Origin of the sequence: Halomonas chromatireducens, from assembly GCF_001545155.1 — a bacterium.
Lineage (GTDB): Bacteria > Pseudomonadota > Gammaproteobacteria > Pseudomonadales > Halomonadaceae > Halomonas > Halomonas chromatireducens.
The window spans coordinates 1,367,415-1,424,623 of the sequence record NZ_CP014226.1 but is presented as its reverse complement, the minus strand read 5'-3'; the positions used below and the strand labels follow the sequence as shown (position 1 = coordinate 1,424,623).

General features: G+C 59.2%; 55 protein-coding genes and 2 pseudogenes (2 of these 57 cut by a window edge). 18 read left to right on the top strand and 39 right to left on the bottom strand.

Annotated features, from left to right (window positions below; genetic code table 11):
• The 4 genes from LOKO_RS06690 to LOKO_RS06675 all read left to right on the top strand — a co-directional run.
• Positions 1-309 carry the end of a ketopantoate reductase family protein gene (locus tag LOKO_RS06690; protein WP_066446690.1) on the top strand. It extends 594 nt beyond the left edge of the window, so the window shows 309 of its 903 coding nt (coding positions 595-903); its start codon lies beyond the left edge, outside the window; its stop codon occupies positions 307-309.
• A gap of 224 nt (positions 310-533) precedes the next feature.
• Positions 534-995: a hypothetical protein gene (locus tag LOKO_RS06685; RefSeq protein ID WP_235588958.1), complete on the top strand. Its 462-nt coding sequence runs from the start codon at positions 534-536 to the stop codon at positions 993-995.
• 70 nt (positions 996-1,065) lie between these two features.
• Complete coding sequence (locus tag LOKO_RS20390; protein WP_256379996.1) at positions 1,066-1,194, top strand: hypothetical protein; 129 nt, start codon at positions 1,066-1,068, stop codon at positions 1,192-1,194.
• A 359-nt stretch (positions 1,195-1,553) separates the two neighbouring features.
• On the top strand, positions 1,554-2,087 hold the full coding sequence (locus LOKO_RS06675) for a carboxypeptidase-like regulatory domain-containing protein (protein ID WP_066446683.1): 534 nt from the start codon (positions 1,554-1,556) through the stop codon (positions 2,085-2,087).
• Between the two features lie 12 nt (positions 2,088-2,099).
• On the opposite strand, the gene hda is transcribed toward LOKO_RS06675, so the two are convergent.
• Both hda and LOKO_RS06665 read right to left on the bottom strand, forming a co-directional pair.
• Positions 2,100-2,801, bottom strand: coding sequence for a DnaA regulatory inactivator Hda (gene hda, locus LOKO_RS06670; RefSeq protein WP_066446680.1), 702 nt, complete (start codon positions 2,799-2,801; stop codon positions 2,100-2,102).
• Positions 2,798-3,874 (bottom strand): AI-2E family transporter, encoded by a 1,077-nt coding sequence (locus LOKO_RS06665; protein ID WP_066446669.1) that lies wholly within the window; start codon positions 3,872-3,874, stop codon positions 2,798-2,800. The genes hda and LOKO_RS06665 overlap by 4 nt, the downstream gene beginning before the upstream one ends.
• 176 nt (positions 3,875-4,050) lie before the next feature.
• On the opposite strand from LOKO_RS06665, the gene purM reads away from it, so the two are divergent.
• Together purM and purN are read left to right on the top strand one after the other, a co-directional pair.
• Positions 4,051-5,127, top strand: a complete 1,077-nt coding sequence (gene purM, locus LOKO_RS06660; protein ID WP_066446661.1) for a phosphoribosylformylglycinamidine cyclo-ligase — start codon at positions 4,051-4,053, stop codon at positions 5,125-5,127.
• Positions 5,124-5,882 (top strand): phosphoribosylglycinamide formyltransferase, encoded by a 759-nt coding sequence (gene purN, locus LOKO_RS06655; protein WP_066446657.1) that lies wholly within the window; start codon positions 5,124-5,126, stop codon positions 5,880-5,882. The genes purM and purN overlap by 4 nt, the downstream gene beginning before the upstream one ends.
• Positions 5,883-6,246: 364 nt before the next feature.
• Here the strand turns inward: purN and dcd are convergent, their stop codons facing one another.
• From dcd to LOKO_RS06620, 7 genes and pseudogenes are all read right to left on the bottom strand, one after another.
• Positions 6,247-6,813, bottom strand: coding sequence for a dCTP deaminase (gene dcd / locus LOKO_RS06650; RefSeq protein ID WP_043510379.1), 567 nt, complete (start codon positions 6,811-6,813; stop codon positions 6,247-6,249).
• A gap of 97 nt (positions 6,814-6,910) precedes the next feature.
• Positions 6,911-7,723, bottom strand: a pseudogene (apbC, locus tag LOKO_RS06645) (iron-sulfur cluster carrier protein ApbC); the annotation flags it as partial.
• Between the two features lie 134 nt (positions 7,724-7,857).
• Positions 7,858-8,946 carry a coiled-coil domain-containing protein gene (locus LOKO_RS19275; protein WP_066446653.1) on the bottom strand — a complete coding sequence of 363 codons (1,089 nt, stop codon included), beginning with the start codon at positions 8,944-8,946 and terminating at the stop codon, positions 7,858-7,860.
• Positions 8,947-9,059: 113 nt separating this feature from the next.
• Positions 9,060-9,812, bottom strand: coding sequence for an RNA pseudouridine synthase (locus tag LOKO_RS06635; protein WP_066446645.1), 753 nt, complete (start codon positions 9,810-9,812; stop codon positions 9,060-9,062).
• A gap of 52 nt (positions 9,813-9,864) precedes the next feature.
• Positions 9,865-10,278: an alternative ribosome rescue aminoacyl-tRNA hydrolase ArfB gene (gene arfB / locus LOKO_RS06630; protein ID WP_066446644.1), complete on the bottom strand. Its 414-nt coding sequence runs from the start codon at positions 10,276-10,278 to the stop codon at positions 9,865-9,867.
• Between the two features lie 75 nt (positions 10,279-10,353).
• Complete coding sequence (locus tag LOKO_RS06625) at positions 10,354-10,974, bottom strand: hypothetical protein (RefSeq protein ID WP_144439629.1); 621 nt, start codon at positions 10,972-10,974, stop codon at positions 10,354-10,356.
• Positions 10,964-11,638: a spermine/spermidine synthase domain-containing protein gene (locus LOKO_RS06620; RefSeq protein ID WP_066446639.1), complete on the bottom strand. Its 675-nt coding sequence runs from the start codon at positions 11,636-11,638 to the stop codon at positions 10,964-10,966. Before LOKO_RS06620 ends, LOKO_RS06625 begins: the two co-directional genes overlap by 11 nt.
• 157 nt (positions 11,639-11,795) lie before the next feature.
• Here LOKO_RS06620 and LOKO_RS06615 point away from each other — a divergent pair, with 157 nt between their 5' ends.
• Positions 11,796-12,839: a serine hydrolase domain-containing protein gene (locus LOKO_RS06615; protein WP_083517465.1), complete on the top strand. Its 1,044-nt coding sequence runs from the start codon at positions 11,796-11,798 to the stop codon at positions 12,837-12,839.
• A 10-nt stretch (positions 12,840-12,849) separates the two neighbouring features.
• Here LOKO_RS06615 and LOKO_RS06610 read toward each other — a convergent pair whose 3' ends face one another.
• From LOKO_RS06610 to LOKO_RS06590, 5 genes are read right to left on the bottom strand one after another with little or no spacing between them, the layout of a single operon-like run.
• On the bottom strand, positions 12,850-14,250 hold the full coding sequence (locus tag LOKO_RS06610) for a glycosyltransferase family 2 protein (RefSeq protein WP_066452258.1): 1,401 nt from the start codon (positions 14,248-14,250) through the stop codon (positions 12,850-12,852).
• 14 nt (positions 14,251-14,264) lie between these two features.
• On the bottom strand, positions 14,265-15,344 hold the full coding sequence (locus tag LOKO_RS06605) for a HEAT repeat domain-containing protein (RefSeq protein ID WP_201025364.1): 1,080 nt from the start codon (positions 15,342-15,344) through the stop codon (positions 14,265-14,267).
• A 52-nt stretch (positions 15,345-15,396) separates the two neighbouring features.
• Positions 15,397-16,179, bottom strand: a complete 783-nt coding sequence (locus LOKO_RS06600; RefSeq protein WP_066446635.1) for a YaiO family outer membrane beta-barrel protein — start codon at positions 16,177-16,179, stop codon at positions 15,397-15,399.
• On the bottom strand, positions 16,179-16,568 hold the full coding sequence (locus LOKO_RS06595; protein ID WP_066446626.1) for a response regulator transcription factor: 390 nt from the start codon (positions 16,566-16,568) through the stop codon (positions 16,179-16,181). The genes LOKO_RS06600 and LOKO_RS06595 overlap by 1 nt, the downstream gene beginning before the upstream one ends.
• On the bottom strand, positions 16,565-18,103 hold the full coding sequence (locus tag LOKO_RS06590; RefSeq protein ID WP_158509930.1) for a GAF domain-containing sensor histidine kinase: 1,539 nt from the start codon (positions 18,101-18,103) through the stop codon (positions 16,565-16,567). Before LOKO_RS06590 ends, LOKO_RS06595 begins: the two co-directional genes overlap by 4 nt.
• Before the next feature lie 731 nt (positions 18,104-18,834).
• On the opposite strand from LOKO_RS06590, the gene LOKO_RS06585 reads away from it, so the two are divergent.
• The 4 genes from LOKO_RS06585 (at position 18,835) to LOKO_RS06575 (ending at position 22,787) form a co-directional block, all read left to right on the top strand.
• On the top strand, positions 18,835-19,758 hold the full coding sequence (locus LOKO_RS06585; RefSeq protein WP_066446622.1) for a YihY/virulence factor BrkB family protein: 924 nt from the start codon (positions 18,835-18,837) through the stop codon (positions 19,756-19,758).
• 41 nt (positions 19,759-19,799) lie between these two features.
• Positions 19,800-20,204 (top strand): hypothetical protein, encoded by a 405-nt coding sequence (locus LOKO_RS20115; RefSeq protein ID WP_235588957.1) that lies wholly within the window; start codon positions 19,800-19,802, stop codon positions 20,202-20,204.
• A gap of 256 nt (positions 20,205-20,460) precedes the next feature.
• Positions 20,461-21,348: a LysR family transcriptional regulator gene (locus LOKO_RS06580; protein WP_066446620.1), complete on the top strand. Its 888-nt coding sequence runs from the start codon at positions 20,461-20,463 to the stop codon at positions 21,346-21,348.
• A gap of 62 nt (positions 21,349-21,410) precedes the next feature.
• The gene (locus LOKO_RS06575) at positions 21,411-22,787 is read left to right on the top strand and encodes a hypothetical protein (protein WP_417935382.1); all 1,377 of its coding nucleotides are present in this window, start codon (positions 21,411-21,413) and stop codon (positions 22,785-22,787) included.
• Here LOKO_RS06575 and LOKO_RS06570 read toward each other — a convergent pair.
• The 4 genes from LOKO_RS06570 to LOKO_RS06555 are packed head-to-tail and all read right to left on the bottom strand — an operon-like array spanning position 22,769 to position 27,711.
• Positions 22,769-23,284 carry a zinc ribbon-containing protein gene (locus LOKO_RS06570; RefSeq protein ID WP_066446618.1) on the bottom strand — a complete coding sequence of 172 codons (516 nt, stop codon included), beginning with the start codon at positions 23,282-23,284 and terminating at the stop codon, positions 22,769-22,771. The two genes, LOKO_RS06575 and LOKO_RS06570, sit on opposite strands and share 19 nt — an antisense overlap.
• Positions 23,281-24,603, bottom strand: a complete 1,323-nt coding sequence (locus LOKO_RS06565; protein ID WP_158509929.1) for an O-antigen ligase family protein — start codon at positions 24,601-24,603, stop codon at positions 23,281-23,283. Before LOKO_RS06565 ends, LOKO_RS06570 begins: the two co-directional genes overlap by 4 nt.
• Before the next feature lie 56 nt (positions 24,604-24,659).
• Positions 24,660-26,489 (bottom strand): ABC transporter ATP-binding protein, encoded by a 1,830-nt coding sequence (locus LOKO_RS06560; RefSeq protein ID WP_144439628.1) that lies wholly within the window; start codon positions 26,487-26,489, stop codon positions 24,660-24,662.
• Between the two features lie 22 nt (positions 26,490-26,511).
• Positions 26,512-27,711, bottom strand: coding sequence for a nucleotidyltransferase domain-containing protein (locus LOKO_RS06555; protein ID WP_083517464.1), 1,200 nt, complete (start codon positions 27,709-27,711; stop codon positions 26,512-26,514).
• A gap of 522 nt (positions 27,712-28,233) precedes the next feature.
• Here LOKO_RS06555 and LOKO_RS06550 point away from each other — a divergent pair.
• From LOKO_RS06550 to LOKO_RS06545, 3 genes are all read left to right on the top strand, one after another.
• A complete protein-coding gene (locus tag LOKO_RS06550) occupies positions 28,234-29,199 on the top strand; it encodes an AAA family ATPase (protein ID WP_066446609.1) in 966 nt (321 codons plus the stop codon).
• 453 nt (positions 29,200-29,652) lie between these two features.
• Positions 29,653-30,099, top strand: coding sequence for a gamma-glutamylcyclotransferase family protein (locus tag LOKO_RS18680; protein ID WP_083517463.1), 447 nt, complete (start codon positions 29,653-29,655; stop codon positions 30,097-30,099).
• Complete coding sequence (locus LOKO_RS06545) at positions 30,086-30,640, top strand: alpha/beta hydrolase (RefSeq protein WP_066446605.1); 555 nt, start codon at positions 30,086-30,088, stop codon at positions 30,638-30,640. The genes LOKO_RS18680 and LOKO_RS06545 overlap by 14 nt, the downstream gene beginning before the upstream one ends.
• A gap of 538 nt (positions 30,641-31,178) precedes the next feature.
• On the opposite strand, the gene LOKO_RS18675 is transcribed toward LOKO_RS06545, so the two are convergent.
• From LOKO_RS18675 to LOKO_RS19250, 8 genes are all read right to left on the bottom strand, one after another.
• Positions 31,179-32,216, bottom strand: coding sequence for a patatin-like phospholipase family protein (locus tag LOKO_RS18675; protein ID WP_083517462.1), 1,038 nt, complete (start codon positions 32,214-32,216; stop codon positions 31,179-31,181).
• Positions 32,200-33,129, bottom strand: coding sequence for a hypothetical protein (locus LOKO_RS06540; protein ID WP_066446602.1), 930 nt, complete (start codon positions 33,127-33,129; stop codon positions 32,200-32,202). The genes LOKO_RS18675 and LOKO_RS06540 overlap by 17 nt, the downstream gene beginning before the upstream one ends.
• Before the next feature lie 11 nt (positions 33,130-33,140).
• On the bottom strand, positions 33,141-35,633 hold the full coding sequence (locus LOKO_RS06535) for a dynamin family protein (RefSeq protein ID WP_066446599.1): 2,493 nt from the start codon (positions 35,631-35,633) through the stop codon (positions 33,141-33,143).
• Between the two features lie 448 nt (positions 35,634-36,081).
• Entirely contained in the window at positions 36,082-36,543 is a 462-nt protein-coding gene (locus LOKO_RS19260) for a hypothetical protein (protein WP_144439627.1), read from the bottom strand.
• Position 36,544: 1 nt separating this feature from the next.
• Positions 36,545-36,781, bottom strand: coding sequence for a hypothetical protein (locus tag LOKO_RS19255; protein ID WP_144439626.1), 237 nt, complete (start codon positions 36,779-36,781; stop codon positions 36,545-36,547).
• Between the two features lie 202 nt (positions 36,782-36,983).
• Complete coding sequence (locus LOKO_RS06530; protein ID WP_083517461.1) at positions 36,984-38,306, bottom strand: vWA domain-containing protein; 1,323 nt, start codon at positions 38,304-38,306, stop codon at positions 36,984-36,986.
• The gene (locus tag LOKO_RS06525) at positions 38,303-39,493 is read right to left on the bottom strand and encodes an ATP-binding protein (protein ID WP_235588956.1); all 1,191 of its coding nucleotides are present in this window, start codon (positions 39,491-39,493) and stop codon (positions 38,303-38,305) included. The genes LOKO_RS06530 and LOKO_RS06525 overlap by 4 nt, the downstream gene beginning before the upstream one ends.
• 14 nt (positions 39,494-39,507) lie before the next feature.
• Positions 39,508-40,674: a hypothetical protein gene (locus tag LOKO_RS19250; protein ID WP_144439625.1), complete on the bottom strand. Its 1,167-nt coding sequence runs from the start codon at positions 40,672-40,674 to the stop codon at positions 39,508-39,510.
• Between the two features lie 363 nt (positions 40,675-41,037).
• On the opposite strand from LOKO_RS19250, the gene LOKO_RS20600 reads away from it, so the two are divergent.
• The 3 genes from LOKO_RS20600 to LOKO_RS06510 are packed head-to-tail and all read left to right on the top strand — an operon-like array spanning position 41,038 to position 43,036.
• A complete protein-coding gene (locus LOKO_RS20600; protein WP_417935381.1) occupies positions 41,038-41,547 on the top strand; it encodes a crossover junction endodeoxyribonuclease RuvC in 510 nt (169 codons plus the stop codon).
• 22 nt (positions 41,548-41,569) lie between these two features.
• Positions 41,570-41,848, top strand: a complete 279-nt coding sequence (locus LOKO_RS06515; RefSeq protein ID WP_066452255.1) for a 4a-hydroxytetrahydrobiopterin dehydratase — start codon at positions 41,570-41,572, stop codon at positions 41,846-41,848.
• Positions 41,849-43,036: an amino acid aminotransferase gene (locus LOKO_RS06510; protein WP_066446581.1), complete on the top strand. Its 1,188-nt coding sequence runs from the start codon at positions 41,849-41,851 to the stop codon at positions 43,034-43,036.
• A 110-nt stretch (positions 43,037-43,146) separates the two neighbouring features.
• Here LOKO_RS06510 and LOKO_RS06505 read toward each other — a convergent pair whose 3' ends face one another.
• The gene (locus LOKO_RS06505; protein ID WP_066452254.1) at positions 43,147-43,893 is read right to left on the bottom strand and encodes a Crp/Fnr family transcriptional regulator; all 747 of its coding nucleotides are present in this window, start codon (positions 43,891-43,893) and stop codon (positions 43,147-43,149) included.
• Positions 43,894-44,213: 320 nt separating this feature from the next.
• On the opposite strand from LOKO_RS06505, the gene LOKO_RS06500 reads away from it, so the two are divergent.
• Entirely contained in the window at positions 44,214-45,734 is a 1,521-nt protein-coding gene (locus LOKO_RS06500; protein WP_066446578.1) for a uracil permease, read from the top strand.
• A gap of 325 nt (positions 45,735-46,059) precedes the next feature.
• On the opposite strand, the gene LOKO_RS18665 is transcribed toward LOKO_RS06500, so the two are convergent.
• From LOKO_RS18665 to trpB, 12 genes and pseudogenes are all read right to left on the bottom strand, one after another.
• The gene (locus LOKO_RS18665) at positions 46,060-46,527 is read right to left on the bottom strand and encodes a Spy/CpxP family protein refolding chaperone (RefSeq protein WP_083517459.1); all 468 of its coding nucleotides are present in this window, start codon (positions 46,525-46,527) and stop codon (positions 46,060-46,062) included.
• Positions 46,528-46,602: 75 nt separating this feature from the next.
• The gene (locus LOKO_RS06490; RefSeq protein ID WP_083517458.1) at positions 46,603-48,021 is read right to left on the bottom strand and encodes an MATE family efflux transporter; all 1,419 of its coding nucleotides are present in this window, start codon (positions 48,019-48,021) and stop codon (positions 46,603-46,605) included.
• Between the two features lie 142 nt (positions 48,022-48,163).
• Positions 48,164-48,760 carry a YceI family protein gene (locus tag LOKO_RS06485; RefSeq protein WP_066446576.1) on the bottom strand — a complete coding sequence of 199 codons (597 nt, stop codon included), beginning with the start codon at positions 48,758-48,760 and terminating at the stop codon, positions 48,164-48,166.
• Positions 48,761-48,802: 42 nt separating this feature from the next.
• On the bottom strand, positions 48,803-49,357 hold the full coding sequence (locus tag LOKO_RS06480) for a cytochrome b (protein ID WP_066446574.1): 555 nt from the start codon (positions 49,355-49,357) through the stop codon (positions 48,803-48,805).
• Between the two features lie 187 nt (positions 49,358-49,544).
• Positions 49,545-50,741, bottom strand: a complete 1,197-nt coding sequence (locus LOKO_RS06475; RefSeq protein ID WP_066446568.1) for an O-succinylhomoserine sulfhydrylase — start codon at positions 50,739-50,741, stop codon at positions 49,545-49,547.
• A gap of 72 nt (positions 50,742-50,813) precedes the next feature.
• Complete coding sequence (locus LOKO_RS06470) at positions 50,814-52,256, bottom strand: amidophosphoribosyltransferase (protein ID WP_066446565.1); 1,443 nt, start codon at positions 52,254-52,256, stop codon at positions 50,814-50,816.
• A 160-nt stretch (positions 52,257-52,416) separates the two neighbouring features.
• Complete coding sequence (locus LOKO_RS06465) at positions 52,417-52,989, bottom strand: CvpA family protein (RefSeq protein WP_066446561.1); 573 nt, start codon at positions 52,987-52,989, stop codon at positions 52,417-52,419.
• A 16-nt stretch (positions 52,990-53,005) separates the two neighbouring features.
• On the bottom strand, positions 53,006-53,698 hold the full coding sequence (locus LOKO_RS06460) for an SPOR domain-containing protein (RefSeq protein ID WP_066446559.1): 693 nt from the start codon (positions 53,696-53,698) through the stop codon (positions 53,006-53,008).
• Between the two features lie 29 nt (positions 53,699-53,727).
• Entirely contained in the window at positions 53,728-54,942 is a 1,215-nt protein-coding gene (folC, locus tag LOKO_RS06455) for a bifunctional tetrahydrofolate synthase/dihydrofolate synthase (protein ID WP_235589006.1), read from the bottom strand.
• 73 nt (positions 54,943-55,015) lie between these two features.
• Entirely contained in the window at positions 55,016-56,047 is a 1,032-nt protein-coding gene (accD, locus tag LOKO_RS06450; protein ID WP_066446553.1) for an acetyl-CoA carboxylase, carboxyltransferase subunit beta, read from the bottom strand.
• A 72-nt stretch (positions 56,048-56,119) separates the two neighbouring features.
• A pseudogene (trpA, locus tag LOKO_RS06445) lies at positions 56,120-57,117 on the bottom strand (tryptophan synthase subunit alpha).
• A gap of 9 nt (positions 57,118-57,126) precedes the next feature.
• Positions 57,127-57,209: the 3' portion of a tryptophan synthase subunit beta gene (gene trpB / locus LOKO_RS06435; protein WP_144439624.1), read on the bottom strand. It continues 1,132 nt past the right edge of the window; the window shows 83 of its 1,215 coding nt (coding positions 1,133-1,215); the start codon falls outside the window, past its right edge — the gene reads right to left on this strand; it ends in the stop codon at positions 57,127-57,129.

Genomic DNA, 57,209 nt, shown 5'->3' with positions numbered 1-57,209 from the left:
CGTAACGGCCAACTGCGGGACCGCCCATTTCGGTCGATGGTGAATCAGGTGATCGAAGAGGTCGCCGCCATCATGGCAGCCGAGGAGATCCCGGCCCCGGAGGCGGGTTGGAATGAGCTGGTCTGGCAGGTGGTGGCGGGCACCGCCAATAACCGCGCTTCCATGCTGCAGGACGTCCTCGCCGCGCGCCCCACAGAACGAGAGGCCATTCTCGGGCCGCTACTGGCTGCGGCCAACCGCCACGATATAGCGGCGCCCTGCCTCATAGCGCTCGAAGCCGCTCTAGCCAGCCCTGATAGCCATCGTTGATCGCCTGCGTGGCACAACGAAGCAGGGCCTGCTAGCCTGTAGGGGCTAACACTATTTGAGCAGGGTCCTAGCAAAGCAAGAGTAGAGGCCGCCTGCCAAGGCCAGGGATCATGAAATCGGGTTTAACACTAGCTGTCGCGCTGTTAGCCAAACTGCTTTTCCTTGCGTCACCGCTCGTGGCGGCTGACGGAGCGCCTTCCTATGCCGGTAAATCCAGCGAGCTCATGTATCTCGACAATGGAGTGGTACTGGAAGGGCAGGGCCTGGAAACGCCGGATGGCTACACCTCCGGTTTCCGCCTTACCGCCGGTTTCTCACCGCTGAACATGCCGCGTCTCGACCTGGGTGCCGAATTCAGCTACCGCGAGAGCGATGAAGTACCGACACACCTCGGCGATCAGCCAATGATCCTCAATACAACCAGCTTGGGGGGCAGTCTGGTGGCCGGCGTTCGCCTCGGGCAGTTGGGGCTGTATGCCAAGTCCGGCTTCACCGAATGGGAGGGTGACCCGGTAACGCACAGCGACGACACGCTGTTCGCCACCGCCGGCACCGCTCGAGTCCAGGGCTTTGGTGCCCGCCTGCAGCACAACCGCCTCATCAGCCGCCTGGAATTCGAGGAGTTCGATGCCCCCAGCATGGCCCATATGAATCTGATCACGGCCTCGATCCACTATCCCTTCTAGCATTTCCGTTTAGCTTTATCCTGACGCTTTTCCTTCTACCTTGCCCCTTTGGCTTTCCCTGATGGCGGGCATGTCGGTATGCACGACAACAACCAACCTTTCAACCTCCGCCGAGGCGCCTATCGGCGCCAGTCGCGATGCGGAGCGGCGCTCCGACAGCGGCTTCATCCTGCCATGGCAGGCGATTGCCACCCTGTAGACATTATGGATTGACCTGCCCCGCCGCAACGTCGTGGGTTACGTTGAGGTAGGGACCAGAACACAGAGCCACTATTGAGGGAGGCAGGTCATGAATCAGTCTAACGCAACTCAGCAATCCGTTGTTAAGGGGGCTGTGGCACAACGCCTCAGCGCTGCCAGCAACGTCCATGCTGCTTATATTGGTCTGGACGTGCATAAAGCCACCATTGCGGTCTCCATTGNTCACGACAAGGCCCGCCGATCGATGATCGGCGGGCCTTTTCTATGATGGGCCTATGATGGGAATACGAGACTGTCGCCGGATCGGTGACATCGTTTATTCTCGTATAGCACGGGCGAATCACAAGGAAACAACACATGAAAGCGTGGATTCCAGTAGCTCTGCTCGGCCTCATCCTTGCTGGCTGCCAAATGATGGAACCCGGGCCACCGCCCGAGCGCATCGAGGTCATCGACATCGGCGACGAGCACCCGCCGGAAACCGAACCGGCTGCCCCGGACAGGGTCGTCCGCCAGGTCGCCTTTCCCGAGCGGGAGTACGCCGGCCTTGAACGATCGGGCTCTGCCGCAATCAGTGGGCGCCTGGCGTTGAACGGCATGCCTGGTACGGGTGAAACCGTAGCCGTGGCACCGGTTACCACCTATTCTGCCGAGGCCGCCGAACACGCGCTGGCAGGCCGCGCGGTAGAGCCAGCCGATCCCCGCGCACAGGCCTTCACCCATACGACCCGCACCGACGGCAACGGGCAGTTCAGCCTGCAGGGGCTGCCTGCCGGTGAGTTCTATGTGATGGGAAGCGTAGTGAATCCCGCCAACGGCCAGCGGCAGGCCATCATTCGGCAGGTATCGCTGCGCAATGGCCAGAGCATGGAGGTCAACCTGAGTCGCTAGCTCGCCCCAGGCCTACCAGCCCAGCGCCTGCTTGACGAACGGTATGGTCAGCTTGCGCTGGGCGGTGAGAGAGGCCTGGTCGAGTACCGCCAGCGCTTCGCAAAGTTCACCCAAGCCACGCGGTCCGCGGTGCAGGATATAGCGGGCGACTTCGTCTGGCAGCTGCATGCCGCGAACCCGGGCACGCAGCTGCAATGCCTGCAAGCGCTCGGTATCGTCGAGGCCCTGTAGGTGGAAAGTAACGCCCCATGTCAGGCGTGACGCCAGGTCCGGAAGCTTCACAGGCAGCTGCCGCGGCGACACCGCCGAGGCCATGAGCAGGTGCTTGCCGGCATCGCGTAGACGATTGAAGGCATGGAAGAGCCCCTCCTCCCAGCGCTTCCGACCCACGACCGCATCCAGGTCGTCGATCGCTATCAGGTCGAGTCGCTCGACCTCCTCCAGCATCAGCGGCGGAAAGTGCCCCAGCTCCTCCAGTGGCAGATAGAGCGCACGCAGGTCCCGGCTTGATGCCGCATGGCAGGCCGCCTGCAGAAGATGGGTACGACCGGTACCCTTCGCTCCCCATAGATAGACGAAGGGCTCACCGTTCTCGTCAAGCTGATGTGTCAGTGTCTCCAGCAGGGTGGCGTTGGCGCCCGGCAGAAAGCTGTCGAAGGTGGCATCGTCACGCAGACTCACTCCCAGCGGCAGCTGCGCCGGTGCTCGGCTCATGGAGAATCCTCGTCGTGTCTTTTGCGTAGGCCGGCATCGTACAAGCTGCTGCGCTTGTAGCGATCCTTCAATTCACGCAAGAGTACCATGATCACCGCCGCTGCCGGCAGCGCCAGCAGAACGCCGGTAAAACCGAATAGCGTTCCCCCTGCCAGCACGGCAAAGATCACGGCCACCGGGTGAAGGCCGATCTTGTCACCCAGCAGCTTGGGTTGCAGCACGGTGCTTTCGATGACCTGTCCGAGCGAAAACACGCCCACGACCCCAACCAGCGCCAGCCAGCTACCGAACTGAAAGAAGGCCACGATCAGCGCCACGCTGATGCCGACAATGAAACCCAGGAACGGCACGATACTGGCCAGCCCCGCCACCATGCCGATCAAGAGACCGAAACGCACCCCCATCAAGGTCAGCCCGATGGAGTAAATGGCCCCGAGGGTCAGCATGACCAGCAGCTGGCCACGCAGGAAGGCCGACAGTACATCGTCACAGCGGGAAACCAAACGCACCGCCTCCGGCTCCCATTGACGTGGTACCAGGTTGCGCAGATTCGCGAGCAACCGCCCCCAGTCCAGCAGCAGGTAGAAGGTCACCACGGGAATCAGAGCCACATAGGTCACCCAGGTGACGAAGGCCATGCCCGATCGTCCGATCTGACCCAGGAACTGGGCAAGATAACCGCCGGCGTCCTGCCAGTGCTCGGCGAGGGTCTCCTGTACGTTTGCGAGATCCGACGCCACGTCGAGCCCCGTCCAGCCCCGGATCTGCGGCGCCAATACCGTTTCCACCCAGTCGAAGATGCCGGGCACCAGCTGGCCGAACTGTCTTATCTGCTGAACCGCCAGCGGAATCAGAACCAGCAGCGCCAGGCCCAAGATCAGCGACAGCAACAGGAAGACGACACAGACCGCCAGCGTGCGGGACAACCCAAAGCGCTGCAGCCGCGTGGCAAGCGGGTCGGCCAGGTACGCCAGGATCATGCCGGCGATGAACGGCATCAGCATCGCTTCCAACTGAAACAGCAGCCACAACATCGCGACTGCAGCTATCAGAACCCACCACTCTCTGCGCATCCCACACTCCCTGCGTTGGACGACCACGACAATGCGGGCCGTGCGCCGTGATGCTACAATTCCCGCCCGATCTTGCCCACTGCTCGTCGATTCGCTTCGGGCAATCGACGCGCCATGCCGATATTTGAGCGGCAGCGCTACACTAACCGCATCCGCGACTTTATACAGGACAGGCCATGACCGACTCCACTTCCGCCCAGCCGTCCAAGGCACCGCTCAGCTACAAGGATGCCGGTGTCGACATCGACGCCGGAAACGCCCTGGTCGATCGTATCAAGGGCGTTGCCAAACGCACCACGCGCCCGGAGGTAATGGGCGGGCTAGGCGGGTTCGGCGCCCTATGCGAACTGCCGGCAGGTTACCGCGAGCCGGTGCTGGTGTCCGGCACCGATGGTGTCGGCACCAAGCTGCGTCTCGCCATGGACCTTGGCAAGCATGACACCATTGGCATCGACCTCGTCGCCATGTGCGTCAACGACCTGGTGGTCGCCGGTGCCGAACCGCTGTTCTTCCTCGACTACTATGCCACGGGCAAGCTGGATGTGGACATCGCAGCGGACGTGGTCACCGGTATCGGCGAGGGCTGCGAGCGCTCGGGATGCGCGCTGGTGGGCGGCGAAACCGCCGAGATGCCCGGCATGTACGAAGGCAGCGATTACGACCTGGCCGGTTTCTGTGTCGGCGTGGTCGAGAAGTCCGAGATCCTGGATGGCAGCAAGGTGGCCGAGGGCGACGTGCTGCTTGGCATCGCTTCCTCGGGCCCCCACTCCAACGGCTATTCGCTGATCCGCAAGATTCTCGAGGTGAGCGGCGCTTCCCTCGATATCGCCGTGGATGGCCGGTCCCTGGGCGATGCCCTGCTCGCCCCCACCCGCATCTACGTCAAGCCGCTGCTGTCACTGATCAAGGAGAGTGGCGTGGCGGTCCATGCCCTGTCCCACATCACCGGCGGCGGCCTGCTGGAGAATATCCCGCGGGTGTTGCCCGACACCCTCGGCGCCCGTATCGACGTCGCCAGTTGGACGCGCCCCAAGGTATTTGACTGGCTGCAGGAGCAAGGCAACGTCGATGAGCACGAGATGCACCGGGTGCTGAACTGCGGTATCGGCATGGTGGTCGTGGTTCCCGCCGACCAGGCCGACAAGGCACGTGCTCACCTTCAGGCCCAGGGCGAGACGGTCTATCGCATCGGCGAAATCACGATACGCCCAGAGGACGAGGAAGCCGTGAGGCTGGAGAACCTCAAGGCATGAGCGATCCCGACTTCACCCACGACGCACCCCAGAGCGACACCCTGAACGACTTCACCCCCGAGCCCAGCGAGGTTCGGCGGGTAGTGGTACTGATCTCGGGCAGTGGCAGCAACCTGCAGGCGCTGATCGATGCCCAGAGTCATGATGAACTCGGCGGCGAGATCGTGGCAGTCGTTTCCAATGTGGCGGATGCCCATGGCCTGGTGAGGGCGCGGGATGCCGGCATCGATGCGGTGGCCCTGCCACACCGGGAGTACGACAGCCGCGAGGCCTACGACGGCGCCCTGATCAAGGTCATCGATCGCCATCAGCCCGACCTGATCGTACTGGCCGGCTTCATGCGCATCCTGACCCCGCGCTTCGTGCAGCGCTACCTCGGGCGGATGCTCAATATCCACCCTTCGCTGCTGCCCGCATACCAGGGGCTGAATACCCATGCCAAGGCGCTCGCCGACGGTATCGCCGAGCACGGCTGCAGCGTGCACTTCGTCACCGAGGAACTCGACAGCGGGCCGGTGGTGATCCAGGCTGTCGTGGACATCGTCGATGGGGAAACCGAGGCCAGCCTCCAGCAGAAGGTGCATAGCCGGGAGCACCTGATCTACCCCATCGCCGTGAAGTGGTTCCTGGAAGGCCGCCTGCAACTGGAGGGCGAAGGCGCAACCCTGGACGGCACCCGGCTGCCGCCCCAGGGGCTACGTCTCTCCCATGCCGATGCGGCGGAAGAGCTCGACGAGGAACTGGACGAAGAATAGACACCCAGGAGCCTGGCGGAGGCCGCCGCGCTGGCGCTGATCGTTGGCGTCGGCAACACCGCCGGGAGGCCTGCGGCCTCCAGTCGTGATCTGAAGATACTCCAACAACGACGTGGCACCGTCGGTGGAAAAGGCAGCTGTTGGAGCGCTCGGTTCGGCGCTCCGACTCCGCATCGCGACTGGCGCCGCCAGGCGCCTTGGCGGTGAACGCCAGCATCTGCAACACCGCCGGGAGTCCTGCGGCCTCCAGTCGTGAGCTGAAGCTACTCCAACAGCGACGTGGCAACGTTGGTGGAAAAAGCAGCTGTTGGAGCGCTCGGTTCGGCGCCCCGAGTTTCCATCGCGACTGGCGCCGCCAGGCGCCTCAGGTGCGCGGCAACGTCACTCCCCTCTGCCCCATATATTTGCCGCCCCGGTCCTTGTAGGACGTCTCGCAGATCTCGTCCGACTCCAGGAACAGCATCTGGGCCACTCCTTCGTTGGCGTAGATCTTGGCCGGCAGATTGGTGGTGTTGGAAAACTCCAGGGTCACGTGCCCTTCCCACTCCGGCTCCAGCGGCGTCACGTTGACGATGATGCCACAGCGGGCATAGGTGGACTTGCCCAGACAGATGGTCAGCACACTTCGCGGGATGCGGAAGTATTCGACGGTGCGAGCCAGGGCAAAGGAGTTGGGCGGAATGACGCAGACATCTCCCTTGATGTCGACGAAGCTTTTCTCATCGAATGCCTTGGGATCGACGATCGCCGAGTGGATATTGGTGAATACCTTGAACTCGTCGGCACAGCGCACATCGTAGCCGTAGCTGGACGTACCGTAGGAGATCACCCGCTGGTCGTTGACGTAGCGAACCTGATCGGCCTCGAATGGCTCGATCATGCCATCCCGCTCGGCCATGCGGCGGATCCAACTGTCGGCTTTGATGCTCATTGGGTCGTCCTGATGATGTCAAATCACGAATCGGGGCCGCCATGATAGCGGCCCCTGCGTCAGGCGTCACGGGTGCGTGCCACGCCCAGTCACTGAATCAGTCGCTGAACGAGATGCTTGGCCCTTCATCGGCCTGCAGCCCTTCGACCTGCTCGGCGATCTGGCGAGCCATGGCACGGAAGGTGGCAGTCACATCGCCGTCCGGGTCAGCTACCACCGTCGGGCGCCCACCGTCGACCTGCTCCCGAATCGACAGGGCCAGCGGCAGGCGGCCCAACAGACGGGTCTCGTATTCCGCCGAGATACGCTCACCGCCTCCTTCGCCGAAGATCGGCTCGGCATGGCCGCACTGGGTGCAGACATGCAGGCTCATGTTCTCGACGACACCCAGCACCGGCACGTTGACCTTGCGGAACATTTCGATGCCCTTGCGGGCGTCGAGCAGAGCGATGTCCTGTGGCGTGGTCACAATCACGGCACCGTCGACGGGCACTTTCTGTGCCAGGGTCAGCTGGATGTCACCGGTCCCCGGCGGCATATCGATGAAGAGTACATCAAGATTGTCCCACGCCGTCTGGGTCAGTAACTGCTGGAAGGCACCGGACACCATGGGGCCACGCCATACCATGGGCTCGCGGGTATCCACCATGAAGGCCATGGACATGGCCTGAAGACCGTAAGCTTCCAGCGGTCGCATGCGATTCTCACTGGCCTGCTGCGGTCGAGCGCCCTCAGCCACGCCGAGCATCTGAGCCTGGCTCGGCCCGTAGATATCGGCGTCAAGGATACCGGTACGATACCCCTCGGCGGCCATAGCGAGTGCCAGGTTGACGGCAACGGTGGATTTGCCCACCCCGCCCTTGCCGGATGCCACGGCGACGATATGCTTGACCCCTTCGATCACGACTCGCTCCTTGTGCTGATGGGTGTCTCTCCGCTCGAACTGAGCAAATACTGTTCAGTATAACGCGCAGGAAGCCTGCCAAACGACAAGCGGCGAGCCTGGCTCGCCGCTTTTCCGCTTCCTGGTGGCTAGCGCCAGATTCAAGACTGCTCGGCTTCCTCTTCCTCGGCTTCGTCCTGCTCCTCGTCCTCGTCCTGCTCCTGCTCAGGCTCCTGCTGCTGGGCTCGCTCCTGATCGGACGTACGGAGCTGGAGGTCCTCCAATTCAATACGCCATTCAGAGAGCTGTGCTTCCAGTCGCTGCAGCTGTTGCTGGCGACGCTCGATCTGATCATCGAGCTGGGCCAGGGCACCGCGCCCATCCTCGATCTCCTCCATCAGAGCCTCACGCTCGGCACGCGCCTCTTCAACCTCGGACAGGGTTTCCTCGCGCAGCTCCCTTGCCTCGCCGATTTCGCGTTCCACCTCGTCACGCCAGGCCTCCAGGGCTTCGACGTCGTTCTCCAGGGCGTCGATGGCGGATTCTCGCTCAGCGATCTCGGCGCCCAGCGTATCCAGTTGCTCGTCTGCCGCAGCGATATCCTCTTCGATTACTGCCAGCTCATTATCGGCCAGATCGCGGGCGACCTCGGCCTCCTGGCGCTCATCGACGGCAATCTGGCGCAGCTCTTCGGCTTCCTGGCGAGCCGCCTCGGCCTCCTGGCGTGCTTCTTCGGCTTCCTGACGAGCGGCTTCGGCATCACTGCGAGCCTGTTCCACCGCCTCATACTCGCCACGCACTTCGACCAGCGCCTCTTGTGCCTCGGCCTGCTCAGCCTGGTTGGCTTCGATATCGGCTTCAAGAGCGGCACGCTCCTCCTGAAGCTCACCCAGTTGCCCCTCGACCTCAGCCACTTCGGCCTCAAGGCGCGCAGTTTCGTCGCGGGCGGCTTCCTGCTCCTCGGCCAATGCCGCCTCGGCAGCCTGCTGCTCCTCATTGAGCTCCGCCAGGCGGGCCTCCAAGGCCTCGATGTCCTCACCTGCATCATCACGCGCCTGAAGCTGAGTAGCCAATTGCTGATGATCGTCCTGTAGCGCGGCCAGCTGTTCCTCTAGGGCTTGGCCGCGGTCGCGATGATTACCGGCGCTGTTGTGGGCAAAGATCGCCCAGATCACCGCAAGCAGCGCCACGGCCACCAGGGCCTTGACTCGGTTGTCCTTGTAAAGTGGGCTCTGGGTATTTTCCGACATTGGCAAGACCCTCTCTCTGGTAAAAGATGCCTGGCATCGAGCGATGACAGACGCGTACCGTCATGAATCAGCATACATATGCATCAACCATGGTGAAAGGGAACCAGAAAAGCTCAGAAGCGCTCTCCAAGCTTCAGGTACCGCCACTGGCCCGGCGGCACGCGCCCCAGCGACACCCCGCCGATACGCAGCCGCTTGAGGCTCAGCACCGTCAGCCCGACGCTCGAGCACATCGCTTCAATCTGCCCTGGCACCATCCCCTTCACAGCAAAGCGTAGATGGGTTTCGCTCTGCCGGCTGACTTTGCAGGGTGCAAACTTCCGGCCTGGCTCACTGTTGCCACCGCGTAGCGCTTCCAACTGCTCGTCGCTGAAGGTGCCATCGACCTCGACAACCACCTCTTGCTCAAGTCGCGCCGTATCCTCATCTAGCCGCCTCACCACACGCCTGTCCTGGGTAACGACCAGCAAACCCGAGCTCCCTTTCTCCAGCGGCAGCATCGGCTGCAGCCCACGGAAATGCGCCTTCAGCGGGCTCAGCCCGGCAGGGTCGTCAAGCCAGTGCGTTCCCGGCGCGATACTATCCCGCATCCACTCTCGCTCCTCGCCAGCAGCGAGGCCGGGAGGCGCGTTCAGCAGCAGTGTGACGGGCGGAATTTCATTTGCCCTGGCGCCGGGACGTAGCTCGACACGCTCCTCGCCCACCTTGAACTGCGGCTCCTCCACGATGTCGCCATCGACCATAACCCAGCCCCCGGCAATGTAGAGCTCGGCCTCGCGGCGTGAACAGGGCAACTGTCGCGCCAGCCGCTTGGAGAGCCGTTCAGTGGTGGATGGCGTGGGTGCAGCGTTATCAACAGCAGTCATGGGATGTCTCGAATGGTGTGAGGGTAAGGCAACAGCGCCGCCTGACGAATGATCAGGTTTCCACCTTGCCGCGCATGGCCTTGTGCTTGCCGCGCTTCTTCTTGCTGTCCAGTCGGCGCTGCTTGGCCCCCTTGCTCGGACGGGTCGCGACCCGCTTCTTGGGTGCGTACATCACGCTCTTGATCAGGGCCTTGAGTCGACCGAGCGCTTCGGTACGGTTCCGCTCCTGGGTACGGTGCGACTGGGCCTTGATGATCACCACCCCGTCACGAGTGATGCGCTGGTCGTTGAGTGCCAGCAGCTTCTCCTTGAAACCTTCGGGAAGACTGGACGCGCGAATGTCGAAACGCAGGTGAATCGCCGTCGACACCTTATTGACGTTCTGGCCGCCCGCGCCCTGGGCACGTACCGCCTGCATGTCGATTTCGTGGTCGGCAAGCATGACCTGACGAGAAAGTTCCAGCATATTGTCTGCCTTATGCCGCGTCACGCCGAAGCGCGGGGCAACGTGAATTTTGACCGGACGAATGTGCAGCGGCGATCAGCGGGCGTCCTGCGGCGATTCGATCTGCCAGCGGGAGTACCAGGGAATGCCCTGGATATCGATTTCCAGCTGGCGAAGCCATCCCGCCACCACCAGGTTCGACTGGTGGGCGGCCCAGTAGGCTCGCGGGTGCGGCACGAAATGAAGGCCGAACTCTTCACTGTATACCGGCTCGGCCTCACCTTCGAAATGCGCATCGAGTCGGCGCTGCAGCGCCCTGACCCGGGCCGCCTCTGCCTGGAGCGGATAGGTCCGGACCAGGCCTTCCGGCGCCAGCCTCGAAAAGTCGCCGGGCCCCGTCACGTCCTCGTGAACGCCACGTCCCAGTGCACTGGCGGTCGGCACCAGCATTGCCGCGGCGCCTGCCAGGAAGTGGCGGCGTCCTTCCACATACCACCGCCATTCCCCGTAACTGTAACGAACCATGCCGCCCTCCTCCCGCGGCAGGACCAGGCTGGCATGACGACCGTGATCGATCAGGTAGACATCCAGCGGCTGAGCGAGCTCCGCCGGGGCAGGTGGCATGACGCGGCCGGTACAGCCGGAAAGCAGCAGGACAATCAGCAGAAGGCATATCCAGCGCAGTGTGACCACGAACGAGTTCATATCAACAAGCAAGCCATATCCTGTGTTTGGCCCCTTTGCCCGGCCGATGGGCACGTACCGTGACCTCTTCCACCAGGAGTCCGACCCGGCGCAGGCGCTCGGTGAATGCGGGGTCCTGCCCCGCTGACCAGATCGCCAGCACGCCCTCCGGACGCAGCGCCTCCTGGGCGGCGGCGAGTCCTTGAGGTGAGTATAGCCAGTCATTTTCCTTGCGCGTCAGCCCCTCGGGACCATTGTCGACGTCGATCATGATGGCGTCGAAGCCGCCAGGCTCCCGACGCAGCAGCTCGCCGACATCGCCCAGGCTGACGACGGTACGAGGGTCGTTCAACGGATAGCCAGCAGCGGCACCCAGCGGCCCCCGGTTCCAGTCCACGACGCCGGGCACGAGCTCGGCGACGACGACCTCGGCACTCTCGGGCAATGAACGCAGCGCGGCCGCCAGCGTAAAGCCCATGCCAAGGCCACCAATCAACACCCGGATACCGGCACGATTGGCAATACGCTCGCAGGCAAGCTCGGCCAAGGCATCCTCGGAGCCGTGCAGACGGGTATTCATCAGTTCCCCGGGACTGCCGGCGATACGAATGGAGAACTCGTCATTGCGCTGCAGCAGGCGCAGCTCACTGCCCTTCCCAGGAATACTGGCAGTACCGATCACTTCGAATTTAGCCATGGTGCCTCATTGGCGAGAGGGAACGCGTAAATGCCCGCAGCCATGCCAGGGCCCCTGCTGCTGTTCAGCACCCGGCAGGGGAACCAATCATCCCGTCCCGGCTCGAAACTCGGACCGCAAGTGCATCGACACCTGGACGGATAGCGAGGAGGGAACCATGACAGCGGCGACACTGCGAAGGCGGCTACCCAGACGGTATCCGATACTTCTCACTATTATGCTGGCCTTGGCGGCGACTTGCCATTCACTTGCCAGCGAAGCCGGCTCCCAGCGGCTGAGCGAGAGTGCTCTCCAGCGCCTGAAATCCGAAGCCGGCGACATCTCACGCCTGCACACTCTCGTTGTCGCCGAGAACGGAGAGATCGTGCTCGAACGTACCTATGCCGGCCCCGGGAGCGATCAGCCGGCCAATATCAAGTCTCTCTCCAAGACCGTGCTCGCCGCTCTGGTAGGCGCCGCCATCGAGCAAGGCGTGATCGAGGGCGTCGACCAGCCCGTCGTGGACCTGCTCGGCCCCCTGGTGCCCAATGACATCGATCCCCGGGTGGGAGATATCACCGTCGGTCATCTGCTCTCGCTGCAGGCCGGGCTCGAGCGCACCTCCGGCGCCAACTATGGCGCCTGGGTAGCAAGCGACAACTGGGTCGCGAATGCCCTCAGGCGTCCTTTCGTCGACCACCCAGGCGGACGGATGCTCTACTCTACCGGCTCGAGCCACTTGCTCTCTGCCGCATTAACCCAAGCCAGTGGCGACAGCACTCTTTCCCTGGCCAGGCAACTTCTCGGCGACCCGCTGAACATCGCCATTCCCGCCTGGCTCCGCGATCCACAAGGCATTTTTTTCGGTGGCAATGACATGCAGCTGTCACCTCTGGCGCTGATACAGGTTGGCGAGCTCTACCGGCTAGATGGCGTGATCGATGGCACCCGTGTATTGCCTGAAGGCTGGGTGGAAGCTTCGTGGACGCCCCGAGGCACCTCGGCCTGGACCAGCGACGGCTATGGATACGGCTGGTTCGTCACCCGCCTGGGCGGCGAACAGGCCTACTATGGCCGTGGCTACGGTGGCCAGGCACTCTATGTGATTCCCGAACGAGCACTGACCGTAGCCATCACCTCTGACCCGATGCCACCGTCACCCGGCGGGCAATTCCAGCAACGGCTGCACGCCCTGGTTGAGACTCTGCTGGCACCCGAGTGAGACAGCTGGTTCATTGCCCCCACTGGCCGCTACGCCTCATCACCCCCCACTGGTGCTTGCGTCGCGTAAACCATTGCCAGAGCCCGCGACAGCGCCAAAGAGTATTGAGCTGGCGATAGCCGAAGTTCTCCAGTATCGCCACCAGAAACAACTGCAGCATGTCTCGGCGCCGGGAATATACACGAAACGACAGGGTCTCGAGCAACAAACCATTGACCGACAGCAGTATGCCCATACCAATAGCCACCAGGAGGAATACCGTGAGCGCCACCGGCGAGATGACCCCGAAGGAAAATCCGCCAATCATAAATGCATAGCCGGCCAATTCGATCAGTGGCCCCAGCCATTCGAATAGTGCCATGAAGGGCCAGGCGAGGTGCCCCGGGGCTCCACCTCGTGGGCTTGTCGCTAGCCTCACATGGCGACCCAGGCTCTCAGCCAGGCCACGCTGCCAGCGGCTGCGTTGGCGGCCCAGGGTACCGAGATCCTCTGGTGCCTCAGTCCAGCAAATCGGATCGGGCAGGTAGCTGATGCGATAGGAAATGCGCCGCTGGCGGTGATGGCGATGCAGGCGTACTACCAGCTCCATGTCCTCCCCCACCGTCGAAGTCGAATAGCCACCCACCGCCATCACCCGCTCACGATCGAACAGCCCGAAGGCTCCCGAGATGATCAGCACCGCATTCATCGGCGACCAGCCCAAGCGCCCGAACAGGAAGGCACGCAGATATTCGACGATCTGGAAACGCGCCAGCAGGCTGGTGGGGATCCCCGCCTCGAGCAGGAAGCCGCCGCGCACCGTGGAACCATTGGCAATCCTCACCGTGCCCCCGGCGGCTACGGTCCGTTCATCTTCAAGGAATGGCTGGACGACCCGCAGCAGGCTGTCGCGCTGAAGGATTGAGTCGGCGTCTACGGCACAGAACAGGCCATGCCGCGAGGCGTTGATACCGGCGTTGAGCGCATCCGCCTTGCCACCATTCTCCTTGTCCAGCACCTTGAGGTTGGCGTAACGCCGCGACCGATAGATCCCCCGCACTTCCTGATGGGGCACCGCACGGCGCAACGGCTCGGGATGAGGCTCCATCTCGAAGGCCTCAAGCATCACAGCCAGGGTGTCATCCTTTGAACCATCATTGATTACCACCACCTCGAACTCGGGATACTGCAACTGCAGCAGCGACAGCACCGAGGTGCGAATGGTCTCCGCCTCATTGTAGGCCGGCACCAGTACCGAGACTGCGGGTTCAACCCCCAGGTACGGAGCCTCTTCGCCGAGTTCGGCACGCTGGCGCATGTAACGCCGCAGGCTGACCATAGACAGCAGGTTAAGCGACAGATAGCCCCCATTTAGCAACAGGAAGTAGCCGATGAAACCTACTTGCCCCCACCACAGCCAATTGATGCTCATGCCACCACCCGACATCAGCGCACCCCCTCGGCCATGGCCCGACGCAGTGCGTCGCGCCCGTAGCGATCCTCGAGACGCTCCAACAGCTCAGTGAGTCGCTCGGGCTCTATTCCAGGCAATTCCACCAGACAGTCCGCCGCGGCCTGGCGTACCCACCAGCTGCTATCGGCGAGCCGGGCTTCCAGCAGAGTGATGTCCTCGGTGCCGGCCTGCCGACGAAGCGCCTGTACCGCTGCCAGGCGCACCTCAGGCGAGGGACTGTCCAACTGCGAGGCGAGCAGCATCCGGTCACGCGGGTCGCGTAGCTCACCCAGGCAACGCAGCGCTGCACAGCGAGTGGTGTCGATCGCCTCGCGGTCCTCCTCTACGCTGCTCCAGGTCAAGCAACGCCTCGCCCAAGGCGCCGCTCGCGAAGGGGGAGCCCAGTCGATCAGTGCTACCATCCGGAGCGACCAGTTCGACGCGCTTTCGAGCTCTGCCAGCAGCGGCGTGCCGACGGCGTCGCGACCGGCCTGCTGGCAGAGTGCACGAAGCCGCGGCATAGCCCAGTCGCGACGCTCGCCAACCAGCGGTATCAAACGCTGCATGGCACGCGTCGGGTCCATGGCCACCAGCGCCTGGGCTGCGGCCATACCCACTACCGGGTTGCGCACCTCTAGCAGCGGCGAAACCGCCGACCAGTGGCGCACGTCAGCCAGGTAACGCAGACAGCTCAACGCCACAAGCTGGCGGTGAACGGCCCGAGTCCTGAGCATGGCAAGCACCCAGTCGGTCATGCCCAGGGCATCGAACATGGTATTGAGACGCTCACGGGCCGAACCACGTAGCTGTCGCTGCACGCGGCTCCACAGCAGCAGGAACCAAAGCTGTTCTTGCTTGCTGCGTGGCGTCCCGCTCACCGCCACCGAACCCGGCTCACTGAGACTCCACATCGCCAGTTGCGGCCGCCATATATTCACGAAGGCCCTTCGACGACGCGCGCGGCGGCCCGCCAGCTCAGACAGCACCAGCACCTGGACCATCACCAGCAGGGTCAAGGCAACCAGAGCCAGCGCGCTGTATATCGCAAGCCGCAGCATCGGATCATCGGGCATGAGCGACATCCAAGCCAGGGTATCGACAGCCTGACGCCACATCGCGGCCGGCTCAAAAGGCATGGCGAAGGCCCAGTTGCATGCCATAGCGATCATGAATATCGCCCTGACTCAAGGCCCCAAGCTCCCAGTTAATCGCCCACTCCGGGTGAAACCAGTGGCGGCCACGCACAGCAAAGGCGGCAACGGAGGAGACGGTCACCTCGCCGTCACGAACGACCTCCTCTTCACGACCCAGACCAGCGCGCAGACCCACCACGCTGCGTTCGCCATAGTAATGGTCCAGCGCCACGGCATGGCCTACCGGCGTACCCGCCCCCTGCACATCGCTGACGTTGAGGGTATAGGCCATTCGCCACGCGCCCCAGTACCGCTCGATACCCAGCGCCAGGCGGTCGACCCGCGAGTCGACGTACTCGGTATGTCGCAGGCTTGTACTGCCGACGAAACCCGCCGTCAAACGACGCTGCAAACGCAGATCGGCGTACCAGTCGGGAAGAAAGTCGGGGCTGAAAGCGCTGCCCACTTCGGGCTGCAGCACCCAATCATCACCGAGGGGAACGGCTGCCCCGAGCTCGACACCCTGGTCCCATAGCGCATAGCGGCGCTCGCGCAGCGCCGCTCCATACCAGGTAATGGCCCCCGGCTGCCCTGTCTGCCAATCCAGCCGCTGGGCCTGCCAGTCGGCAAACCCGCTGTCGACCCATTCATAACGCTGGGAGATTTCGACTTCGGTCCGTCGCTCCTCTGCAAAAGCCGGCGCAGCGGAGAGGCTGGCAGCAAGCCAGCTGCCGACAAGCCAGCCGCAACCCTGGCAGAAACAACGACGACGCATCAACGCCTCCTCATGAAGCGGCGCATCCGCGCCAGCAACTCGTCGGGTTGGAAGGGTTTGGTCACGAAGTCGTCGGCGCCCAATTCGAGGGCGCGCACGATGTCCGCTTCACGGGCCTTGGCGGTAAGCATCAGCACAGGAACATCCTGCCAGGCCGGCAAACCACGCAAACGCTCGAGCACCTCGAGGCCATCATGGTAGGGCAGCATGATATCGAGCAACACCAGCCCCACCGGCGGCGATGAGGCGAGGGCCTCCAATGCCTGACGACCGTCAGCTGCGTGGGAGACCTGATAACCGTTACGTTCGAGCAAAAAGCGGATCAGAAAGGCGATGTCCTCTTCGTCTTCGATCATCAAGATACGGGGAGCAGAATCGGACGCACTCATATCGCCTCCTGGTCGACGTCATCATATATTGGCGCGAGGCATGGCAGGCGCACCCGAAAACAGGTTCCTTCACCCGGCACCGAGGTGAAGTCGATATCCCCACCCATCGCATGAACCAGGCTGCGAGTGATGGCAAGCCCGAGCCCACTACCACCAACACGTCGCCGATCGGAGCCATCGGCCTGGGCAAATCGCTCGAAGACCCGCGGCTGGAAGGCCAGTGGGATCCCCTCACCTCGGTCGCTGACTGTGATTTCAAGCCAGTCCTTCCCGCCACGCCGCAGGTGCATCAGTGACACCGATACTGTGTCACCGGCCGGTGAATGCTTGCTGGCATTGGAGAGCAGGTTGGCCATCACCTGGGCGAAGCGATCGGGATCGAGTAACACCTCTCCGTTTGCCGCAGGTGGCACCAGCGACAGGGCGACCCCAAAGCTCTCGGCATACAGGGCGTTGTCTTCCAGTGCCTGCTCAATCAGCGGACGCAGTGTAAAACGCTGTTCATGCAGCTTGAGCTGGCCTGCTGCAAGTTTCTCAATATCGAGTATGTCATTGATTAGCCGCACCAGCCGTCGACTGTTCTTGTTAGCAATACTCACCAGCGGACGGGCGGACTCTGGCAGCTCGCCGGCCAGACCGTTGTCGAGCATATCCAGCGCACCGCGGATCGCTGTCAACGGGGTGCGTAGCTCATGGCTGACCGTAGCGATGAATTCACCCTTCATCTTTTCAATCTGCAGCCGCTCGGTAATGTCACGCGCTATCGCCAGATACTCACCATGTGCAGGCACCACCCTCACCTCATGAACGGTATCTTCCCCATCATCCTGCCATATGAAACTGGGCATGTTGTCCTTGCCATGCAGCGCGAATCGCCGCCTGAGTTCATCGGCAAAGGGCTCATTGGCCGGTGTCGCAACATCCAGGCGTGTAACAAGCCCTGTTTCATCCAGCAGGTAGAGCGCATCGGGAATCGCTTGAAGCAGGGCCGACAAGCGCTGAGTGGTATTCGTCAACACCCGTTTCTGTTCAACCAGTTGAACCCGCAACTGATGCTCTCGCAGCAGCTCCTCCACCTGGGCGGCCAGTTGGTCAAGCCGATCGTGATCCTTGGCCGACAGGGTGCGTGGAAGATGATCCATGAGGCACAGGGTCCCCACGGCGTGACGCCCATCGGGGCGTAACAGCTGACCTGCATAGAAACGGATATGCGGCGGACCGATGACAAAGGGGTTGTCATGAAAACGCGCATCTTCCCGCGCATCTTCCACCACCAGGGCCGTATCGCTGACCACGGCATGTGCACAGAAGGAGATGTCTCGGTGAGTCTCGCACCGCTCAAGCCCCGAGCGCGACTTGAACCACTGGCGGCGCGCATCCACGAGCGAGACCACGGCGATGGGAACCTGGAACAGGTCGCAGGCAAGGGAGGTCAATCGGTCAAAACCGGGGTCAGGCGGGGTATCGAGTATCCCGAGCTCATACAGCGCGGCAAGTCGTAGATGCTCATCCTGAGGGTTGGCGGGTCTTGGCATGGACATCCGTGATTGTTGATGTAGCGGTAGCTCTCATCCTGAATCCTATCAAGGCTTATCCAGCTTCACTACCTACCGTACCCGAAGGGCAGCCTGCAGCTGCGATTCGTTCTGAAGAATACTGAGGGATACCTACGCAACGATTCGATTGAGCAGCGTTTCCTTGACGGTGGATGCCAACGATAGTGGCTTCCACCGCACTTATTGACGGCGTTGGTCGCAGATGGTTCTGCTGAGGAAATTGGCCGAACTGAAGTCCTGATGGGACCTGACGGGAACTCAAGGGTGCTCAGCTCAACAATGCCGAGAAGGCAACAACCGGGCGAGGGCGAGGCGAAAGACAACAGCTGGCACCATTGCTAAACGGCCTCGTCCTGCTACCCGACACGCTATCAGCGGAGTCCAAGCATCGAGAGGATGAAGAGGACAACGACGATCAAGCCGATGATATAGATGATATTGCGCATTCAGCACTCCTTGCTGGCAGGATAAATGGGGAAACGCATGACGAATCTGCTCTCTTCGTCAGCTTCCAGTGTAGCGAACCTGCTGGATTCAGCCAGCGAGAGAGGAAATCAAGTACACCTTGGTTGTCGATTTTCGAGTAGCCTAATACCTTAAACAGAGTAGAAATGTAGCCTGGCAGTGACAGGGACGGCGCAAGGGAAAACATCGCAGCACTCACTGCTGACGGTCGGTAACAGCAATCTGAGCACAAGGACGGCAAACGCATGTCTCGAGCACGCAAAACGCGGAACGTCCTTATCGTTCTACTCCCCCAGGTGGGGAGTTTTCTCTGGCGTGTCCTGTCCGCTTTCCTGCGCAACCGAGGCATCCTCCTGGCCGGAGGAGTCGGCTACAATATCCTGCTCTCCATCGTCCCCTTGTTCGCCCTGATAACGGTATTATTGACGCAGGTCGTTCAGGAACAGATTCTGCTCGACGTGCTCAGCGTCCAGGTGCTGCACCTGGCCCCGGCCCACGCCGAGCTGCTGATGGATGCCGTCCGCGCCCTGCTCGACTCCCGTGATGCCATCGGGCTGTTCGGCATACTGATACTGCTGCTCTTCAGCTCCTTCGCCTTCCGCATGCTGGAGGATGCGCTGGCGATCATCTTCCACGCTCCCGACCCGCACAAGGGACGCAGCATCTGGGTCTCGGTGCTGCTTCCTTACGCCTTCATGCTGGTACTGGGGACCGGTCTGATGGCACTCACCCTGCTGGCCACACTGGCTGAAGCCATCAATGCCCTGTGGATAGCCATCTTTGGCCGAAACATGCCCCTCGCCGGCCTTTCGGAGCCGCTGCTCAACCTGTTCAGTTTCTTCGGAGTCTTCATCCTGTTCAGCGCCATCTACAAGGTGCTGCCGGTGGTAAAAATAGCCCTGAGACGCGCCATCGTGGGTGGCTTCGTAGCGGCACTGCTATGGGAGGGGGTGCGGCTGATACTGGTGTATTACTTCGTCAATCTCTCCTTCGTCAACGTCGTCTACGGCTCTTTGGCCGCCCTCATCGTGGTGTTGCTGAGCCTGGAGGTGGGGGCCATCATCCTGCTACTGGGGGCACAGGTGATCGCAGAGCTGGAGTACAACGCGCGTCGAGGGCTACCGTGGCACGTGGACCCACGCCGAAAGCCGGTCACCCATCTGGATTGAAGCAGGCGGCCGAACGACAGAACCTGTTCGGACCTGCATCAATGGCATGTTCAACGAGGCCGCTGGGCCCGGTCGGTCCGCAGGCGCCGTGGCCATCGCCAAGAGCCTGCCCGGCGAGAAGGAGCGCCAGCACATCCTCAACGCCGCCCAGCGCAACATCCTGCAGATGCTCGGCGTCAACGAGAGCGAGCTGGAGAGCATGCTTGGCGANGCGCGATCACTCCGATTCTGGCTCCAGCTACGAGGGCATCGCCCTGCCTCCCCCTCTGCAAGGCGCCATCGCCAAGCGGCGCGCCGAGTTCATTGCCGGGCGCCTGTGCGCAAGGCGAGCTCTATGGCTCCTGGACGGCCGGAACGCGACGCCAGGCATGAACGAAGACCGATCCCCCTGCTGGCCTGCCATATCGTTCTCCCGGGCTCTGGGGCCCTTTGCCTGTCCGGTCTGAAATCGTCGCTTGCACGCGGCTTGCCCGGCGACAGGCCTTCGCGGAGGCGCTGTGAACCCATCCCTGGGCGCTACATTCGCCATCCATGGCGAATGACCTCCGCTACGACCTGCCCCCGGCGCCGCTTGGCGCTTGGCGCTTCATTTGTGTCAATCAGTCTTGCGCGACTCGACCATAAAAGCAATTCATGTTATTTATTCATTGGATTCCATATTGGAATTCCAATTGGAAGACATCACTTCGACAAGGGAAGCCCGTGGATACCCAGAGCCTTCAGGCCTTTCTCGCCGTGGCCGACAGCGGCAGTTTCTCCCGGGCAGGCGAGCAGTTGCACCTGACCCAGCCCGCGGTCTCCAAGCGCATCGCCACGCTGGAAGACCAGATCGGCGCCCGCCTGTTCGATCGTATCGGCCGTCGCGTCACGCTGACCGAAGCCGGTCGAATCCTGCTGCCGCGCGCCCGGCAGATCCTGGTCATGGTGGACGACAGCCGACGGGCGCTGGTCAATCTTGGTGGCAGCGTAGCCGGCAACCTGACCATCGCCACCAGTCACCATATCGGCCTTCATCGCCTGCCGCCGCTGCTCAAGGCCTATACACAATCCCACCCGGAAGTACGCATGGACCTGCGTTTTCTCGATTCGGAGCAGGCCTACCAGGGCGTACTCGACGGTGAACTGGAGCTTGCCGTGGTGACACTGGCCCCGCACCCCGATCCGCAGTTGCTTGTGGTGCCCGTATGGGACGACCGTATGTGCTTCGTCTGCGCCCACGACCATCCTCTGGCCGGGCGCGGCCGGCTTTCGCTCCACGAGCTATGTGCCTTCGACGCCGTGTTGCCCGGCCCCCTGACCTTCACCCGCACGCTGATCGAGTCACGTTTTGCCGCCATGGGCCTTGAACTGCCGGTAGCACTTTCCACCAACTATCTGGAAACGCTGAAGATGATGACTGCCATCGGCCTGGGCTGGAGCCTGCTGCCGGAGCGGCTGGTAGCTGGCGAACTGCATGAGCTCGATGTGGATCACCCCGCCATTCATCGTTCCCTCGGCTATGTGGTGCATCGTAGCCGCACGCTTTCCAACGCCGCCAGGGCCATGCTGGCACTGCTGGACGAGGCGCAAGACGTGTCGAGTCGCCGATAACAAGCCAATATTGTTAGACTGCTCACAATAGCCCTCGACTCCGCCTGGAGCCCAACGCCACCGTGTCCCTGCCCGACTCAACACCGACGTCCCTGCGTCATGCCCTGGCGGGCGTGCTGATTCTGCTTGGATTGGTGCAGCAGATCCTCGCCTTTGCCGGAATCGTCATACTGCCACATGGCGTCGGCTATGCGCTGTGGCTGGCTACCCTGTTGCTGTGGCCAGACATCCCCAGGCGCACTCGTTGGCAGGCCGGGGCATTGACCGTCATAGGCCTGGGGCTGTTGATCGCATCCCGCTGGCGCTACGAGGCCGCGATAGCATGGCCCACCATCACCAGCGGCAATACCCATGTGGTCGCGATGCTGGTGGGGGTCAGCTTCATCGGAATACTCGGAAATCGGAGCAGCTCGAAGCGCCCGCTCGGCCATCCGGTAACGGGGCAACGCGGCACACTCGGCACCTGGCTCGGTGTCCATCTTCTCGGCACGATCCTGAACCTATCAACGGTCTTCATGATCGGAGACCGCCTGGAACGGCGCGCCCCGCTGACCACGCCCCAGCTGCTGGCCCTCAACCGTGGACTGTCCAGCGCCGCGCTGTGGTCGCCTTTCTTCGCCTCCATGGGCGTCGTGATGACCCTTGCGCCCGACATGGAGTACTCGCGGGTACTCATCATCGGACTACCCTTGGCCCTGCTGAGCGGTGTTCTCACCACACTCGAACTGTCACGACGCTTCGATCTTGCGGAGGTGGCAGGATTCTCGCTATCGCCCCGTAGCCTGCTGATGCCGGTTACCATGGCAAGCCTGGTCATGCTATGGCACTTCAAGCTGACACCAGAGCTCGGCATCGTCAGCATCAGCACCTTCTTGCTGCCGGCAGTGGCATTAGCCAGTAACCTGCCGGCCGGCCCGCGCTGGACACTTTACCGCGTTCGTCAGCACACTTTGATGCGGCTGCCCGCTATGCGAGGGGAGATTGCGCTGTTCCTGTCAGCTGGGCTGCTGACCCTTGGCCTATCAACCGCTATCGCCGCGGCGACAGGCAGTGAATGGACCCTATTTGCCCACTTCGGCGCGTGGGAGGCGATTCTCAGCTTTCTAGCCATTGTCGCCAGCGCCATTGCCGGACTGCATCCCATCATCGGTGTCTCGGTCCTGGCGTCGATGCTCGACCTGGGTGCAGACCGCCAGACCCTGTTCGCCTTCACGGCCCTGGCATCCTGGGCGGTCGGCACTTCGGTAGGACCGCTCTCGGGAATCAACCTCTCTCTGCAGGGACGTTACGGCGTGAGCGGCTACCGCATGATGAAACACAACCTGGTTTACGCGCTGGTCATGAGCGGCCTGGTGATTGGGGCCATACTGCTGCTGGACCAAGTTTCACAGACCGCTCAGGCGTTTTATTCGGGTCACACTTACTCGGAAACGCGATAGAAGTAGCGATGCCCACACTGGTGGCAGGGCTCGATGCGGGTCACACCTTCGAGTTCGACCACCGCATCGCAGTGAACGCAAGCCATGCGCCCCGGGGCGGCCACCTCGCCTTCGCAGTAATCGGCGCGGGCGGCTTCCAGGTCCTCCTTCAATCGTTCATTGTCGACGATGCTGCGGTCTGCAATGGAGAGCAGCGACTCCACCACCCGACGGGACAGCTGATCGAGATCGATCCCGAGCCAGGTGGCGACACTGCGGCCACCGGCGTTCAGGTAGCGGCGCATGTCGACAAGGTCACGCTCGACCCAGGCGCGCAACAGGGCCAGCTCATCCTTGGTGAACTCTTCGAGTTCCGCCTCGAACTCCACCGCCTCGTCGAGTTCATGCTGCAGGTTCTCCCAGGTCAGGTCACGGGCACCCTCCTGCATACGAGCCAGCAATCGCTCATAGCCTTCACGCAGGCGATGTTCGCGATGGGGGTCGGTACTTTCGCTCATGATCTGCTCCTTGAACGCTGGACGATTAATTCGCCCTTATCATCTGCAATATAAGGGGTTCTATGCAATGGAGGCGAACTGATTGGCAACGTTCGCAGTGTCTCTTCATACGCACGCAGCGTCACCCAACACAAGACACACAGCCCCAAATAGCCACTCAACCCCCGCAGATCACGCAGCATCGACTGGGTGAGTCCGAAGTCAAAAAATGCCACCGGCACCATCATGCCTGCTGCCGCAAGCACCTGGAGGCCAGGCTCATGACCAGCCCGGCGCAGCTTCTTCCAGAATATCCAGAGTGGAATGCCATAAAGCAACAGCAGGCTGGTAGCACCTAACAGCCCGCGTCGGGCAGCCGTATCGATGACCTCGTTGTGCAGCTGCATGTGGATAACCACCCGATCATAGACTCGCCCCTCTTCTGCCAGATCGCCCAGCGCCTTCTCCATGCGGTGCTCGCCGAAACCCAGTAGCGGTTTCTCGCTGATCAGCATTACGCCAGCGCGCCAGAGTTCCAGGCGCACCCCCAGAGAGCTACCGGCATCCCCACGCTGCCAGTAGCGCTGAGCATCATCAGCGACCTGGCCCACACGTTCGCTCACACCGCTCTGCGGCAACAAGATGGGTACCAGCATCAGCAATACCAGTCCACCAGCGCCTAGCCGCAGATGACGCAAAGGCAGGAGGTCCCGCGCAGCACGGTAGACAATCAGAAGGACAAAGGGTAACGCTACCCATCCACCTCGAGTTCCCGATAGCAACGACCCCAACAGACCGAGGAGAGCAGCCACCATCGCCAATATCAATAAGCCCACATGCCGGGGCCTTTGACGACGCAAGCACCACAGCACCGTTAGCAGGGATAGCGAACCAAGCAGCAATGACAGGTTACCGAAAGGGATGGCGTTGATGCCGTTACTGGCACGCTCCACGCCCAACACGACCCGCTCGTAAAGGGCTATGGTTCCCGCTCCCAGGGCACCGCAGCAAGCTCCCCACCATAGCATACGGGGGTTGGGGGGATAGCAGCGCATTCCAACCAGTATCAGCGCGGCCACTAGCGGCCATATCGGCAGAAGCTGATAACCGGCGCCATCTACCATCGGCCAGTAACCTGAACGCCAAACATCCAGCAACCAGATACCGCCATAGAGCACAAGCGCCAGGCATAGCCAGGCATCATCCCTGTCCAACCGCCATTGCGGTGCGCGTCGTAACGTCAAAGCGCCCACGGCCAGTACCAGAAGTGCAAGCAGGGCAACAATCCTGTAAGCCTCTGGGATCAAGACCAATAAGGCGACGAAGGCAAATACAAGCACGCCGTTGGCTCGGCACACAGATCTCTCAGTTATCATGCGCATGCCAGCCAGTGCGCTCAGTGAGTTTCGGCATCGACTTCCCGATAGTGATGTGCCTGGCGCTTGAACAGTTCGCAGTAGATCCCTTGCTGCCTGATCAGCTCATCATGGGTGCCGGATTCGCAGATCTGCCCTTTATCCATGACATAAATATAGTCGGCCATTCTCACCGTGGAGAGACGATGGCTGATGACCAGAGCTGCACGATGATCGATACGTTCGCGGAAATTCTCGAAAAGCTCGAACTCTGCGCCCGGATCCAGCGCACTGGTCGGTTCGTCGAGGATAATAATATTGGAACGGTGCATGAAGGCTCGTGCCAAGGCGATCTTCTGCCACTGACCGATACTCAACTCCTGCCCTCCATCGAACATCCTGGTCAAGGGAGTATCGTACTGCATCTTGAGGGAATCGATGAACGGTGCCGCACCAGCATTGATAGCCGCTGCCTTCACTGCCGGCGTGTCCTCGGGCTCGCGAATATCGCCGAAACGAATATTATCACGGACGGTGGCGGCATAGTGCGTGTAGTCCTGGAAGATCACGCTGAAAACGCGGCGATAGTCCTCGACCCCAAACTCTCGCACATCGATACCGTCAAGTGTGATTCTACCCGATGTTGGATCATATAGCCGGCATAACAGTTTGATCAGCGAGGTCTTTCCCGATCCATTCGCACCTACCAAGGCGACTATCTGACCGGGCCTGATCGTCAAATTTATATCCCTCAACACCGGGATATCAGTACCAGGGTATGAGAACCCGACATTCTCGAAAGCGACCCCTGAGCTAAGCACACCGGGCACTTTCACGGGGTGCTCGGGCTCGCTGATCGAGGGGCGGATATCCAGAAACTCGAATAGCAGGCCAATATAGAGATGATCCTCGTAGAGCTTGGAAAGCTGCTGGACCAGCTCCTGCCCCATTGACTGGGCACGCTGGAAAATCAACAGGAACAGCACCAGGTCGCCCACACTGTTGCGACCTTCCGCAGTCTGCCAGGCGAGAAAGCCCAGTGAGCCGAAGAAAGCAACCGAGGCAATGCTGGCCACTACCAGTTCAACCATGGTTCGCCGCTTGGTGATGGCAAGCTTCTCTCTGCGAATCGTTCCCCGCAACTTGGAATATTGGTTACGCAGATAATCGCCCAACTGATTGAGACGCAACTCCTTGGCATTGATATCAGAAGTCATCAGCCAGTCAAGATAGCCGGCGCGGCGCTCCATCTGTGTCCTGCGCCGCTGCCACTGATATAAGTATCGAGTAAAATAGATTCGCACCAGAAGCGCGGGCACGATGGCTATCAACAATACGGGCAGCAACAGCCAGTTGATGGTGATGATCAGTATCACCACTGCCGCCAACATCAGGCTGTTCTTGCTCAACATCATTAAGTTACTGACCACCTGAGCGGGTCGCTGATTGCCTGATTGGCGCGCTCGCTCAAGAGTATCGTGGTACTGTGGACTTTCATAAAAGGCCAGGTCTGCCCTTACTGCCCGCGAATGCACTTCGCGGTCAACAAAGTCAGCCACCAACATTCCCTGTGCTTCGCGAGCGAGGCCAGACAGCCCTCGTGCAGTGATGAACGCCACCGTACATGCACCGGTCAGGGCCACGAAAAGTAATACCTGGGTTAGCCCACCTTCTGTATCCGCACTCCCCAGCATTTGGGTGACGACGTCCACCAGCTGCTTGAGGAGGTAGAGCACCGCTAACCCAAATGCCACTTCCAGAGCCATCAGTAGGGTACTGAGCAGCGTCCACTTACGACTACTCTGCCAGAGCATCGGCAGAATGCGACGCAATGAAAACACCGGTGCGAAAAACTTATCGGTTTGAATCATGAGCAGCCGCACTCAGCCATATTCATTTATGGGAATCGCCGGAGGTCAGGCGAACGTAGGATTCACGAAACGGGCGGGTAACACGATATAGCCATTGCCACGCGGGCGGAAGCGGCCAGCCCTGATAGTCAGCGTAGCTGGGGCGGAACAAGCGAGTCCAGCCCAGCAATCTCCAACGCAACAACTGAGTGGGTTTGGCCTGCCAGCTGAAGGAAAAATCAGGGGTAACTTTCTGCCGACGCATGGTCAGCTCGACCTGATGGCCCCCCTGCATGGCTTTCAATGCCATGGCAAGCATGTCCTTGCCACGCTCAGTCAATTCCTCCTCACGCCATGGCCCGGGGGTCGCCAATACATTGAACAGCTCTAGAGAAGCTTCCACGGTAGTCCGCAGGTTACGCCGTTCTGCGCAAGCAAGCACGGCATCCAGGTCGAAACTCGGATGGCGCTGGATGGCGTCCATATCGACCAGCCAGTGCAGGTGCGACCAGTAGTGTTTGGTATGGTGCCAGCAAATATAGACAAACAGTTCCGCAGTCGGCATCACGGAAAAATAATTGTTGGCCATACGCATGGGTTCCGCCAGTGTCAACAGCTGCCGGGAATCGTAGATCGTGCCGATGTTGTCGATCCGCTGGTGGAACTCGATGGCCACGTTTCTGGGTGAGGCGAGGGTCACGACTTTCTGGACCCGCGCCACGAAGGCCAGGCTGGTGCTGTCATCCGACAACGCTGCGGGATCCAAGGGAGTATAGCCATTCTGCAGTGCGACACCCAGAAGCTCCGCCATCCGCTCACGCGGGACCAGCACATCAATATCCTGGCAGAAGCGCATAGCTGGTTCATCGTAATACCGCCCGGCCAGCGTCGGCCCCTTGAAGAACACATGTTGCAGTTCGAGCGGGTGCAGCAGCTCCTTGGCCAGGTCTCGCAAGGCAGCCATCACGTTCAGATTATGCTGTAGAACAGTGAGCGAATGCAGCTTCATTAGCTCCAACTGCTCTTCAGGCAAGGACGGGGGCGACAGTCGACGCAAATGGCGGTATACCAGCGGCAGGATAAAGCGTTCTTGAGCGCGCTTGGTGAAGCTCCCCCAATCATCGATACTCTCGCATAGAGCTAGTGAAGCGCGAGACTGCTCCTCAGACAGGTTCAACCTCGCCAGCAACACCAAGAGCCGCAAATCAGGGGCCAACTGAGCTGGCGCAAGCGTAACCGTCATGAAGAACACTCCTTACTGAGCATGGCGCTAATAGAAAACTCAAATGCTAATAATTATCAATATCATTCTTTAATTCGCAGACTCAAATCCTGACATGAACCTGGTGACTATTATCCACCGTACTTACTTTATACAAACGTTTCACCTATCAGTCACCGAACCAGTGCATGTCGTGGTAGGGAGCCGTTACCTGACAGACTGGATGATCAACGATGACCATACCGCGACAAAATAGTAACAGTCTAGTGACAAAATGATAGCCTAGCTGCAGCTGGCATGTGGAGCGTGCAGTTTCACCATAACGCCCTACACATGGGAGCATTAGAATAATAGTACCTAGTCTTAGCCTGCTCTAAGCTTGTTAAAATCCACGCAAATTAACAAAAGGACACATTTTCCCTTGCAGCGTTGCCCGTTCGTCAAGCCTTCTGCTAGGTTAGCTCTACAATCCATTTGAACGTGCAGAAGTGCTAAAGACAGCACTTCTGTTCTGTTCCTCAAACAGGATGCTTCCGAGCGGCCATGACTGACGCCATTTCGAGTCCAGATACATTCTGCGATACCGCCCATACGTTCAAGCTTCCCTTGCCGTGGCCCGTTCCTGCTTTCAGTGAACCTGAAGAGCACGTCCCGGATCCAGACCCTGCATTTCGCTTCATGCCAGACGTCACCACAGCGATATTGATGGGTTTCGCGCACAATCGGCGTGTTTACCTGCATGGCCCTCATGGCAGTGGCAAGTCATCCCACATCGAGCAGGTAGCGGCGCGGCTCAACTGGCCTTGCATACGCATCAACCTCGATGGCCACATCACGCGAGCCGACCTGATAGGCCGGGATATGGTAGTGATACGCGATGGCAAGCAGGTCACCGAGTTCGTCCCGGGCATCCTCGTCTGGGCGCTTGAGCGGCCGGTCGCAATCGTTTTCGACGAATACGATGCGGGTCGCCCCGATGTAATGTTCGTCATCCAACGCCTACTCGAAAGTCAGGGCCGGCTCACGCTGCTTGATCAAAATCGTGTCATCACACCACACCCGGCATTTCGCCTGTTTGCCACGGCAAATACCGCGGGCCAAGGCGATGCCACCGGCCTCTATGCAGGCACCCAAGCGCTTAATCAGGCGCAAATGGACCGTTGGCATGTGGTCACAGAGCTTGGCTACATGCCGGCCGACCGAGAGCGTGAAATCCTCCAGTCGCGCCTGCCTTCGCTCGATGCAGAGACCATCGAGCGCATGGTCACCTTCGCCGGCCTCACACGGCAGGCATTCACCCAAGGTGACCTCTCGTCACTGCTCTCCCTGCGGACCCTGGTATCCTGGGGGGAAAACATTGGCCTTATCAAAGACACGCAAGATGCCTTGCGGCTGGCATTCGTCAATCGCTGCGATGAGACAGAACGCCCCCTTGTAGCCGAGCTTTACCAACGCTGTTTCGATGCAGAATTGCTGCGAGGCGCTCCCCATGTCACCGGCATCTACTGATAGCAGGCGTACCAGAGAGCTGGTGTCGGCTTGGACACGTACCTATGGTGCCGGCTCCCCCCCCCAACACCTAGACACCGTCGCGCCACCCGATACTGCTAGCCGCAGCGAAGCCGATGCCTTGGCCGCATGGCGGCGCTGGCACGACCCTGAGCAGGATGGTCGCTTTTCTTCTGGCGAGTGGTGCTGGTATGCCGTCATAGAGCGGGCTCGGGTAGAAACCCTGGCCCAACGCCACCTGCCGGGCATGGCGAGCAACCTGGCCCACCCGGACACCACGGCGCCTAGTGATAGCGCAATGGCCGCGCTCTACCATGCCGCGCGCAATGCGTTTGCTGCAAAAGCGAATACTGCTTCGATCCTTGAGCAGCCATGTACACCCTCAGCAAGCCACCCAAAATGGTTGGACAAGCTGCTCACGCCTTGGCGTTTACACGGCGACGGAGCACGCCTATGCATGACCGTCAACGCGACATTGCGCGTGCACCTCGGGTGGCTGTATACGGCACGCTCAAGGCCGGCCTGCACAACCATCACTTGCTCGAAGGGGCGAAATATCTTGGCCCCGACCGCCTCAGCGTTATCACCCTATACAACCTGGGTCCTTTTCCTGGTGCCCTGCTGATGCCTTCCGCTGGGGCGTATGTCGAGGTCTATCTAATCGATGCTGAGCAACTGAACCGGCTGGATTACCTGGAGGGCTATCAGCCGAAAAGTCCGTCTTCCGGCCTATATGACCGAACCATCATCTCGACTCACTACGGAGGGGCATGGGTGTATCTCTACAACGACTCCGCTTGTCACCACCAGATTGTTTCTTCTGGGAACTGGCGGCCTTCTTTATGCCGATCGGAAAGCACAAAATATTCGCCAAGGAGGAGCAATAATGTATCTCACTGACCCCGCCACCAGCAGTAAGGAAGGCTTGGCCGTTGTACTGTCTCACGGCCTGGAAAGCGGCCCCAGCTCCACCAAGATGCAGGCCCTGACGGCAGTCGCGGAGAGCTTCGACAATGTACACGTTGTTGTCATGGACTACCGGGGCATGGAGACGCCTGAAGAGCGGCTGAGCCACCTCATGACTGCCCTGGAGCAGCTACCCTACAAGCCGGAACAGACCATCTTGGCCGGCTCAAGCATGGGAGGATGGGTAAGCGCAGCGGCCAGCAGCCATATACCTGTGCTGGGCTGCTTTCTGATGGCTCCGGCGTTCGGGCTTGAGCGCTACCCGGACCCAGCCCCCGTGATACGGGCACAGCATGTGCAGATCATTCATGGTTGGCAGGATACCGTCGTGCCACCGGGGCCTGTTATTGAGTTAGCTCAACAGCAGTGTGTGCCTCTGCGGTTGGTAGATGATAATCACAGATTGGAAGTCAGTTTAAATATACTCATAGATGCTTTCGAATATTACTTGAAAAAAATACTAGTACAAAAATAAACTATTTTCAGTGTGCAGGTCCAGCGGTTGATAAATGACCCAGAGCCCCGAATCGATACACCAGAGCCTTTACTAGCGCCGATGCAGCAGTCCTGCTGCTAATGTTGATTAATGTGGACCTCTCGCGTGCGACAATCGATCGTCACCTGCAAGCTGACAAGGGATCCTTGCCACAACATTCGTGAGCTGGGGCAACAGCCCAGCGCTTATCAAGTCGTGGGGCGACTGATAGCGGCTCCTGGCGTATGGTCATAAGCTTTGAGTGCGCTTGTGCACCTGCTTGCCATTGAGCTACAGGATACGCTGAATCGAGTAACGGCTCTCACCCAAGACACACGCCGGGCAGCAAGTTCCATAGTTGGATAACCCCACCAGTGCCAGCTTCACGCGGGCTGTGCAAGGGCTTCGATCGGTAGCAAACCCTGCAGCGAGGGAGGGGGCAGCCACGAGCAAAACTTGGAAATTGCTAACACTTGCCCCCTTAAAATTCATTTTAACATTCCGAAATTACCAAGTAACGTTCAATATAATGATGATCCTACCTTTTCATCCACTGCAAAGAATCTGCCATATCACCGAGCGACTTTTCTAGCGAAGCATGACTAGCCTGGCTTTTACTAAAGACGTCCAGTCCGCCCTTGACTGACCCAATGCAAGCGCTGGTATCATGGTAGCCTTGTTCCATCCATTCAAGCAAAGTAGATTTTTCAAAATTAAGCATATCCTTCAGGCCGTTGCGTGATATTTTCTTGGGTCGAATTTCAAGAAACGTCGTGCCCGGGAAAGAATTACGATTCCAAAAACTCCCATCGTCTAAATGTGTCACTATGACGTGACTGCATTTTTCATTTACAATCAAGGGGGTAACCGGAGTATTGCCCTGAGCTGTATTCCAACCTCCCAAGCCGCCATCATAATACTTTTTACCACTTATTAATTGTGCCTCGAAAGCAAGCGGAATTGCAGAAGACGCTAACAATGCCTTACGCTTGTCTTCCGACGAAAGCAAATGCATGGGTAAGAACATGGAACCTTTTGAATCGGAAATGCCTACGGTCGCCCTCAAGGTACCAACCAAGTCCTTGATCGCTCCTTCACTTTCATAGACGGAAACCCAGAAAGGCAAGCCTACACTATCATTTTCAAGGCCTGCATAGCGAGTTAAGATATCAATGGTGGGCGAGTTGTCAAAAAAGGCCGGATCAGAAACATACTTGTGATACTTTACCGGAACTATTTTCTCAAGCTGGTGAGCGCTCATAGCGAAAACCCTACCCGGCGCTCCACCAAAGGCTGCCACACAAATTTTTAGCAAAATCGCCACAAAAGCAAGCGGGTCCATCTTCAAAGGTGATTTCTCCGCAATTTCTCGCCAAACAACCTCAAGAGAATCAGCCGCCTGCTTAACATTCTCGGCATTGGCTACTACCGCCCCATTTAAAGATCCAATGCTAGCCCCGGCTACAGCATCTGGCTGAATGTTCATCTCTGCAAGATAACGGAGCACGCCTGCTTGGTATGCGCCTTTTGCCCCACCCCCAGACAAGACAAGCCCTAATTTAGTTGGTTGTGGCATGATCTTCTCCTAACTGAAGCAAACTCGCCATTTCATGAAAGATACTTATATTAGAAAAAACAAATGGAAGATCGCTATCTTCAAACTGCCTTAGCTCCACATTGCTGTTAAGTGAATAAATCATTGATTCAAGTTTGTTAGAATGATGATCACTCATAAGACAGAGTGCGTCCTTAACAGGTTCAAAATCAGAGATGAGGCTTTTATATAGCGTGTCGCGATCAATTAGAGCGTCATTCGAGCGACCTGTCTTTTTAGACATAATAAGCATGCACTGGTTCTTCAAGGTCTCTAGTGTCTCTTTTACCACCTTGGAGTTACTTTTTGATTTGCCAGATGCTTTAAGCCAACGACCAAAATCACCATACCATAGACGGGTCAACATCAGCCACAGACTTTGCTCCGGCGACAGACTGTCGTTCGTTTTCGAAAAGATACTGAGAGCCAGCTCTTTTTCAGATAGAGCATTTATGTATAATTCTTGATAATCAAGACGCTGCACAACAGAACTTTCTATGTGACAGACCGTTTCGCGCAATTCCTCAAGACTTTCCTTGATTTGACAAGTTTCATTGGCTACCTCTCGCAACTTCCCGGACAGCAAGCTGACACCACTCATAATTTCATCCATGAAATCGTCATTTTTAACTAGACGTTTTTCATTTTCAACAATATAATCCCTGACAAAAACAAGCTCACTCTCAAAAGTTCTATCGAGCAACAACTGCCTTTTCACATTTCGCCCAGACATCCAGTCAAAAAAACGCGCGGATGGGCTATCTGCAATTTCTTGCTTTTTATTCAGATGATCGGCCATGACAGAAAAGTTATTGATAAAATCAACAATAGCTTTTTCCTCAAGGTGAGGATAATCATCTATTAGCAAAGCAACAGTACTTTTTTCATCAATCATTACCAATTCACCTAGTCGACTGACACCAAAGAATCAAGGCCATTCCGCGCAGTTTTAATACGCTGCAAAAGCGAATAATTTAGTTTCTTGGCATCATCCATGAATGATTTGATATCTGATACCACAGCCACATCATTACTTTGTAGCTTTTTTGAGCGATCCAACGCCCCCTCTATGCTTTTAATGGACACAATAATTTCTCCAAAAATCTCATCGACTGCGGGTATAAGTTTGGCCTCAAATTGCTCATTAAGATTTTGATCTATATTTTTGTAGAATTGATCTGCCATTTTTTCTGCCTGACTTATATAGCCAGACAAAGCAATTTTGTATCGCTTTTCACCCTCTTGAATATCAACTATCGTCTCTTCAAAATCATCTCTAAGGCCAAAGCTCAGGACTTTTAGAACACCATGCACCCAACCTTCACGCCGAACATTTTTCTTGATTATTCTAGTTACCATTTCATCGTACTGTTGAATAGCTTGATGAGAACCAGGCTCTATCTTACTTTGATTCAAGATATCGAGGGAGAAATTTTCTAGGAAGCTGACATCGAAATCAAAACCCTTTTCCTGCATTTCCTCCTCATACGCTTTGAATAAACTTTCCACTCTCCCGAACAATTCGCCCTGAATTTGAGCTTTAGTTTTTTCCTCAAGAGTATTTAGCTCAACTTGCAGCTTCGAAACCATGGTGGAAAACATGGAGCTCATAATTTCTTGTGCTTTTTTATCAAACTCAACAGCTTTTCCTTTATCCTTCCCAAAATCTAACTCCTTTCCGTCATTATTAGTATGCTTGTCTATCATATTGTGCAAAATATTAATATCACTTTCCAGCACCATCGCCTCTCTTCTTCCTGCACGCTTATGAGCATATTTTTCACGACTTAAGCTTTTCTTGCTATCTAATTTAACATTTAACTCGCCTTCCAGGTCACTCTTCAAATCTCTTTCTTTATTGGTAAACTCTTCTTTAATAGCCTTCTTTATATTGTCAACATTTTCGTTAAGTAAAAAGTCAGCCTTTTTCCTGTACTCTTTTACACCCTTATCTTTTACAGTGGCTACTTTGTTATAGACCACCTCAACATCTTCACTCAGCTTTTTAGTGCGCTCAATACTACTCTTAAGCTCTTCTAATTCTTGAGATAGTCCGCCGCGTACAACAGTGGAAAAATGATCCAGCTTCCTTGCATTGTCTGAAAGGCGTGCAAGTGAAACTTGCAAACTATTTTCGCCTGCCTTAATATAGGCCTTCTCCAGCATATCGCCAACAAATCCATCGTAGCGTGACTTTTTAAACAACTTATCAGCTCGCTTTTCAATTCTATCGAGATTCAGTTCATCAATTTCTTCTTCATCAATCATGCCAAATGCCGCTTGAAGAAAGTCACGATTAGACGCCTCTCCCAAAAAGCCTCTCACATCAACACCGCCAGCAATTTGCTGCTTAACTTTATCCACCATGAAGGCATAATGCGAGGAGACAGGAAATACCTCAGACTCAGTAATGAAGTTTTCTTCATCAATACTGTCATTCAGCAATTCGCAGGCAATTTTTTTTGTCTGGCCCTCATCAAGATCTCCATATTTCTTTTCATCAAATCTATTTACCACAACAAAAGAGCGGTCCTTAATTACCTCCTTGATCCCTTTCACCTGACTCCTTATATCAGAATCCTGTTCTGTATTAAGTTGCGTATAATTCATTACCAACAAAACCATTGATGCATTTTTTGCTATCTGCTCTGAAAGTATCTGCTTGAGCACAGCACTCTGACCAGCCTCATTAGGGCCGGGTGTATCAAGTAGCGCTAGTGAACCGCGGTGCCTGCCTTCCGGTTTATTTGCTAAGCATTTGAATTCAATCTCAACCGTTGGCAGGCTGCCGATGTCTGTGAAATGCTTGAGATAATCGCTTAAATCAATTCCATTTTTTTCGTGGCCGGCAAGGCGAAAAGTATCATTAATCAAGAACAACGCTTTATGAATTTCATCCTTCCCAACATAGCTTTTTTTTATTTTAGACCCACTATCAGAGATAGTATTTACAGCTTCTTGTACTTTTGTTAAATCGACACCTTTCTCGTTGGATGATTTTATTACCGAATTAACCTCATTAACTAAATCCTGAAAGACAGACTCGTTATGCAAAGTAAGCTCAGGTTCTTTTTGGCCAGGCTTGTGCCTGATCAGTGTCGGCAGTGTAGTCATTGCAGTGACACGATTTGGCAATACTTCTTCGCCAATTAAAGCGTTAATTGTTGTTGACTTGCCCGCTTTCATCGTCCCGATTACTGCGATAGTTGATTCAAGCGATTTTACTTTTACACCATCACTGACCAAAGCTTCTAACTGCTGATCAATGAGTGATGGGTTCAATGCAAGACCGTTTCTATCTTCGGTCCAAATCGCTTTCTGATCTTTTAGTTCAGCCAGCATCTTCATTTGCTTATGAATTAAGGTTGATATCTCATCTTGCAACGCTGACAATATCATCTGCAACTCCCTTCCTGTCTAGTGGTGTTTGATTTTTCAACCTTCATTATATCAGATAAAATCCTATAGCTCAGACACAACACTTTTCCAAGAATACACCACCATACCGCGCTGAATAAGGCCTCGCAATGGCCTCTGAATTATTGCTCTTAAACCTGTTTAGTAATTTTAAAATTGATAATTTTCGCGTATCCTAGCAAATTGCCTCGTCCTCTATGCAGCCGACTTCCAGCGTGTACGATAATACATGAGCATTTACTCACCGTTGCCTCGGGGGCCAAGGTGGCTCCTTAGCAGGCACCCACCTGTTTTATTACTTTTCCAAATATCGTGCCTTGGTAGTTTAAGCACCATTAACTCAACCCTTTGCATCATTCATAGTTCATTTATTACAAGTAAAACTCGCCCCCCCCTTACACCCACTATGCTAACTTCAAAACCCTTCAGTTTATTTCCACAGTGGCATCGCTCTAATTCCCAACCAAGCCTTATAAATAAAAGGGACGGCGATAAATGATACTGGCATATAAGCCCAGTTAGGTTTAAGATGAGCAACCTCCTTGGAGGAAAAAGGAACCCAACTTTCTGTGACTATGACTTGCGAAGCAGGAAAAGCATGGGGGAGAAAAATGCCAACAAAAGCGATAACAAAACCAATCATTATCAGAGCTTCATTTTTCCATCCCATGAAATTTCTTCCTCTAGCCGCCAAAGTATAATTAAATGTTATCATGGCCACTATGTATGCAAAAAATATAGATAACGTCCTAGCTGTACTTGGCGGAACTAGCTTTCCTAGCTCTTCATTTTGAATAACAACAATTCCAGCAAACAGTATCATGCACGAAAACGCCATTAATGATAGCATTCTCAGCACGAACCCAGACCGCTTAGCTACCTCCAAGCTCATGCTAATCTCCTTGCTTGCTTTCATCAGCTTTTGACTGCCTTTTTAAGGCATGCGCTTTCACAATTTTACCCATAATAAAAAACGTTACAGCCAAGGCAAGCAATGGCCATAACCTTGCTGCTGCTTCCAGCATCTCGCGCACCATATCAACGAAAGAAAAAGCCGCATAAAAACCCAGTGCGACCAAGGACAATGATATCAACCATTTAATTTTCCAACCAATTAACGGAGCCGCCATCTATTCCCCCTCAGGCATTTAGACTCAAGAGCCACGAACAGAAATATCGGCTGAAAGCCAATTATCTTTAGCCTTTTTTTCCGAAAGCTACGCATTACCATAGCTAAACAACACTGGCGCCATAATGAAAGCCGTGTAATCAATTGAATTAAAAGGGAATATTTGCGACTTGTCAGGGAGTGCGTGAACCACCATCTGTCTCCTATCCTCGGCGCATAGGCGGCATCACATCCAATAGGTCATCCAGCATCGCCGGCCGCACACACCCACCTTCCAGAGGAATCGTCTGGCCCCAGCCAGCAGGCACTCGTCCTCCCTCAGTTAGGCACCAAATCACCGGGTAACCTGGCGTGTGACTAGGCGTATGGATATAGCCATCTGTCAGCGCCACCAACACCTGGGGAGGCGCCTGCTCCAAGGCAGTGAAGACCGGGCGGATATCACTGCCTCCCCCGCCCTGGCAACGCCAGTGCTCTAGCTCATGCAGCTGCCCTTCATGCAGCGTTCGGCGCTGGGTAATGCAAGCGTCGAAGTCCATGACATCCAGCCTGACCCGATCGCAGGCGCCAAGAATGCCCTTGAGCTCGCTTAGAAAATGCGGCAGGTCCCGCTGACAGCTACCGCTGGTGTCGACGGCAACCGCCAGAGTAAGTATTTGACTCCGTTGGCTAGGTAGATAAAGGCCGCTATGTACGTGCCGTCGTGCCGGTGGCAACCATTGCCGATTACCCCCAAGTGATTGATGGATAAAGCTGGCCAATACCTGCTGCCATGGCACCTGAGGATGACGCAGACGCTCCACTAGGGTCTGTAGATGACCGGGTAGGCTGCCTTGCTGACGCTCGAATTGCTGTGCGGTGGCTACCAGACGCTGCTGCCAGGCTCGTGCCCCTTCCGGAGTGACCGGCTTCGGGTTGAAGTCTGGGTCCATCACCTGGCCAGGCAGCGTTGCGAGCGTTGTGATGTCATGTTCGTCCAGAACACTCCCTTGCTCGCTTCGGCTCGGGTGCTGGCAAAGGTCGGCATAGATCTGCTCAGCGGATTGGCCGAGGTAGCGACGGTGATAGAGCGCATCGGCGGGGCAGTAGCCCAGCTCATCGCGAAGCAGGCTGTTCACTTCGTAGTCGCAGGCGCGATTCCAGGTATCCGGCTCCCGCCCTAGCTGACGACGATGGTGGCCGAGAGCACAATGCCAGACCTCGTGAGCCAGAATGAAGCGGCGATCCTCCTCACTTCGCCGCGCCATGAACTTGGCATTGACGAATAGACTTTCGCCATCGGTTCCTGCCGTGGGTAAACGGTCATCGACCACGGCCACAATGGCGAGCTGCATCAGCAGCCGTGCGGTGAAGGGCTGTGCCGCCATCAGCAGGGCACGGTCGGCTTCACACTGGCGTTGTATGCGCTGCTTGAGGGCCTGCTCCTGGTCGTTGGGAGCGCGCGGCTCTCGGGCTGGCCGACGGCTACGCTGCCCTGGGGGCGTTCGCATGCTCCCTGCTCGTTCGGTGAGGGGGCGACGACTCATGGCGCCTCCTCACCGAAGAGGTCCACAACCGGTACCTGTGCACCGGCCTCCGGCAGGGAGATGCCCATCTGTGCCATGAGATGCTCATGGAAAACTGCGCCATGCTGCCGGCTCCAGGCATCGAAGGCCGGATGGCCTAGCAGTGCCAGCGTGCGCGTCTGCTGCAGCATTTCCGTATCGCCCTGCATGGCGTCCATCAGCGCCAGGGTGGCGAAGTCCGCGCTCAGCGCCTGGCTGATCTCGAAGAAGCGTGCCAGGCGTTTCTGGGCGATCTCCTCATGAAGTGCGTCAATCTCCAGCCCTTTCCATAGCGCATGGGCTAGGCCCGAACAGAAGGCATAGCGCTGATCAGCCCGCTCAGGAATCTGAATGGGCGTCTTGCCGGCAAGCATGGAAGGGATATCCGGCAATTTGAGAGCCCACTCGCGAAAAGCCAAAAACTCAGTCCCAGCGCCCTGGCCGACCAGGCCATGAATCATCAGAGCCTGTACTCCGGCGGGCAGCGCCCGGCCATGCGCGAGAGACTGCGCCACCCGTGCCCAGCTGCGCGGGCTGGGCCAGCCCTGCTCCACGCTGCCCTCCATGTCGAAGAAGCACTCCGGCCGGAAACGCAGAAAGGCGATCACATCCGGATGCAGCCCCTCCCCTGCCGCCCAGCGTGACCAAGACTCGAGATCAGGTGCCAAGCTCAGATGACAGAAGCGATTGGCCAGCGCGCTGGAAAAGGACTGCGCCACGGCACGGTCCTCGCTGCGATTGCCGGCTCCCACTACCAGCCAACCAGGCGGTAAGCGATACAGATCCCCCAGACGGCGGTCGAGAATCAGCTCATACGCGGCCACCTGCAGGCTTCGGTCGGCGGCGGTCAGCTCATCGAAGAGCAATATCCCGCGGCTTTCTGGATCGCGGGGCCACTCGCCCGCCAGCAACCAGTCCACTACACCACGCTCACGATCTGGCACCGGCAGGCCGCGCAAATCCACCGGCTCACGCTGGGCCAGTCGAATGTCGATGAATTCAATGTCCTGGCGTTCGGCCACAGTACGCACCACCGAGCTCTTGCCTACGCCTGGGGGGCCCCACAACATAATGGGCGGCAACAGCTCCGCCATTTCTGGCTGCAAGTGCAGTTGTTCCAACTGATGGGTCAGCAGGGTGATGGCCTGGTCTGGAGTAGCATGCATCATGGGTCTGTCTCCGCTCAGCGACGAATATGGGTAGGAGGTGTCAGGTAGGAGCCCAGTGGATCCTCAAAAGCGCTATTCCTCGCCACCTGAGCCTGTGCTTCCGACGCCGCAGTTGGTGGCTCATTCAATCTGGAATTTGTTGTCATTCCCGACCATCCACCAGGCATCAGCGCCAGCTGAGTCAACTGTAAACGTGCCTGTCGTATGCGAGTGGCGCCAACACGTCCAGGCAGTCTTCCGTGAAACCAGTCATCGGGATTACGAGAAAGCGCTATCAAAAAAGCGCGCACGGGTCCCGGGTAACGCTGAAGCAGTGTGGTGACCAGCTGCGGTAGTTCCTCCCAGGGGGCCACCTCGCTGACGGCACCAAGCAGAGCATTGCGCTGTTCGGCCGTCAGCGGCTCGTGACTCATGATCCTCACCAAATAGCGGTGGTTGACCGTGTTGTCCTGCCCGCCTAAACAGAGCGAAAGCGTGCCGCATGCCTGCTGCTTGACCAGGACTTCCAGCATCAACTGCCGCAGTGGCGACAGTGCATCGGGGCGACTGCCAAAGCGCACAATCCACTGAAATTTCTGGCCTTCATTGCAGCTGGCAACCAGGGACTTTCGGTAGGTCTGAGCGTCGGTGCTATGCGGACTGCAAAGCGCCCAGAGTTGCAGGTCCGCCAGAATGCCTTCATCAACGCGGTCGCGGGGCAGGTCCCAGCGCCATGCACCGTCGGCACGAGCCAAATCCTGATCGGTAAGCTGGATACACTGGCGGCGCCGACGAGGCATCATCTGCCGGGCGGCGATCATCCGGCGACAGTGCCATAGGGCCTGGGCATCCAGCCCCTGCTCTGCCAGCTGTAGCAAAGAGGTCAGGCCATGGAAGGCGGCACCGGCACGCTGGGGCAGCATGGTCAGCACGCTGTCCAGCAGCTCATTTTCGCCCGCCGCCAGGCGGTTGAGCGCCTGCTTGAGTGTCGCCTCGTCAATGAAAAAGCGCGCCACATGCAGCAATGGAGTTGGCACAGTGCCGTGGCAATCAATCGCTAATCCTTCGGGAAGACTCACGGTCTCCAGATGCCCGCAGTTGTGTAGAGTTAGGGAGGTAGCGCCGCTAAGTGCCAGACGCTCAAGACGCGGGGTATGCAGCTGCACCTCCCCCCACTCGTCCACAAGCGTCAGGGCTTGCATGTTGCCACGCAGCACTGCAGCCCCTTTGAAGGACATGCAATACTGAGCTGCAGCGGGCGCATTGAGGCTACACCGAGCTTCTCCGGTCCCTAGCCTGGCCAAGGCGTCCAATTGCGTGCCTTCAAAGTGCGCAGGCTTGCACATCTGCATGCTTCGCAGTGCATGTGCTCGGCTGACTCTGAGGACACTGGGGCCATCGATCACCAGGCGTTCAAGCGCAGAGGCATCCGCCAGATACCACTCCCCCTGCCCTGACAGGCATAGTGCACCATCCATGGTCGCCGCCTGGAGCAGTTCCGAACTCAGCACGACGTTCAGAGGGAACGCCAGTGGCGGATCGACAAGGTCGTCCGGCTTGGCGTCATGCCCCAGAAGTTGCACCCCCTCCCAGCTCCGCTGCCGATGCGTAAGACGCAGCGTGCCCTTCTGCCAGTCCGCATCGATCTCGCGAACACGACCATGGACCGTCAGGGACGCCGGCACATCCAAGTTGAAGAGATGGAGGATGGCACCCTCCGCCAGGCACGGCAGATAGATCTCGCGCAGGTGGGGCAGGCGGTCGAGCTGCAGGTGCAGGTAGTGCTGCCGACCACAGCCGCGCAGATCCAGGACTTCCAGTGCTGGATCGTCGTGCAAGTCCAGGGCGCGCAGCCGCAGTTCATTCAGCACGAGACGGCGCCCTTGGTCGGCATTGCCGGTCGGGCCATGCAGGGCGACGACCTGGCCCAGCGTCTCGCCCAGGCCTATGCCGGCATCAGCGAGCTGATTGCGCTGCACAGGCCCGGGGAGTTCGCCATCGAGCAGGTGTTCATGTCGAAGAACGCNATTTCGCCTGCTTGCCGAAAGCGGTATCGCCGTGACGGAAGTCTCTGAGCACACCGGCTTTCCCGAGATCATGGATGGCCGGGTCAAGACGCTACACCCCAAGATCCATGGGGGCATCCTCGAGCGCAATGGCATCATGCAACTTGAGCGGGTCTTTACCTTCACCGACTTCCAACAGGCGCTGGCTTTCACCAACCGCGTCGGTAACATTGCCGAGGCGGCCGGTCATCACCCGGCTCTGCTGACCGAATGGGGAAGGGTTACCGTGACCTGGTGGTCGCACAAGATTCAAGGCCTGCACCGCAACGATTTCATACTTGCCGCCAGAACCGACGAGGTAGCGAATTAAATGTTCGAACATATTGAGCGGGTCCCCGGGGATGCCATCCTCGGCTTGATCGAAGCCTTCAAGAAGGACACCAACCCCCAGAAGGTTGATCTCGGCGTCGGTGTCTACAAGGACGCCCAGGGCAACACCCCGGTCATGCGCGCCGTCAAGGAAGCCGAGGCCCTGCTGCTCAAGAACGAGATCACCAAGACCTACATTGGCTCCCATGGCGCCCCCAGCTATGGCGAAGTGATACTGCCCATGGTGCTGGGAGAAGGCTCCCCGGTACTGGAGGCAAAGCGTGCCAGCGCGACTCAGTCGCCGGGTGGCACCGGTGCCCTGCGCCTGGCGGCGGACTTCATTGCCCACCAGTTGCCCGGCAAGGATATCTGGGTCAGCGATCCGACCTGGCCGAATCACCTGGGCATCTTCCCCGCCGCGGGCCTGACGCTGCACAAGTATCCCTACGTGGATGCCGACAACCGCCTGGACTTCGACGGCATGCTCGGAGCCCTGATGACGATTCCCGAAGGTGATGTGGTGCTGCTGCATGCCTGCTGCCACAACCCAACCGGCTTTGATCTCTCCCGCGAACAGTGGCAGCAGGTCCTGGAGGTCGTACGCGAGCGCAGCCTGCTGCCGTTGATCGACTTCGCCTACCAGGGCTTCGGTGAGGGTCTCGACGAGGATGCCTATGGCGTTCGCCTGATGGCCGAGAATCTCGATGAGGTGATCATCACCAGCTCCTGCTCAAAGAACTTCGGTATCTACTGCGAGCGCACCGGCTGCCTGATCATGGTGGCGAAGAACGCGGAGCAGATGGAGAACGTGCGTTCCCAGGTAGCCATCGTGGCCCGGGAGAACTACTCCAACCCTCCGGCCCATGGCGGCGCCATCGTCAGCGAGATCCTCCACTCCGCTGAGCTGACCGCCGTGTGGCGCGAAGAGCTGACCGAAATGCGCGATCGTATCAATACGCTGCGTCGCGACTTCGTCGAAGCCCTCAAGCCCTACGGCCTTGATCAGAAGTATGCCTGTGTGGCGGAACAACGAGGCATGTTCTCCTATACCGGCCTGACCCCGGAACAGGTGGACCGCCTACGGGACGAGTTCGGCATCTACATGGTGCGCTCGGGCCGCGCCAACGTGGCAGGTTTCTCTCACGAGAACCTCCCCTATCTGGCCAAGGCAATCGCCGCGGTCAACTGATTCCGCAGCATGTCCGTCGCGCATCCGGGTTGGAAGCCCGGTGCGCGACTCATGCGAGGCTGACCTCGAACGCAGGGCCAGCCGCCTCGAAGTCAGAGGGCGTCGCGGCTCTAGCTATTGTGGCTGTTGAAAAGCGGCCGCATGTTGTCGATGAGATAGCGATCGTCGAAGTCGGCCATTTCCTTCAATGCCTTCAGGTCCGGAATCGTCACGACGTGTCGTTCACGAAAGACAAGCCCTTCATCGCTCAGGGCTGTCAGGGTGCGGCTTACGTGAACCGGACTGAGGCCAAGCAGGTCCGCCAGCAGTTCCTGGGATAGTGGCAGGCGAAAGCTATCATGCCCATTGGCCTGCGTCTGCTTCAGGCGCTGGTAGGTCTCGAGCAGGAAATGTGCCAGCTTCTGCTTGGCGTTGCGCCGCGCCAGGTTGACCAGGCGCTCCGTGATCAATACCTGCTGGCGACTGGAAATCGCAAACATGATAGTGGTCAGCGCCATCGATTGGCGAAAAAGGTCAAGGACATGCTGGTGAGGGAAATAGCAGACCACGCCATCCTCGGCCATCTTTACGCTGGCGAGGCGCTGAGAGAAAGCGAATTCCCGAAGACCGATGATATCACCTGGCATGTACAGCTCGAGGATCTGACGGGAGCCGTTTTCCATGATGCGATAGGAATAGGCCCACCCACGACTCAAGGTACAAAATTCGTTAGCGCTATCCCTCTCCTCCCAAAGCCGAGTTCCCGCCTTGACTTTTGTCGGGCTTCGCTCGAGCTCGAGCAAAAGCTCCTCGTCTTTACGGGTCAGGTCATAGTAGTAGCTGAAGTGACGAACGATACAGCTGTCCAAGTGCTCCACCTTCACTCTCCCCTCATTTCAAAACAATGGGCAGACGGCAACTGCAAGCCCAAGGAGCCTCGATTCATGGGGCCGAAACGTCTGAATCCTTCGGCAGCCAGAGCACGCAGAGAGTTCAGCACGCCATGAATGCAGTTTCTCTTTAGTAAACCGTAGCTTCTGTAACAGATATCATACCCCGAGTTCCGCCAAGTCGCGCTTATTTCAACACGCACTGCCTGCGCATCATGGCTGCGCCTAAAGCAGACTTGACCAAACAGTCAAAAAAGAGCCAGACTGGCCTGGCCTTGTATACAACCCCATAACACAAGAGGCTCACCATGGCGGCAACCCCTGTGCACTATCCGTGGTACAAGAAGGAGGATACCGACGCCTTCTTTGCCCTGTTCCAGAACAATATTGCCAACTTTGTCATCATCGCCATCACCATGCTGGGCATGGGCTTTCCCTCATCTATCGTCTTCGGCCAGGTGCTTCCAGGCGCCGCCGTTGCGGTCATGGTGGGCAACTTCTACTACGCATGGACGGCAGCCCGCTTGGCACGCAAGGAGAATCGCGCCGATGTGACGGCGCTCTCCTACGGCATTTCGACACCGGTGATGTTCGTCTTCCTCTTCGGCGTGCTGCTTCCAGCCAAGCAGTTGACCGGGGACGCCGAGCTGGCCTGGAAGGTAGCAGTAGCGGCCTGTTTCATCAGCGGCGCCATCGAAGCGATGGTCAGCCTGGTAGGTCGCTGGGTGCAGTACCATCTGCCTCGCGCCGCCATGCTCGGTGCCGTGGCCGGGGTCGCACTGACCTTCATCGCCGGCGAGATGCTATTCAAGACGCTGGAGATGCCGATCATCGGCCTCTTGGTCCTGGCCATCATCATCATCGGCCTGGTTGCCAGAGTATCGATGCCGTTTCGGATTCCGACGTCACTCTTTGCCATCGTGATAGGCACTGCCATGGCCTACCTCATCGGCGATGCCGGTGGCGAGCGCTTTAGCGATGCCTTCACTCACCTGGGATTCTATCCGCTGCTGCCCAACCTGGCCTGGCTCGAAGGCCTGGGTCTCTTGTTCACCGGCATGCTGGCAGTACTCACGGTGGTCTTGCCGATCACGCTCTACAACGCCATTGAAACCATGAACAACGTCGAGGCCATGGAAGCCGCCGGCGACAAGTACGACGTTCGTGAATGCCAGGCCGTGGACGGCGCCGGTACCATGATCGGCGCGATGTTCGGCGGCGTCTTTCCTACCACGGTATACATCGCAACAGTCGGCGCCAAGTGGATGGGCGCTGGTCGTGGCTACAGCATCCTCAACGGTGCCGTCTATGCTGTTGCCACCATGTTTGGCCTGATTGCGGCCTTGGCCGCCATCATTCCCGTGTCGGTGGTAGCGCCAATCCTGGTGTTCGTCGGCATGTCGATGATCGCCACCGCCTTTCAGAGCAATGATACGCGCTACTACCCTGCCGTCGCGCTGGCTATGCTGCCCTACTTCGCCAACTACGTCATGACGCGCTTCAATCGTGGTGCCGGCGAGGTGGTTGCCGATATTTCGGGAGGCATCGTCGCCATGGGCCAGGGCGCCATGTTCATGGCCATCTTCATCGGTGCAATGACCGTATCGGTGATCGACCACCAGTTCCGACGTGCGGCCGTGTTTGCCGCCATCGCGGCGGGGTTCTCCTTCGTGGGCCTGATGCACGCACCGGAGCTGGCCTTCAACGCCGCCTCCGACTTCACCCTGGGCTATCTGGGGATGGGCGTCCTCTTTCTCTACTTTGCCTGGCAGCAGGAGCGCCTTGCTGCTCCAAGACCGGCACCCACTCCGCCTCCTGCTACCGACTAGGCCTGTCACCCACCCAACCAACGAAATGGCCCTGCCGGGTAAATCCGGCAGGGCCATTGTTTTGTGGCCAATCAGCAACATCACCCACCTGGTGTGAGCAGTTCAGATCGTGACCGCCTTGGAGTCGTTCAGGACGCGTAGACATGATTAAAGACCGCGGTCATTTGGCGCCAATAGCCTGTCATGGAGACAACGGGGTAGGAAGGGCAAACAAGGGGGAAGGAAGAGGGAGGACATGTGCCTATGGCAGGACGCCACCAGGCTCTCGGCCCGGCGGCGCCCATAGATGACCTTTCAGCGGCATACCGCCGACGGTCAGGAGATATTATTGCGCGGGGGGAGCCTGCTGCTGCTGCATCTGCTCCTGCATCTGGTTCATCTGCTGCTGCTGCTGTGCCATCACCTCTTCAAGCTGGTTACGCTGCTCTTCGGTAAAGACAGCCTCCACTCTGGCCTGCAGAAGGGTCGTTTCTGCAGCAAGCTCGCCGGTCAGCTCACCCAACCTGGTTGCATCCTGACGAATCGCGGTTTCATCAAAATTGGGATCGATATGGTCGCCCAGTGCAGTCTGCAGAGCCTGTGCCTCCTGCTCCTTGGGCTGCAAACGCTGCTGAGCGTCGTCGAGAAGCCCCCGAATCTCCTGCTGCTGGCCTTCGTCCAGGTCCAGCAGTTCGTTGAGCTGATCAACCTGGTCACCTTGCTGCGGCGGAGCCTGCATGGACTGCTGTGCCATGGCCGGTGATGCCATGCCCAGTGTCACAAGGGCCGTTGCTACAAGCTTGACTACTTTCATTTATCACTCCGATTCGTCATGGACAGGTCTGTGGCTGAATGGCCACCCACCCTACCCTGACACGGAAAAACCCAACTAGTTCGGCCCGTTGCAGCTGGTGCCCGAGATTGGCCGATGTGGACCGAGACCTTCCTGGCAACGTGCGCGCCGCTGGGGACGGTCCAGGATCCGCCGAAGCATGCGCCACGCAGCCAATCCAGCCAGCAGGTTGCCGGTCGCTGCGCCCAACGCAAGCCCGGTCAGACTCCCCAACTGCGCCCCCAGCCATAGGCAAGGCAGGTAGAAGATAAAGAGCCGCGTACAGGAGAGCAGCATGGCTCGTAGCGGCCAGCCCAGGGCGTTGCCCGCGGAAACCACCAGCATGCAGATGCCGAGCAGGGCGTAGCTTGGCAACAGAAAGCGAATCAAGGTTGCCAGATCATCGCGCACCTCCGGATTGCCGGAGAGCGCCAGCGCTACCCAGGGTGCTGCCCCCGCCATCACCACGCCGAGTCCAAGTTGCCAGAGCATGACGACCTTGAGCGCCAGTTTCATGAGCCGATGTATCTGGTCCCAGTCACCGGCACCGTAGCAGCGCCCCAGCCAGGGAGGCAGAGACATGGTCATGGCCAGCACGACCATCAGTGACACTGTCTCGAGACGGCTGGCCAACCCCCAGGCCGCTACCGTGGTTTCGCCGAGCCCCGCCACCACCGAGATTGCCAGCACGGCTGCCAGAGGAGGCATCAACTGGCTGATCATGGCGGGGCCAGCAATACCGGCAAAGGGGCGTGCCGAGCGAGCAAGCTCCCCTCCCAGTCCACGACCCGACAGCCAATCGGCCCGCAACAGGCGACGCCCCAGCACCAGCAGGCCACAGGCGAATGCCAGCGTTGTTGCCCAGGCGGCGCCGGGAAGTCCCAGTCCTTCCCAGGGGCCGATACCAAAGATCAACAATGGGTCGAGCACCAGATTGACAAGGCTGGTGATGACCATCAGCTTGCCGGGCAATCGCGTATCGCCATGGGCGCGAAACAGGCTGTAGCCAAAGTAGAGCGCGGCACCCAACCAGGCAGCCAGCAGCTGTGGTGCCCAGTAGGCACGTATCAACCCACGTGTTGCGGTGTCGGCTCCCAGAAGAGCGAACACCGGCTCCTGCACCCACCAGAGCAGCAGCGCCAGCAACGCGATAAGGACGGTACCTGCCACCAGCACCAGCGAGCCCAGTCGCCGGGCACGTTCCTGCTCACCCGCCCCAAGCGTACGGGAGATCATGGCAGCAATCGCGATGCCCAGCCCGACCTGCACACCGATGACCAAAAACGATAGCGGAAAGGTGAAGGATTGGGCAGCCAAAGGGGCAGTACCCAGCCGAGCGATAAAGGCACTGTCCACCAGCTGGAAGCCGAGCAGCGCCAGCACGCCGATGGCCATGGGCCAGGTCTGGCGCCACAGGGTCAAGCCGAGGGAGGGGGACGTGGCAGACTGGGGCGTTGCCGACAGCCGATTATCCATTAGATATCACTACAAGTATAAACTCTTCATGTCACTGTGCGCTCCAATGGAACGTCTACTCGGAACGTGGCGTGGTCCCCTTACGGACGCACCCCCGGCTTGAGCCGAGGGTGCATCAATCAGGCGGGTAATCTACATGTGCTTACTGACGCACACCCTCGAAGGTGACGTAGAGCTCAAGCTCTTCCATCACTTCCGGGAAATCGCTCATGTCGATACCGTAGTCGGCCAACGTCAACATGGTGCTTCCCTCAAAGCCGGCGCGGTAGCTGCCCCAGGGGTCCTCACCTTCGCCGACCAGCGTGACCGGCATCTCGATCTCGCGGGTTTCCCCCTTGAGGGTAAAGTCGCCGGTGATCACTCCCTCGTTATCGCCTGTCGGCTCGAAGCCGGTGGAGACGAACGTGGCCGTCGGGTAGTCGCCGGCACTCAGGAAGTCATCGCTCAGGAAGTGACGGTCGCGCTCGGCATGGTTGCTGTTCAGGCTGTTGACCTGGACTTCCATTTCGACACTCGTGGCATCGAGGTTCTCGGGGTCATAGTGGAACTGCCCTTCAAACGCCTCGAAGTTGCCCAGAATGTAGGAGTAGCCGAGGTGGTTGATCTTGAACTGGATGAAGGCGTGCTGGCCTTCGGTGTCGATCACGTAGTCGTCGGCCTGAGCCTGGCTGAAGCCGACGAAGGAAGCGGCGCCCAGGGCGGTGACAAGCGCGGTTTTCTTGAACGTGTTGGTCAGCATACAGGTGGTTCTCCTTGTGATGGTACGCCAGTGGCGCATCGGTCACCGGCGCCGCGAACGCGCCGGATTCAACATACGGGTCAGGGTATCGTGGCGATCGAGGTAGTGGTGCTTGAATGCCGCCAGGGCATGGCCAGCGGCCAGCAACATCAAGGCCAACGCACTGTACCAGTGGACCTCACCCGCGATACTGGCCTGGTTAGGCAGGTGGCTGATCAATGCCGGCACTTCGAACCAGTCAAAGACACTGATCCCACGCCCTCTCGCAGTGGAGATCAGGTAGCCACTGACCATGACCAGCAGCATCAGTACATAGAGGGCAGTATGGCCCAGATGTGCGGCGATTCGCTCAAGCCGGCTGCCTTGAGCGGCAGGCGTCGGCTGAATGAAGCGCCAGCACAGTCTCAGCAGCGTGGCGAACAGCAGCAGCATGCCAATGGAGCGGTGCCACCAGGGCGCGAGGTTATACCAGGCATCGAAATAGCCCAGGCCCGTCATCCACCAGCCAAGAACGAAGAGCCCGACGATGACCAGGGCACTGAGCCAGTGTAGGAATATGCTGACCAGGCCCCAGCCTGAGCGGGTATTACGCCACATATCGCCCTCGCGGAATGAAGACTATAACGAGACGAAGCTTACCGCAGCGCAGTATGAGCATCTGCTGAAAAAAGCCGAATGCAACGTTCAAAAAAATGACGCTATTGGTAAAACGGCCGGCTACAGCAGATGCCCAAGCCCTTGGGGATGCCCGCAAGACCACGCCAAACGCCGACCGTTCGACAGCTCAAGCCAGGGCGTCGAGCCCCCGCGCCAGGTCGATGCGGATATCGTCCAGGGATTCCAGCCCCACTGCCACTCGAATCAAACCCTCTGTGATGCCTGCAGCGGCTTTCTGGTCATCCGAGAGGCGACCATGGGTCGTGGTGGCCGGATGGGTGATGGTGGTCTTGACGTCACCCAGGTTGCCCGTAATAGAGAGCATTCGCGTGGCATCGATGACCGTCCAGGCACCTTCACGCCCGCCCTTCACCTCGAAGCCGAGCACCGCGCCGAAGCCCTGCTGTTGACGCGATGCCAGCGCATGCTGGGGATGGTGCTCAAGGCCGCTATAGTGGACCCGCTCAACCGCCGGATGGCTCTCCAGCCACTGCGCCAGCGCCAGCGCACTATCGCAATGGGCACGCATGCGCAGGCTCAAGGTTTCAAGCCCCTTGGTAAAGATCCAGGCGTTGAAGGGGCTCAGGCAGGGGCCGCAGGTGCGTACCACACCGAAGACCTCCTCCAGCTCCTGGTTGCGCCCGACCACCGCCCCCCCTACTGCCCTGCCCTGGCCATCCAGGTACTTGGTGGCCGAGTGGATGACCAGATCGGCCCCCAGCGCCAGCGGCCGCTGTAGAGCGGGCGTCAGGAAGCAGTTGTCGATGGCCAGCAGCGCATCATGACGATGGGCGATCTCCGCCAGCGCCGCGATGTCGACGACCTCCGAAAGCGGATTGGAGGGCGTCTCGGCGAACAGCAGCCGGGTATTCGGCGTGATGGCCGCTTCCCAGGCCGCGAGATCCGACAACTCCACATAGCGTGTGGTGATGCCCAGCTTGCCGAAATACTTGTCGAACAGGCTGACCGTCGAACCGAACAGCGAGCGTGAGGCGACGATCTCGTCTCCCGCCGAAAGCAACGCCATGACCGTTGCCAGAATGGCCGACATGCCGGAACTGGTGGCCACGCAGCGCTCGCCCCCTTCCATGACCGCAAGACGCCGCTCGAAGGTATGCACCGTGGGATTGGTGAAGCGCGAGTAGACGTTGCCGGCCTCTTCACCACCGAATTTCCGCGCGGCCTCCGCGGCACTGCCATAAACGAAGCTCGAAGTGGGGAAGATCGGCTCGCTGTGCTCCTGCTCGAAAGTGCGCTGGTGCCCAGTGCGAATCGCCTGTGTCTCCAGCGCCCAGGCCGCTTCCGGTGTCGGGTCGTCGTGCATGTTCAGTCCCTTTCTTCGTGGCTACGGTGGTGGAGAGCTCTTGGCCAGATTGATGGATAGCGGTAACCGCAATCAATCGTCGATGTCGTCGTCCTGGTTGTGCATTCCCACCAGCGCATGACCGCCCGTGCTCTGCTGCTGCTTGGCCGCGTCGTTGCGCGATGCCTCGAGCGCCGACAGGTAGCCGGCATCGATATCGCCGGTGATGTAGCGCCCGTCGAAGACCGAGCAATCAAAAGTGGCCAGCTCCGGGTTCACTTCACGGCAGGCCGCCTTGAGGTCGTCCAGGTCCTGATAGAAGATCCTGTCGGCTCCGATCAGCTCACCCACCTCCGCTTCACTGCGACCATGGGCAATCAGCTCCGTGGCGGCCGGCATGTCGATCCCGTAGACGTTAGGATAGCGCACCGGCGGTGCCGCCGAGGCGAAGTACACCTTGTTGGCACCGGCCTCCCGGGCCATCTGGATGATCTGCTTGCAGGTGGTGCCACGCACGATGGAGTCATCCACCAGCAGGACGTTCTTGCCCTCGAACTCGATATCGATGGCGTTGAGCTTCTGGCGCACCGATTTCTTGCGCTGGGTCTGCCCGGGCGCCGAGGTGCGCGACGTATCGGGAATCGGGATGACCACATCGATGTCGTGCTCCGGCCATTCGCTGCGAATGCGGTCGCCGAGCTTGCGGCCCATCTGCATGCGGGTGCCGTAGACATAGGCCCCGTCGAGTATGGAGTCCGGGCGGGCCAGGTAGACGTGTTCGAAGATGCAGGGCGAGAGACTGGGCCGGTCGGCGCAGGATTGCGTGTGGATATTGCCTTCCATGTCGACGAAGATCGCCTCGCCGGGCGCCAGGTCGCGATGCAGTTCGAAGCCACCCACGTCGAGCGCCACCGACTCCGAGGCGATCATCACCTCCTGGCCGTTGCCCTCGTCGCGGGTACCGAACACCACCGGACGAATGCCGTTGGGGTCACGGAAAGCCACCAGGCCGAAGCCGTTGATGATCGCCACGGCCGCATAGCCACCCCGGCAGCGCCGATAGACACGACGCACGGCATCGAAGATGTCGCCTGGCTCGAGGTGCGGTCCCTGCTTGCCCAGCTCATGGGCGAAGACATTGAGCAGCACCTCGGAGTCGGAGCTGGTATTGATGTGGCGCAGATCGGAGGAGAACAGCTCCTGCTTGAGCTGATCCGAGTTGGTCAGGTTGCCGTTGTGCGCCAGGGAAATACCGTAGGGCGAGTTGACGTAGAAGGGCTGGGACTCCGCCTCGCTGGACGAACCTGCCGTGGGGTAACGCACATGGCCGATGCCCACGTTGCCCTTCAGTCGCGCCATGTGGCGAGTGTGGAAGACATCGCGTACCAGACCATTGCTCTTGCGGAGCAGGAAGCGACCTTCGCTCCAAGTCATCATGCCGGCGGCATCCTGTCCGCGATGCTGTAGCACTGTCAGGGCGTCATAGATCGCCTGGTTGACGGTCTGCTTGGCCAGAAGGCCCACGATACCGCACATTCCACCTTACCTCGCTGCCATGGGGGCCGGACTCGGCCGGCTTGTCGTTCGCTTTTCGTACGCTGCGTCGGGGTCAATCATCGTGAATCGGCGGGTCAGAGCCGACGTAAAACACATGCTTCAAACAGGTGCTTCAGAACTTGTATTCCATAACGCGCCGTCAGAGCGTGCGCTCTTCGGGCACCTCGGGTTCAGTGGCTTCGCGGCCTTCCGGAAACGACAGGTTTCGCCAGGATTCAGGCGTCTCGGGCACGCGATCCTCCCAGGCCTCGAGCTGGCTGACCGCCCAATCACGCAGTTGCTCGAAGGCGGGTCTCAGCTCGGCTTCCTGCCAGGCCTGAAGCTGGGCCAACGGTGTCAGCGTGATCAGGATGGTGGCGATGATCAGTATCGCCGCGCCACGCGCCACGCCGAAGCAGGCGCCGGCCACGCGATTGAAGAATCCCATGCCCACCCACTCCACTGCCGCATGCACCATGCGGATGACGATGCCACAGAGCAGGATCACCCCGAGAATCACCAGTACGAAGGCCAGCACCAGACGACCATCGGCGTTGTCGATGAAACCCGCCAGCAGGTCGGCCACCGGCTCGGCCAGCAGCCGTGCCGCAAGCAGGGCGATGATCCAGGCGGCGAGTCCGAGGCCTTCGCGAATCAGGCCGCGCATGAAGCCGGCCAGGGTCGACACCGCCAGTACACCGAGGAATATCCAGTCGATCCAGGTCAGTAGCATGGGCTCACTCTTTACGTCACTCCCTTACCCGCACCAGCAGTCCCTGAAGGTTGGCCTGCTCCTTCAGCTCCGCCATGGCGCTTTCGCCGGACTCGGATGAATCAAAGGGACCCACATACACCGTCGTCATGTTGTTATCCCGCCGACGGTTGTAGACCGTGAAGCCCTGCTCCTCCAGTTGGGCCTGAAGCCGCTCGGCATTGCCCGGCTCACCGAAGCTGCCAACCTGCACCGCCCACTCACCGGCAGGAGTGGCAGGGGTAGTAGTCGGTGCAGGATCGGCCTGTTGGCTCTCCATTCGTTCGGATGCCGCCCGGGCCAGGTCGGCAATGGGGTCTTCGGCCGGCGCTTCCCGAACCGGGGGTTCGTCGGCCTGTTGCGCAGTGTCCGGCTGAATCACATCTGCGGGCGGCACCTCGACAACGGCCGTTTCCTCCACCGGTTCTACGGCAGGTTCAATATCCACAGGCTCAGGCGGCGAGCCGACCTCGCCCGCCGCCTGAGGCCCACGTATCTCCCCCAGGCTGCTCGGCGGCTGCGGGTCGGGCACATCGCGACGCTCGACCGGTACCGGCTGTTCGATGCTCATGACCGGCTGCGGGCGCTCGTCGCGAGGCGCCGGATCGTCAAACAGCATCGGTACGAAGATCACCGCCAGGGCGATCAAAATGATCGCCCCGCTCACTCGTTCACGCATTCCGTACTTCATCTCGACCTCCTGCCCAGGCTAAGCCTCACCTACGCCTGCATCCATGCCAGAATGGCGCCTACGGTAAAGAAAGAGCCGCAGACCAGTACTCGGTCCTCAGGGGAGAGCCAACTGCTCAGCCACTCGGCACCCGCCTCCGGCGATGTCGCCTGAAAGGCCACCGCTGCGCCACTGCCGCTCACGTGTCTGGCCAACTCCTCAGCCGTGCGGGCGCGGGCGCCCCCCAGGGTCACCGTCCCCCACGCATCCGCCACTGTCGACAGGGCGCCGATCACGCCTTCGGCGTCCTTGTCGCCCAGCATGCCCAGCAGTATCCAGGTTCGGCCAGTGCAGGGCATGGCCTGCAGCCGCCCTGCCAGATAGGCGGCCGCGTGGGGATTATGCCCGACGTCCAGACACCACTGTCCCAGCCACTGCATCCGCCCGGGTAGCCTGACATCGGCAAACGCCAGGCGACAGGCGGCCGCATCCAGAATCACATCGGCCAGTGCTAGCGCCTGAAGAGCCGTTGCTGCATTGTCCAGCGGCAGGCCAGGATCAGGCAAGTCATCGAGCGAGACGTTATCGGCGGGGAGTCCACAGCCATGCCAGCACCACTGGGATGGCCCGGTCTCATGCCACTGGAAGTCTTCGCCGATAGCCAAGACTGGGGTTCCACGCGCTGTAGCCGTCTCGCGCACGCTGCCAGGCAGATCCCGACTGCCCAGGACCGCGGGGCTGCCGGCGCGAAAGATACCCGCCTTCTCACGGCCAATGCCATCGAGATCGTCGCCCAGATAGGCCGAGTGATCCCGGGCAATGGTGGTAACCACTGCCACGTCGGCATCGATGATGTTCACCGCATCCAGGCGACCGCCCAGGCCAACCTCGAGGATCGCCAGGTCCGGCTGGATGCCGGCGATGGCCCACAGTGCTCCCAGGGTGCCTACCTCGAAGTAGCTCAGGCTGACAGGATCCCCGTCAAGGCGTGCCGCCTCCACCGCCTCGAAACCGGCAATCAGCATGGCGTCGCTGGCCTCCACCCCATTCAGGCGCAGACGCTCGTTGTAGCGCAGCAAATGTGGTGACGTGTAGCTGGCGGTGGAGAGGCCATGCGCTCGGGCCAGCGACTCGAGCATGGCCACCGTGGAGCCCTTGCCGTTGGTACCCGCCACGGTAATGACGCGTCGAGCCGGGGGTGTATCGAGCAGGCCCATACGACGACCGACCTCGGCCACCCTGTCGAGACCGAGGTCAATGCCCATGGGATGCGCAGCCTCGAGCCGAGCCAGCCAGGCATCGAGGCGCCGGGATGTAACGGGCTGCGTCACGACCGGATCAACGCGGCGGCTCGGAACGATCGGCTTCGCTGTCGGGCTCAACCGGCTGGGAAGAGATATCCTGGTCGTCGACCGGCTCGGAAGCGTCCAGCGGCTCGAATTCCGCTTCATCAATCTGTTCAGCCATATCGACGAGATCCGGTTCGGCCAGCATCTCCTCGTCAATGCCGCTGGCGGGCTGATGGGTCAGCTTGCGCAGCACCCCGCCCAGCCTGTTTCGCATGTCGCCGCGCGATACGATCATGTCCACGGTGCCGTGCTCGAGCAGGAATTCGCTGCGCTGGAAACCCTCGGGCAGTTTCTCGCGGACAGTCTGCTCGATGACGCGCGGTCCGGCGAAACCGATCAGGGCGTTGGGCTCGGCCACGTTGAGATCGCCAAGCATGGCCAGCGATGCCGAGACACCGCCGAACACCGGGTCCGTCAGCACGGAGATATAGGGGACGCCTGCCTCACGTAGCCGCTCCAGAGCAGCCGAGGTCTTGGCCATCTGCATGAGCGAAAACAGCGCCTCCTGCATGCGCGCACCGCCCGAGGCGGAGAAGCAGATCAGCGGAATGCGCTCCTCCAGGGCCAGTGTCGCAGCACGCACGAACTTCTCCCCCACAACGGCGCCCATCGAACCCCCCATGAAGGTGAATTCGAAGGCCACCACGACCACAGGCAGACCATCGAGACTGCCGCGCATGGCAATCAGCGCATCCTTCTCGCCGGTCTCCTTCTGGGCGGCGCTGAGGCGATCCTTGTACTTCTTCGAGTCGCGGAACTTGAGCCGATCCACCGGCTCCAGATCCGCCGATATCTCCTCGCGCCCCTCCTTGTCGAGGAACCAGTCGATGCGCTTGCGCGCAGTCAGCCGCATGTGATGATTACATTTGGGGCAGACGTTGTGGTGCTTCTCCAGCTCGGGCAGGTAAAGCACCGCTTCGCATTTAGGGCATTTGCGCCACAAGCCATCGGGCACGCTGGCCCGGCGATCCTTGCGCTGTATACGGCCCATGGAAGGTACAATCTTGTCAAGCCAGCTCATGAAAGGCTTCCGTATGCTGTCGCGCCCGGCGTGGCCGGGCGTCGTGTATCGAATCGATTGGCGGTGTCAGCGTCAGCTAAGGGCATCCAGCGCCGAACGCATGTCACTCAATACCGCCTTTAGCTCACCGGCAATAACGCCGGGGTTTTCGGCATTGGCGGCAATACGGCTGACCAGCGCGCTGCCAACGATCACGCCATCGGCCACCTTGCCGACCTCGGCGGCCGAGGCCCCGTCGCGAATGCCGAAACCCACGCAGAGCGGAAGGTCGGTCAGTTCACGCAGCGGGGCCAGATGGGCGGCCACGTCCTCTGCGTTGAGCGTAGCGGCACCGGTCACACCCTTGAGGGCCACATAGTAGAGGTAGCCTTCGCCATGGCCGCATATTGTAGCGGCCCGTTCATGGGAAGTGGTAGGGGCTACGAGAAAGATCGAGGCGAGTCCGCGCGCCTTGAGGATCGGGCCCAGCACATCGGCTTCCTCGGGGGGCATGTCGACGGTGAGTACCCCGTCGACACCCGCTGCGGCTGCCTGGTCGGCAAAGGCGTCCAGTCCGATCCGTTCAACCGGATTCAGGTAGCCCATGAGGACAACCGGTGTATCCGTGTCGGTCTGGCGGAACTCGCGAACCATCTCGAACAGATGGGTCAGGCGCACGCCGTGCTTGAGCGCGCGCTCACAGGCCTTCTGGATCACCGGGCCATCGGCCATGGGGTCGAGTTGGGCCATGCCGCTGGCGCTGACACGACAGCCCGATGCGTCGGCTTCGAGTAGTTTTGCCGGCATGAAATTCATGGTCGGTGAGCCGATGAAGCCGGCCACGAATCGGGTCGCCGGGCGATCTCGCTCTTGTGCGCCGCCTGCTGTTGCAGCTCCAGGCCCATCTCGTCCACCGCACGGCGTTGACGCTCCAGTGCCGCACCGTCCTCACCGCTGGCCAGCACCTCCACCAGCGCATGCATGAACCCGACGGTATACTCCGGGGCCGGGTCGCCGGCGGTGATGAAGGGAATCAGCGCCCGGCGGCCATCGGCCTTGAGCGCGGCGAAGCGTTGGTCGATACGGTTCATTTGAGCCCCTTAGAATTCGATGCCGTCGAGTTTGGCAACCGTCATGATGTCCTTGTCGCCGCGGCCGGAAAGGTTGACGACGATATTCTGGT

Bases quoted from the DNA above. Each gene is read 5' to 3' on its own strand.
- LOKO_RS06685 (WP_235588958.1), top strand. From the start codon at position 534: ATGTATCTCGACAATGGAGTGGTACTGGAAGGGCAGGGCCTGGAAACG.
- LOKO_RS20390 (WP_256379996.1), top strand. From the start codon at position 1,066: ATGTCGGTATGCACGACAACAACCAACCTTTCAACCTCCGCCGAGGCG.
- LOKO_RS06675 (WP_066446683.1), top strand. From the start codon at position 1,554: ATGAAAGCGTGGATTCCAGTAGCTCTGCTCGGCCTCATCCTTGCTGGC.
- hda (WP_066446680.1), bottom strand. From the start codon at position 2,801: ATGAGCCGAGCACCGGCGCAGCTGCCGCTGGGAGTGAGTCTGCGTGAC.
- LOKO_RS06665 (WP_066446669.1), bottom strand. From the start codon at position 3,874: ATGCGCAGAGAGTGGTGGGTTCTGATAGCTGCAGTCGCGATGTTGTGG.
- purM (WP_066446661.1), top strand. From the start codon at position 4,051: ATGACCGACTCCACTTCCGCCCAGCCGTCCAAGGCACCGCTCAGCTAC.
- purN (WP_066446657.1), top strand. From the start codon at position 5,124: ATGAGCGATCCCGACTTCACCCACGACGCACCCCAGAGCGACACCCTG.
- dcd (WP_043510379.1), bottom strand. From the start codon at position 6,813: ATGAGCATCAAAGCCGACAGTTGGATCCGCCGCATGGCCGAGCGGGAT.
- LOKO_RS19275 (WP_066446653.1), bottom strand. From the start codon at position 8,946: ATGTCGGAAAATACCCAGAGCCCACTTTACAAGGACAACCGAGTCAAG.
- LOKO_RS06635 (WP_066446645.1), bottom strand. From the start codon at position 9,812: ATGACTGCTGTTGATAACGCTGCACCCACGCCATCCACCACTGAACGG.
- arfB (WP_066446644.1), bottom strand. From the start codon at position 10,278: ATGCTGGAACTTTCTCGTCAGGTCATGCTTGCCGACCACGAAATCGAC.
- LOKO_RS06620 (WP_066446639.1), bottom strand. From the start codon at position 11,638: ATGGCTAAATTCGAAGTGATCGGTACTGCCAGTATTCCTGGGAAGGGC.
- LOKO_RS06615 (WP_083517465.1), top strand. From the start codon at position 11,796: ATGACAGCGGCGACACTGCGAAGGCGGCTACCCAGACGGTATCCGATA.
- LOKO_RS06610 (WP_066452258.1), bottom strand. From the start codon at position 14,250: ATGAGCATCAATTGGCTGTGGTGGGGGCAAGTAGGTTTCATCGGCTAC.
- LOKO_RS06605 (WP_201025364.1), bottom strand. From the start codon at position 15,344: ATGCCCGATGATCCGATGCTGCGGCTTGCGATATACAGCGCGCTGGCT.
- LOKO_RS06600 (WP_066446635.1), bottom strand. From the start codon at position 16,179: ATGCGTCGTCGTTGTTTCTGCCAGGGTTGCGGCTGGCTTGTCGGCAGC.
- LOKO_RS06595 (WP_066446626.1), bottom strand. From the start codon at position 16,568: ATGAGTGCGTCCGATTCTGCTCCCCGTATCTTGATGATCGAAGACGAA.
- LOKO_RS06590 (WP_158509930.1), bottom strand. From the start codon at position 18,103: ATGCCAAGACCCGCCAACCCTCAGGATGAGCATCTACGACTTGCCGCG.
- LOKO_RS06585 (WP_066446622.1), top strand. From the start codon at position 18,835: ATGTCTCGAGCACGCAAAACGCGGAACGTCCTTATCGTTCTACTCCCC.
- LOKO_RS06570 (WP_066446618.1), bottom strand. From the start codon at position 23,284: ATGAGCGAAAGTACCGACCCCCATCGCGAACATCGCCTGCGTGAAGGC.
- LOKO_RS06560 (WP_144439628.1), bottom strand. From the start codon at position 26,489: ATGATTCAAACCGATAAGTTTTTCGCACCGGTGTTTTCATTGCGTCGC.
- LOKO_RS06555 (WP_083517464.1), bottom strand. From the start codon at position 27,711: ATGACGGTTACGCTTGCGCCAGCTCAGTTGGCCCCTGATTTGCGGCTC.
- LOKO_RS06550 (WP_066446609.1), top strand. From the start codon at position 28,234: ATGACTGACGCCATTTCGAGTCCAGATACATTCTGCGATACCGCCCAT.
- LOKO_RS18680 (WP_083517463.1), top strand. From the start codon at position 29,653: ATGCATGACCGTCAACGCGACATTGCGCGTGCACCTCGGGTGGCTGTA.
- LOKO_RS06545 (WP_066446605.1), top strand. From the start codon at position 30,086: ATGTATCTCACTGACCCCGCCACCAGCAGTAAGGAAGGCTTGGCCGTT.
- LOKO_RS18675 (WP_083517462.1), bottom strand. From the start codon at position 32,216: ATGCCACAACCAACTAAATTAGGGCTTGTCTTGTCTGGGGGTGGGGCA.
- LOKO_RS06540 (WP_066446602.1), bottom strand. From the start codon at position 33,129: ATGATTGATGAAAAAAGTACTGTTGCTTTGCTAATAGATGATTATCCT.
- LOKO_RS06535 (WP_066446599.1), bottom strand. From the start codon at position 35,633: ATGATATTGTCAGCGTTGCAAGATGAGATATCAACCTTAATTCATAAG.
- LOKO_RS19260 (WP_144439627.1), bottom strand. From the start codon at position 36,543: ATGAGCTTGGAGGTAGCTAAGCGGTCTGGGTTCGTGCTGAGAATGCTA.
- LOKO_RS19255 (WP_144439626.1), bottom strand. From the start codon at position 36,781: ATGGCGGCTCCGTTAATTGGTTGGAAAATTAAATGGTTGATATCATTG.
- LOKO_RS06530 (WP_083517461.1), bottom strand. From the start codon at position 38,306: ATGAGTCGTCGCCCCCTCACCGAACGAGCAGGGAGCATGCGAACGCCC.
- LOKO_RS06525 (WP_235588956.1), bottom strand. From the start codon at position 39,493: ATGATGCATGCTACTCCAGACCAGGCCATCACCCTGCTGACCCATCAG.
- LOKO_RS19250 (WP_144439625.1), bottom strand. From the start codon at position 40,674: ATGCAAGCCCTGACGCTTGTGGACGAGTGGGGGGAGGTGCAGCTGCAT.
- LOKO_RS06515 (WP_066452255.1), top strand. From the start codon at position 41,570: ATGGATGGCCGGGTCAAGACGCTACACCCCAAGATCCATGGGGGCATC.
- LOKO_RS06510 (WP_066446581.1), top strand. From the start codon at position 41,849: ATGTTCGAACATATTGAGCGGGTCCCCGGGGATGCCATCCTCGGCTTG.
- LOKO_RS06500 (WP_066446578.1), top strand. From the start codon at position 44,214: ATGGCGGCAACCCCTGTGCACTATCCGTGGTACAAGAAGGAGGATACC.
- LOKO_RS18665 (WP_083517459.1), bottom strand. From the start codon at position 46,527: ATGAAAGTAGTCAAGCTTGTAGCAACGGCCCTTGTGACACTGGGCATG.
- LOKO_RS06490 (WP_083517458.1), bottom strand. From the start codon at position 48,021: ATGGATAATCGGCTGTCGGCAACGCCCCAGTCTGCCACGTCCCCCTCC.
- LOKO_RS06485 (WP_066446576.1), bottom strand. From the start codon at position 48,760: ATGCTGACCAACACGTTCAAGAAAACCGCGCTTGTCACCGCCCTGGGC.
- LOKO_RS06480 (WP_066446574.1), bottom strand. From the start codon at position 49,357: ATGTGGCGTAATACCCGCTCAGGCTGGGGCCTGGTCAGCATATTCCTA.
- LOKO_RS06475 (WP_066446568.1), bottom strand. From the start codon at position 50,741: ATGCACGACGACCCGACACCGGAAGCGGCCTGGGCGCTGGAGACACAG.
- LOKO_RS06470 (WP_066446565.1), bottom strand. From the start codon at position 52,256: ATGTGCGGTATCGTGGGCCTTCTGGCCAAGCAGACCGTCAACCAGGCG.
- LOKO_RS06465 (WP_066446561.1), bottom strand. From the start codon at position 52,989: ATGCTACTGACCTGGATCGACTGGATATTCCTCGGTGTACTGGCGGTG.
- LOKO_RS06460 (WP_066446559.1), bottom strand. From the start codon at position 53,698: ATGAAGTACGGAATGCGTGAACGAGTGAGCGGGGCGATCATTTTGATC.
- folC (WP_235589006.1), bottom strand. From the start codon at position 54,942: ATGGGCATTGACCTCGGTCTCGACAGGGTGGCCGAGGTCGGTCGTCGT.
- accD (WP_066446553.1), bottom strand. From the start codon at position 56,047: ATGAGCTGGCTTGACAAGATTGTACCTTCCATGGGCCGTATACAGCGC.